Here is a 57,671-nt window from a genome sequence, read left to right on the forward strand (position 1 = left end):
GTTACCGTAGACTCCGGGATTCGTGTGCTTCCGGCATCGACAAGCTCTATCGGTTACCGTAGACTTCGGGATTGCTCTGCTTCCGGCATCGAGACACACTATCGATTACCGTAGACTTCGGGATTCGTGTGCTTCCGGCATCGAGAAGAGCTATCATTACTGTAGAGGCTGCGCATGCCATCACTAAAATACACTCGTAATTTCAAAAGATCCGAACAAATTATTTTGTTCGGATCTTGCTATATCTATAAATCTTTTGTACCAGCTTCCATTTTTTATAAGATTAGAAGACACTCCTACTCATTCCATTCCAGTACTTCCAATTTCACCGGATTTTCTATATCTCTCTTTTCATAAATAATCGTTCCATCGTCTTCCCATGCACTTGGATATAAATAATAGTGTTGTGTCCCTTCTTCTAATACAGTGACATTTCCAGTATCCAAATCATACTCAGCAAGATGCATCGTTCCACCCATCTCCGTCTGAACTACTGGTTCCACATTTTCATCCACCAAACCAATTGCAATCTTTGTAGAATCTGGGGACCATGCCAAACTATAATCATACTGAAACTCAGAAATCGAACCATCTTTCATTGAATATAAAATACCTGTTCTACCAAAAGCTGACGTATGCATTTCAGCGATAACATACTGACTATTAGGAGACCATTTATAATGCGAGATATAACCAAAAACATCTTCAACTATCATCGGCCTCTTTTCTCCTACTTTCCATAAGTACATATAAGACTGTGGATCTGAATCTCCAATAGAAGAAAAAGCAACTACTTCCTTATTTCGAGACCAATTTGAACTAACCTCTACGGAGTCTAACACTTCACTTATAGTCTCATACGTGCTATTTTTAACAGAAAGTTGGCCCACATCAAATTCCTCTTCAGGTTCCCATTCTGCAAAAAAGTCATATGGCAATACATTTGGTGTAATGCTAGATAATTCTAGTGGTACACTGTCTATAGAATTTCCGTTTATAATAACAAAAAGTTCATGCACATTAGGAAAAAGCTCTTTCTGATGAAGGATATTTAACCCCAGTCCATGAATTAATAACTCACGGATATCACGTTCAATCATTTGATTTGCCTTAGCTGCTTTTCCCAAGTCTCCTTCAATAGAAATTTCGTAATCATTGCGGGCATTTATCTCTATATAATCTACAGTAAACATAGAAAAGTCGATGGAATCCTGATGATTGGCAAAATATGCTTCAAACAATTGATTTTTATCCTCAAATACATTATCACCATATGCACTAAACCCAAGATAAATCTTATCGTCTATAGTTACCGGCACATAAAAACGAGGAGTATTTATCGGCATATCAATAATTCCAAAACCTTCATGTTCATTATAAAATGGTTCATCTCCAGAATATACTGTATAATGGAATGCCTCATTTATAAAGTTTGATGCAAATATTCTGTTAGCGAGACTAAATGCACGGTCTACTCCTGAATGGAGCGTCAAACCCATCACATCTTGTTGTTCAAATTGTAAGTTTAAATGATTGTCCACAACTTCAAAATCGCCTATAGGAAATTCATTGAACACTACTTGTAAACCATATTCCGAAAGAAGGTATTCATTCAATAAACTATCCGCGTCATAAGTGATTTTTGCTAGTTTCTCTTTGTTCACGCCAATTCTGGCTTGATTGAATCCTTGAATGCTTGCTTCAATAATGTAATCAGAACGTTCATCTGTCATAGCCACTGAATAATGAGAGTCATCATATGTCCCATCATAGTGGTGCAACGTTTTTTCTTGGGCTTCATTGTCTCCTAATTCATCAGTTTCATCATCATCAGGAGTAGGTTCAATAACAACTGGTGGTTCTTCAGGGCCTTGAATATTTTGTTGGTCACCATTGAAATATAGAGTGTATCCAACAGCTATAAACACCAAAAACAACCCTATACTTGCAACATATGGCGAGAATCGAATCGATTTATCCTTTTTACTTTCTAATCTATCAATAGAATCATTAATCCGTTGATGCAACTGCTCTTTCTTGTTACTGTTCCAGCTAATAGCGTGGCTCAACTTCTTAAACTCATGATCTCTTCGGTTCTTTGGATAGTCCTTCGTCACTAGAAAAACCTCCTTTCCTAAGTTGCTTCTCTAGAGCTGGCAACGCCCTGTATAATGTTGTTTTGACTTTTCCCTCTGACCATCCTAGAATTTCACTCGTTTCTTGTATCGAAAATTCTTTTAATTTCCTTAAGATGATGACTTTTTGATATGAAAGTTTCAACTTAGCTAAAGCCTGGTATAATTCTTTAGAATCCTCTTTGACAACCATCTCCTCATCTGGAAGCATGGAAGTATCTATCAAGGGAAAGATGTTCTTTAGAAATAAGATTGGTTTTTGCTTTCGTAAATAATCAACCGTAACATTGTGTGCGATTTGAAATAGCCATGTTTTTATTTTGGAATCTCCTTTGAATGTTTCATAATTTCTATAGGCTTTGATAAAAGTATCATGGGTAAGATCCTCAGCCGTTTGGTAATCGTGAATCATTAATAAGATAAATTTTATTATTGCATCACTATATTCATCATACCAATCACTGACGATATCTCTTTTTGATTCCATCATCCTCCCCCTCTTCATTTCTTACTACTAAGACGTAAACCCTGATAAAAAGTCACAGTATAAGAAAAGCGCAAGCGCCTTGTTCACCCCCGACAAGCTTAAGACGAGCCTCGGCGTGGTGCTTTTTGCCACAGAGAGGATTGACTTAAGACCTCGAGGGGGTAGGCGCTGGAGCTAGACATCTCTGAATTTTATACATTCTTATCTTTCAAAGAAAAAAACACATAGCAAACATTTTCTGCCATGTGTCTCTTCTGTCATTTATTTATCTATATTTCTTGGGAAATAGACATCAACCTTAGTTCCCTTATCAACTTCACTATTTATCTCAATTGTTCCATCATGTACATCCATAATATGTTTAACAATTGCGAGTCCTAGTCCAGTTCCACCAGTATTGCGACTTCTCGCTGCATCAACCCGATAAAAACGTTCGAATATCCTATGAAGTGCATCTTTCGGAATACCAATGCCAGTGTCTGTCACACGAAAATGAACATGTTCCTCTGTAGAATTAACCTCCAAGTGAACATTCCCCTTTTCAGGCGTGTAATTAACACCGTTCATTAATAAGTTAATGAGCACTTGTTTTACACGATCATAGTCAGCCTTAAATACAAATTCCTGTTCACAATCTAAAGAGAAATTAATTTGTTTACGTTCTGCCTGTTGATTAATAACTGGCATTACTTCATTGACTATCTCTTTAACATTAATTTCTACAAGATCAAGATGAAACTCTTCTTTTTCTAATTTTGATAGTGCTAGTAAATCCTCAATGATTGCTTGTAATCTTTTACTTTCATCATATATGATTTGAACAAATTGTTTACTAGTTTCTGGATCTTCTAGTGCTCCATCTTTTAACGTTTCTGCAAAACCAGTAATCGATGTCATTGGGGTTTTTAATTCGTGAGAAACATTTGCAACAAAATCTTTTCGCATTACCTCTAATTTCTTCAATTCGGTAATATCATAAAAAACTAAAACTGCACCTTTTATCATTCCACGTTCATTTGATATTGGAGCACCGACTATTTCAATATAATAGTCATTATGAGTAATGGAGTTCTTTACGGTATCTTCATATAAAAATGTATCTTGGACCGCACGGTGAATTTTTTCATTAGTAATCACATCATAATAAAGATAGCCTACATAATCCTTCGTAGTCTTTCCAAACATGGTTAGAAATTTTCTATTTACAAGGTGGATGTAGCCTTTCTCATCGACCAAAGCTAATCCACTTTGGGTATTATCAATAACGGTTGAAAATTGCTCAGACTGTATTTTTTCATGAATAGATAATTCACTTAGACTTCTAGCTAGAGCATTTACCTTACTACTTAGTTCCCCAATACTTCCTGTAATCGGATGATGCACTCTTGCACGGTAATTCCCTTTTACTAATTGATTAATTGTTTTAGTCACTTTTTGAACTGGTTTAATATACGTATCAAAAACATATAAAAGAATCATTATTAATACAACATAAAGTGCACTTAATACAGCACCTAATACTACAAAGTTCTCAACAAAAGGATATAATACAAACCCTGTTAATAAAACTAGTAATAATAATCCAATGCAATAGAAGATGACTGGTTTTGAAAAAAGTGTTTTCACTGCACCGGAACCTCCAATTTATAACCTAACCCTCGAATCGTTTTAATATACGCAGGCGTCTTTGTATCTGTTTCTATTTTATCTCGTAAATGACTTATATGGACATCTACTATTCTAGTATCTCCAACAAAATCATAATCCCAAACGGCACTTAGTAATTGATCCCTAGACAATACTTTGTTTTTATGTCTAGAAAGGTAGTGTAGCAACTCAAATTCTTTCCGTGTAAATGTTAGTACTTTGCCATCTTTTTCTGCTTCATATCTTTCAGGAAAAATAACAATATCACCGACACGTATCACATTTTGCGTCGTTTCTACTTGCTTGCTACTTCTTCTTAAGATAGCTTTAATTCGTGCAAGAACTTCTTTTGGACTAAATGGTTTTGTTAAGTAATCATCTGCACCAATCTCAAGCCCCAGTACTTTATCAAACTCTTCATCTTTAGCTGACAACATTAAAATAGGAACATCAAGTTGGTGTTGACGTATTTGTTTACACACTTCAATTCCATCTAATCCTGGTAACATAAGATCGAGGATGACGAAATCGTATTGCTGTTGTTTTACTTTATCTAATGCCTCAAGACCGTCATAAGCCACATCAGCAGAATACCCTGCTTTTTCTATATTAAATTTTAATAATGTAACGATCGACTGTTCATCATCAACAATTAGTATTTTTTCATTCATCTGTCTTCCCCATTTCCCCAGTAGTTACTACTTCAATCTTACAATGAAACCGGGAAAAATGGAACATGTGAACGCGATTGTAAATAAAAATTTACTTTCATAGAGAATAAATATAGCAATTGAGGGTAATGGTGCTAAATTTAACTAGTATTTCACCCTCCCCTTGACTGGACGTAGTTTCTTTAAAAGAAATTCTCTAGTGAACTTGCAGTGATCGACTTTGGTTTATATGCAGGACAAACCTCAAGTTCACCCTCTATGACAACGTCTCCTTTTACATCAAACCCAATAACAGTCATTTTGACGTGATGGTCCTCTTTATCAATATCAGTGATTTCAATAGTAAATTTCACCTCTGAATTATGATAAACGACCTTTGGGAATTTAATGCTATGTTGTAAGATATGGCTTCCTGGACCAGGTAAATGCATGGAAACAATTGATGAGACCATCCCGAAAAGCATCACAGATGGAACAATAGGCTGATGATAGGGTGTTTGCGAAGCGTAATCGTGTTGTATGTAAAGTGGGTTGGCATCGTTTGTTAAGCCTAAATATAATAGTAGCTCTTTATCTTGAATGATATGTGTAGCAGTGTATGATTCGCCAACTTGCAAATCGTCAATTTTCTTTCCTAGCTTTCTCTTTTTACCGATCATAAAAACACCTCCACATTATGTAAGCGTTTTCTATTATACCAAAAATGGTTGTAACATCATAGTTTTTACTCTGCCCAAGTGAATCACACCTCAATAGCCAGGGGATGATTAGTGTATCGGGAAAAATTGGTGTCTTATCGGGGATTGTGGTGAGTTTATCGGGATTGTTAAGGTAGTTATCGGTAAGTTTCTTATTTTATCGAGGAATCAGTTCAATTTATCGGCAATCAGTGCTTTTCTACAAAAATCCCCTAGCAATACGTAAAAAAAGTGGGACACTTCATATCTGTGCCCCACTCCAATTTATTCTAAAATATCAAGTACCTTTTTCACAGACTCAGCCGATTTATCTAAGGCTGCTTTTTCATCATCTGTCAGATCTAATTCAATTACTTCTTCAATGCCATTACCACCTAAAATGGTTGGGACACCTAAATAGATATTACTATAACCATATTCGCCTTCTAGGTAGGCGATGGATGGTAGAATACGACGTTGGTCTTTCAAAATTGCTTCTGCCATAACTGTTATTGATGCTGCTGGTGCATAATAAGCACTTCCATTACCTAATAAGTTAACAATTTCTCCACCACCAGTTCGTGTACGTTTAACGATGGCATCTAATCGTTCTTTAGGGATTAATTTTTCTAGTGGAATACCACCTGCGTAGGAATAACGGATTAGCGGAACCATATCATCACCATGGCCACCTAAAACAAAACCAGTCACATCTTTCACAGAAACATTTAATTCTTGTGCAACAAACGTACGGAATCGAGCTGTATCTAATACACCAGATTGACCGATTACACGCTCTTTAGGAAAACCAGATTCTTTATATACGGTATATGTCATCGCATCAACTGGATTTGTTAATACAACAATGGTTGTTTCTGGAGAATATGTAACAATTTCTTGAGTAACAGCTTTCATGATTTTTGCATTTGTGTTTACAAGATCATCACGACTCATTCCTGGTTTACGTGCAATACCAGCAGTAATGATTACAAGATCTGATTCTTTTGTATCTTCATAGTTAGAAGTACCGATTACATTTGCATCAAATCCCTGAACAGGACTAGCTTCTAGCATGTCCAACGCTTTCCCTTTTGTAGGGTCTTCCATGTTTGGAATATCAACTAAAACTACATCTCCTAGCTCTTTTTGAGCAACCATTAATGCCGTAGTTGCTCCTGTAAAACCTGAACCAATTACTGAGATTTTCTTCCGTTTATTGCCCACATTAATTCCTCCCTATATATTTACTAGCTTATAATTATATCTAAAAATAAAAGTAGCCATACCTCTATCCAGAAGTATGGCACTTTTGTATATTAATTAACCCATGTTTTTAATTAGTTCATCACCGAATTCAGAACATTTCACTTCTGTAGCTCCATCCATTAGACGAGCAAAGTCGTAAGTTACTACTTTAGAAGCAATTGTTTTATCCATAGATTTAGTGATTAGATCACCAGCTTCTCTCCATCCTAAATGTTCTAGCATTAGAACACCTGAAAGGATTACAGATGAAGGGTTTACTTTATCTAGTCCAGCATATTTAGGTGCTGTACCATGTGTTGCTTCAAAAATAGCATGACCAGTGTCATAGTTGATGTTTGCACCAGGAGCAATACCGATACCACCAACTTGTGCAGCTAGAGCATCAGAAATATAGTCACCGTTTAGGTTCATTGTAGCTACTACGTCAAATTCTTTAGGACGAGTCAAGATTTGTTGTAAGAAGATATCTGCAATAGAATCTTTAACTAAGATTTTACCAGCAGCTAATGCTTCATCTTGTGCTTTATTAGCAGCATCTTTACCGTCAGTTTCTACGATGCGATCATATTCAGCCCATGTGAATACTTTATCACCGAATTCTTGTTCAGCAACTTCATATCCCCATTGTTTGAATGCACCTTCAGTGAATTTCATAATGTTACCTTTATGAACTAGTGTAACACTCTTACGACCTTCATTGATCGCATATTGAATGCTAGCACGTACGATACGTTTTGTTCCTTCTTCAGAAACTGGTTTCACACCGATACCTGAAGTTTCTGGGAAGCGAATGTTATGTACTTCCATTTCGTTTTGTAAGAAGTTAATTACTTTTTTCACTTCATCTGAACCTTTTTGCCATTCAATACCAGCATAAATATCCTCAGTGTTTTCACGGAAAATAACCATGTCTACATCTTCAGGACGTTTAACTGGAGATGGAACACCTTCAAAGTAACGTACTGGACGTAGGCAAGTGAATAGGTCTAATTGTTGACGAAGTGCAACGTTTAGTGAACGAATTCCTCCACCGATTGGTGTTGTTAAAGGACCTTTAATAGCAATTTTATATTCATTGATTTTGTCTAAAGTATCTTGTGGTAACCATTCACCAGTTTGGTCGAATGCTTTTTGTCCAGCAAGAACTTCTAACCATTCAATTTTTTTAGTCCCATCATAAGCTTTTTCAACAGCAGCTTCGATTACACGTTTTGCTGAAGCCCAGATATCAGGACCAGTACCGTCTCCTTCAATGAAAGGAATAACTGGGTTGTTCGGAACATTCATGTTGCCATTTTCTACAATAATTTTTTCACCTTGTGTCATCTTATAATCCTCCTAGTAATCATCTAACATTGCTATTTTACCATAATTTAGTTATTCATGATAATAGCCGGATTTCCCCGGCTATCATCCTTGACAATTATTAGTCATTCAATAGTGTTCTTTCAAAGATGTCTAGCATTATTGTTAAAATTTTACTCGCATTCTAGTTGACTAGCGATTTTCAACTGTTACATATTCTTGTGTGTTTGGACCAACATAATCTGCACGTGGACGGATTAGGCGGTTATTAGAATATTGTTCTAGGATATGTGCAATCCATCCTGAGAAACGGCTCATAGCAAAGATTGGTGTGAATAAATCATGGTCGATTCCTAAGCTATGATAAACAGATGCTGAATAGAAGTCTACATTAGCTGGAAGTCCTTTTTCACGTTTAATGTAATCTTCAATTTTAACAGACATGTTATACCATTTTTCTTGTCCAGTTAACTTAGTCAACTCTTCAGACATTTTCTTAAGGTGTTTAGCACGTGGATCTCCTGTACGGTATACACGGTGCCCCATTCCCATAACTTTTTCTTTATTAGCTAATTTTTGTTCAATATAAGGAATTGCATTCTCTTCTTCGCCTATTTCAGAAAGCATCTTCATCACTTGCTCGTTAGCTCCACCGTGAAGTGGTCCTTTAAGTGCGCCGATTGCAGCTGTTACACCAGAGTACATATCGGATAATGTTGCCACACATACTCTTGAAGTAAACGTAGATGCATTTAATTCATGGTCTGCATGTAATACTAGCGCCTTATTAATTGCTTCGATTTCAATGTCTTCAGGCTCTTTTCCATTAAGCATATATAAGAAGTTATATGCATAACCTACACCTTGTTTTGGTTGTACAGGTTCTAAGCCCTGACGAATTCTAGCGAATGCTGCAACAATTGTTGAGATTTTCGCTTGTAGACGTACTGCTTTACGTCGATTTGCTTCTTCTTCCATTACATCTGATTCTTCATCATAAAGTCCAAGTAGTGAAACTGCTGTACGTAGAGCAGCCATTGGATGAACTGTTTTTAAATCATAAGATTTTAAATGATCAATTACAGCTTGAGGTAATGCCATTTCATTAGCAAGCTCTTGTTTGAATTGATCTAATTCTACTTGAGTTGGTAAACGTAAATTCCAAAGTAGAAATACTACCTCCTCAAAACTAGCATTCTCAGCTAGGTCATCTATACGATAACCGACATATGTAAGTTGGTCATCGATGATTGAACTAATAGACGATTGAGTTGCTACAACCCCTTCTAGACCTTTCGTTGCTGTCATAACAAAACCCTCTCCTTTTCTATAATAGTTGTAACAATTATAACACAAATTATAATGTTAAAATTTTTCGACAATATTCTTACTATAGATATTGCCATCCCCAAAACCAATTATAAGGTATTATGGCTTATATGTGAAATGAAACCGTTTAATTTTTTAATGGAAATTATTGAATAACGCTAAAATCCCCTATTTATCAACATAATAACATTAAAGTTTGTTAGATTTTTTTTAATAGATTAAGTCTAACCCTATTCGAACCAACATATAATTTCTAAAGAGCTTGTCTTTATTATTTCATGCAAAATTTGTTGATTAAAAAAATGGGGTTATTTTATGTACAAGCCATTACTATTAAAATTAGCAAGAGGACTCATTGTAGTAGCGATTATTTTCTGTGCGTATTTATTAGCTATCACTACTATTAGTTATATACTTCCTTTTTTAATAGCAATTGTGATTGCAATCATTCTTCATCCTTTTGTTCATGCATTAGAAAAAATCAAGATACCGAGAACGCTAGGTACAATATCCGCTTTATCGATAATATTTTGTATCTTTATAGGTTTTTTATTTTTAATAGTCAGTGAAATTATTCAAGGCACAGCCTATTTATCCGAAAAGATACCGAGTTATTTTGAATCATTTGTATCACTGACTGAGGATTGGATTACAAATCAATTATTACCGATTTATCATAATTTTAGTTCATATTTTCATGCATTAAATGAATCGCAACAAACATCGATACAAGATTATGTTCAAAACTTATTAAATGATATTGCAACAACAGGTGGAACTCTTTTACAAGACTTTTTCAAAAATATACCCAACTATATTGCAACTGTACCAAGTTCATTTAGTTTTCTAATCTTTACGTTACTAGCAACATTTTTCATTACCAAGGATTGGAACACCATTCGTTTTTTTGTAAAAAAACATACTCCAGCACAAGTACAGGCATACACAGGAAATTTTATAACGCACCTAAAAAAGGCATTGTCAGGATACGTAAAAGCTCAACTTTTACTAATTACGATAAGTACGGTCATCATTTTTATCGGATTAATCATCTTAAAAGTGGAACATGCTTTAACCATCACTCTGTTAACAGTTATATTTGATGTTTTACCCTTTATTGGTACTGGCGTTATTTTTATTCCATGGATTGTTTATACTTTTCTAGTAGCTGATTATTCCATGACTATTGGTTTAACCATATTATATATGTGTGTAATTATCTCAAGACAATTACTAGAACCTAAAATTCTGTCTTCAAGTATTGGTATAAATCCATTGGTAGGTTTAATTATCTTATTTGTTAGTTTTCAGATTTGGGGAGTATTAGGAATTTTATTGGCACCAATGCTTATTATTTTAGTTAATGTGTTGCTAGAATCTGGAATCTTCAAACAAGTATGGCTATTTGTGAAAGGGTAATTACCACTTACGATAGATGACGGTGTTTTTATCCATCATTTGACGAACGAAACGCATAATAAACCCTTTAAAAACACCTCGAGTTGCCGGGACAACGAGTGTGAAACCAATAATATCCGTAATAAATCCTGGGGAAAATAAAAAGACGCCGCCAACAAAAATACAAATTCCATCAATAATATGTTTCGTTGGTGGTTGTCCATATTGCATCGATTCTTGTGCTTTCTGCCAAGTTTCCATTCCTTGTTGCTTTGCTAATGTAACACCAACAATTCCAGTTAGTAAGATTAATGCAACTACCCACCATGGACCAATAATTCCCCCAGCCCAAATGAAAACACCAATCTCTATAGCAGGTACTACTATTAATGCAAGTAATAACCAACGCATAAATTCTCATCCTCTCATAGAAAAGCGCAGTGCACGTTCATAATCGATTTTCGATAGTCAGACGCCCGGAGCTACACATCTCTGAATTAAAAAAGTACAGAGGTCAGTGATGAACTACTTTCATCCTTCTGACCTCTGACATCTATCTTATCATTTAACTGTTATAATACGCTAGCATGTCCTTGATAGATATCACCTTTATTACCATCAATTGTAATTTCTTGACCATCTTTTATCAAGTCCATAACATCTTTAACACCAACAATTACCGGGATTCCTAGACTTAACCCAACAACAGCAGCATGTGATGTTAATCCACCTTCTTCTGTAATGATTCCAGAAGCTTTTTCAATTGCCGGCATCATATCTCGGTCTGTACCGTATGCAATGATAATATCATCTTGCTTCACTTTAGTTGCTTCTTCTGCATTTCGTACAACAACCGCATGACCATAAGCACTACCTTTACCGATTCCTTGTCCTTTTGCAATTACGTCACCAATTACGTGGACTTTCATTAAGTTAGTTGTACCACTTTCACCAACTGGTACACCTGCAGTTATGATAACGCGACTTCCACGTTCAAATAATTTAGCACTTAATCCACGGTCTATCGCAATATCAAGCATTTCGTCTGTTGTAAGTGCTCTTTTACCCATCACTGCATGAACTCCCCACACAAGGGACAATTGACGATTTACTTGTTCTGAAAAAGTAACGGCAACGATTGGTGCTTTTGGACGATATTTTGAAATCATGCGAGCAGTATGTCCACTCTCTGTTGGTGTGATGATCGCATTCACAGATAAATTCATCGCTGTATGCGTCACACTCTGACTGATTGCATCTGTTATCGTCATATCCACAGAACGAGAACGTGTTTTTAGAATCGTATCATGATCTAAAGCAGATTCTGTTTTTACAGCAATATTGCGCATAGTTTGAACAGATTCTACAGGGTAATTCCCTGCTGCCGTTTCTCCTGAAAGCATAATTGCATCCGTTCCGTCAAAAATAGCATTGGCAACATCGGATGCTTCTGCCCTAGTCGGACGAGGATTGCGTTGCATGGAATCCAGCATTTGTGTAGCAGTAATAACTGGTTTTCCATTTAGATTACATTTGCGAATTAATTCTTTTTGTACTAGAGGAACATCTTCAGCAGGAATTTCTACCCCTAGGTCACCACGTGCAACCATTAAACCATCACTTACTTCTAAAATGGAGTCGATATTATCAACACCCTCTTGATTTTCAATCTTAGGAACCAATTGAATATGTGTTGCATCATGTTTTTCAAGAATTTCTCTAATCTCTAATAAATCAGATGGGCGACGAACAAACGATGCAGCGATAAAGTCGACACCTTGTTCAATTCCAAATGTAATATCATTTGCATCTTTCTCAGTAATACCTGGTAAGTTAACAGATACATTTGGCACGTTTACACCTTTTTTATTTTTAATTGTACCTGAATTCAAAGCAATCGTTTTAATTTCTTGATTGTCATGGTTTACTTCTTGTACTTCCAATTCAATAAGTCCATCATCTAAAAGAATTTTAGAACCTTCATGAACATCATTTATTAATCCATCATAAGTCACATAGAAACGTTCTGCTGTTCCCTCTACTTCTTTCATTGAAATATAAACGGTATTTCCTTGAATAAGTTCAGCCTGTCCATCTTTAAAATTACCTGTACGGATTTCAGGACCTTTTGTGTCTAAAAGAATCGCAACTGTTTTTCCAGTGTTAGCTGCTGCTTCTCTAATATTTTTAATTCTCGCTCCATGCTCCTCGTAATCTCCATGGGAAAAATTCAAGCGTGCAACATTCATTCCAGCTTCCATTAATTTTTCCAATGTCTCCACAGATTCTGAGGCTGGACCAATCGTACAAACGATTTTTGTTTTTCTCATATATAACCCTCCTACTATTTCAAAAACTTATATAGAAAGTTCTTTCGATAATTTATACATCTCCATATTAATGGCGTGCTTATCAGTAAGAACCTTTTCAATGTCGTGATCTACTAATTCATTATTTTGGATTCCAACCATTCTTCCAGCTTTACCACCTAACAGTAAATCTACTGCTTTTGCACCTAACCGACTTGCTAATACACGGTCAGCTGCCGTTGGTGAACCACCACGTTGGATATGACCTAGAACTGTTACACGGGTTTCTAATTTTGTTTCATCTTGGATGCGTTCCCCGTATTCAATACCACTTCCAACACCTTCTGCAAGAATAATAATACTATGTTTTTTCCCACGTTCATGGCCACGTTTAAGTCGCGCAATTACATCAGCAAAATCATCTTCTGCTTCTGGAATTAAAATCGTTTCAGCACCATCGGCAAGACCTGCCCATAATGCTAAATCTCCTGCGTTTCGCCCCATTACTTCAATGACGTATGTACGTTCATGGGATGTAGCTGTGTCACGAATTTTATCAATTGCCTCAATAATCGTATTTAACGCGGTATCGAAACCAATCGTAAAATCTGTCCCAGGAATATCATTGTCAATCGTTCCAGGCACACCTACACAAGGATAACCTTTTTCAGTAAGCTTTTGTGCACCACGAAAACTTCCGTCCCCACCGATGACAACTAATCCTTCAATTCCAAACTTTTTAAGCTGTTCAATTCCTTTTTCTTGTCCGGCATCTGTTTTAAATTCTTCACAACGAGCAGAGTAAAGCTTTGTTCCCCCGCGTTGGATGATATCGCCGACCGACCCTATTTCCATTTTTTCTATGTTACCGTCAATCAACCCTTGGTAGCCATTTTTAATTCCATAAACTTCTATATTATGGTAAATACATTTACGTACAACAGCACGGATTGCAGCGTTCATTCCTGGTGCATCTCCGCCACTCGTAAGAACACCTATTTTTTTCACTATAATCACCTCAATCAACAAACTTTTCAGTCGTCTACTATATCTTTTTTAGTATGTACATAAGGTTACAAATTAGTACGTTTCTTATTTATCTTATTTACTATCTCCTATTACACGATAAGCCTTAGAATAGGAAATATCAACAAAAAACAACCCGTTTCAGGGAACTTTTTAAATGTGTTTTACTTTATGAAAAAGTACTGAAGAATAAGGTTATCTAAAGGATATTATTACCATTTAATAGTACATACTAAATGGATATTGGGTGGTTCTAGACTTTTGCCGTAAATGAAAATAATCATGGAATCCCGGTAGGTTCCATGATTATTTCTGCGCGTAGTTGTATGCAAACTACTGCTCATTAAAATCTCCAATTTGTTTATATTTTTCCCATCTTTTCTCAAGTAATACCTCAATAGATAAATTTTTTAATTCAGCTAATGATTGGTCAATAACTTTATCAATGTATTTCGCTTGTTCTTTGACATCGCGATGGGCGCCACCTTTTGGTTCTGGAATAATTTCATCAATTAGACCTAACTCAAATAAGTCAGGAGCCGTAATACGCATGGATTCTGCAGCTCGTTGTGCTTGACCAGAATCTTTCCAAAGTAGAGCAGCTGCACCTTCCGGGGAGATAACCGAATACGTTGAGTTTTCTAACATATGGATATGGTCTCCAACCCCTAGTGCTAGTGCTCCACCACTACCACCTTCACCGATTACAACACAAATAACTGGTACCGTTAATCCTGCCATTTCCATTAGGTTTCTCGCAATTGCTTCACTTTGACCTCTTTCTTCTGCTGCTTTTCCAGGTTCAGCACCCTTTGTATCAATAAAAGTAATAATTGGACGATTAAACTTCTCTGCCTGTTTCATATGACGTAATGCTTTACGATACCCTTCTGGATGTGGCATTCCAAAGTTTCTACGAATGTTTTCTTTCGTATTCTTCCCACGTTGATGCCCAATAACCGTTACAGGTGTATCCTTATAAAATGCAATCCCTGAGACAATCGCTTCATCATCACCAAATAAACGATCCCCATGAAATTCAATAAAGTCTGTAAACAACTCATTGATATAATCTAATGTGGTTGGACGTTCTTTGTGTCTGGCCATTTGTACCCGTTGCCAAGGTTTTAAATTGCCATAAATATCATCTTCTAAGCTAGATAATCGATTTTCAAGCGTGTTTATTTCTTCTGTTAAGTCAATATCACTTTCGCTTGTAAATTTTCTCAACTCAGCAATTTTCTCTTTTAAGTCAACAATTGGCTTTTCAAAATCTAATACTTGTTTCATGAAGAAGCCCCACCCTTCTGATGCATTTGCAATAGTTTTACAAAAAGCTGCTTCATGTCGTGACGATGGACTACTTGATCCAGCTGCCCATGTTTAAATAAAAATTCAGCTGTTTGGAAATCATCAGGCAATTTTTCTCGTGTCGTTTGTTCAATGATTCTTCTTCCTGCAAATCCAATTAATGCACCTGGTTCAGCAAAATTATAATCTCCAATTGATGCAAAACTAGCAGATACTCCCCCAGTAGTTGGGTGTGTCATAACAGAAATCATCAATCCACCAGATTCCGAGAAACGTTTAATCGCAACAGAAGTCTTTGCCATTTGCATTAAGCTTAGTACACCTTCTTGCATGCGCGCTCCACCAGAAGCTGTGAAAATGATAAAAGGTAGGGACTCATCTTTCGCTTTTTCAACTGCACGAGCTATTTTTTCACCAATAACTGAACCCATACTACCCATTCTAAAGCTAGAGTCCATAACTGCAAATGCTGCTTCTTGGCCATCGATGGACCCTTTTCCAGTTACTACCCCTTCATTTAAACCAGTCTTTTTACGGTCTTTTTCTAGTTTCGCTTCATAATCAGGAAATTCTAGTGGGTTAGTAGATAGTAGACCATGGTCCCACTCTTGAAATGTCCCCTCATCAAATAAGCTATCAATTCTCTCCCATGCAGTAAGTTGATGGTGATAGTCACAACTTGGACAGACATTTAGATTTTTATTTAATTCTTTACGATAATAGATTTTATAGCATTTACTACACTTTTTCATTAAACCCTCAGGAACATCTTGCTTTGCTTGTTCACTAGGTATAGATGCATATTTTTTCTTCTTGCTAAATAGATCTTTAAGCAAGGAAACTCCCCCTTTTCTCTTCGGACAACTAGCGTAAAAGTTAAAATAATAGTTATGATTAATCTATGAATAAATGATATATGATATGAATGCTCTATTAATTTTCTAGTTCTTGATTAAATAATTGTTCGATTAATTCATAGTTTTGATTTCGATAAGCTTGTATTAAATTTTGGTAAAAGCTTTCTTCATAATACGATTGATTTACTGCATGTGAATAGCCTTCAATCAACTTCCAAATTTTTGTGAATAATTGATTCCCAGTTATTTTAAATATAAAAGTAAAAAATTCATCATGGATGTTATTCCATTCTTTTGACTCTTGGTTGATGATAGATGATAATTTTTCCAGTAATCCCTCATCTATATTCTCATACGCCAATTTGGCTGCTTCTTTTTCTAGTAGATTTTTCACTAATACTAATTCGTCTCTAGTTGTCGTCTCCTGGAGAATAAAGGAAGCTAAAATCTCGACGGTTTGTAATGGGCGATAAGAACTTAAAAAAGTTCCTTCCCCATGTCTAGTTTCAATGAGCCCTAGCAGCTCCATCGCACGTAACGCTTCCCTTACAGAAGACCTTCCCGCTTGTAATGTTTCGGCAAGTTCCCTTTCTGAAGGTAATTTATCGCCTGCTTTTAAATGATTCACTTCAATGAATTTACGTAATTCTTGTAATACCCCTTGGTAAACTTTTTGCTTAGGTGACATGGACACAGCCATGTTTCACTCCTTTATTGTTCTATTTTTTACAGGCACACTTGCCGATAAATAACCATTCTATTCTTTAATTTGAGATAACTGTTTTGTCTTTTCAGCAATGTCTTCTGGATCCACCTGAATCCGGGCTACTCCTGATTCCATAGCGGTTTTAGCAACACTTGCTGCAACTGCCGGAGCAACACGCGCATCAAATGGTGCCGGAATGACATAATCAGCTGTGAGTTCATTCTCATCAATTAGTGAAGCAATAGCTTGTGCTGCGGCAACTTTCATTTTTTCATTAATTCTAGTTGCTCGAACATCTAATGCACCACGGAAAATCCCTGGAAATGCCAATACATTATTTACTTGGTTAGGAAAATCCGAACGACCTGTTCCAATAACCTTTGCACCAGCTTCTTTTGCATCATCTGGCATGATTTCAGGATCAGGGTTTGCCATTGCAAAAATAATTGGGTCGCGGTTCATTTTTCCTACCATCTCTTTTGTTAATGCTCCACCAACGGAAACACCAATAAACACATCAGCATCTTCAATGACTTCATCTAGCGATCCTTCCTGTTTATCAATGTTAGTAAATTCAGCCACACGATCTTTTACTTCGTTCATACCATATGTTCTACCTTCAAAAATGGCACCACGAGTATCACACATAATCATATTGCGAACCCCGAAATTATATAACAATCGAATAATAGCAATCCCTGCAGCACCAGCCCCATTTGCTACAACTTTAATTTCAGAAAATGATTTTCCTACTAGTTTTAAAGCGTTAATTAGACCAGCTACAGTAACAATTGCTGTTCCATGCTGATCATCATGGAAAATAGGTATATTAGTTTCTTTTTTAAGACGATCTTCAATGATAAAACAGTTAGGAGCTGCAATATCTTCTAAGTTGACACCACCAAAAGTAGGTTCCATTAATTTAACAGTACGAACAATTTCTTCAACATCATGGGTATCTAAACAAATTGGAAATGAATCTACTCCAGCGAAGCTTTTGAATAGTACTGATTTTCCTTCCATTACAGGAAGTGCTGCCTCTGGTCCGATATTTCCAAGACCTAGTACAGCTGACCCATCACTTACTACTGCAACCATATTACCTTTCATCGTGTAATCATAAACGGTTTCTTTACGATCATGAATTACTTTACATGGTTCGGCTACTCCAGGTGAATATGCCAAACTTAAATCTTTAGCATTTCGCACTGGCACCTTTGATTCTGTACTTAACTTTCCTTTTTTTGCTTTATGCATTTGTAATGCTTCATCTCGTAAATTCACGCTACTCGCTCCTTTTGCAGTAGAAGGTAATTCAACTATCTAAACAGGTGGTCTGACCACTTAACTACTACATTATAACAAATGGACACGACCTGTAAAGTATTGAATTCGTTCACACCTCTACAATTTATTTTTAGTATGTTTTTTCTTATTGTTCACTAAAGGCAGTTCCTTTACGCCAAACGTTCTGTCCGACGGAGTCACTGCCTTTATTCATTCTGCTATTCAATTTTTTGTAGTACAACTTGCTCTCTTCCAAAAAATTCATATAGTTGTTTTAAGCAAGCATAGTTCGGTTCTAAAGAATAGTCTGCTGCTAATTTGTATGTTTGCCTTTTTTCTGCATGATAAATGATTACTGGTGTGCTTCCTGGATACGAACTAGCTACCTTTTTAATAAAACTTAGAGCGACATCATTAGTTTCGTCTGTTATTTTTATAAATAAACGTTCCTTTTGTACTTTAACTAACTTATTCTCTTCAAATTGTTCTGCTTGTTGGATCACCCATTGTTTTTTCCCATTTCTTTCTTCCACTTTTCCATTAAGTACGGCAATGGCCTCTTCATTTAACCACTTCTTAACCTCACGATATAAATCAGGAAAAATCACAGCATCCATTTCACCAGTCTCATCTCCAATGACAAGAAAGGCCATCTGGTCCCCTCTTTTCGTACGGATGACTTTAATCGATTGAATAATGACAACGGTGTTTGTATTTTTCTTACCAACTAAATCAAATGCACGATTTATGGAAATAAAACCATTCTCACGTAATTTTGAGCGATATTGCTTTAATGGATGACTCGACAAATAAATTCCCATCAGTTCTTTTTCATCTGCTAGCTTTTTAATTGGACTAAAGTCCTCAATATCAATATAGTTTGCCTCTAACTCTAATTCATTCTCAAATAAACTTGGTTGATCCGTAAATTCTCGGAATAGTTCTCCTTGTTCCATCGCTTGATCAATGGAAGCCAATAAACTAGCACGATTTTTATATGTTTCATCAAAAGCACCAGCTAAAATTAACAGCTCCAATGTCGCACGATTGATCAACTTATTGGATACTCGTAAACAAAAATCAAATAAATTTTTAAATGGACCATCTTTACGTACTTGGATGATCTCTTTAACGGCTTGATTCCCAATACCTTTAATCGACATTAAGCCCATACGGATTCCTTTTGGTTCAACTGCAAATTTGCCGTAGCTTTTATTAATTGAAGGTGGAAGTAATTCCAATCCCAATTGCTTCATTTCGTTCATATAACTGTGAATTTTATCCTGTTGATTAGCTACTGAACTCATTAATTCGGCATAAAAACTCTTTGGATAATGTGTTTTTAAATAAGCTAGCTGATAAGCAATTTTACTGTACGCCACCGCATGACTTTTTGGAAAACCATAATTGGAGAATTTAACAATCCAAGCAAACAGCTCTTCACTTACCTTTTGTGTATATCCATTTCTTAAGCAACCATTAATAAATTGTTCTCTCTGTTGGTCCATAATTATTTGTTGTTTCTTACTCACTGCTCTCCTTAAAATATCTGCTTCTCCTAATGAGTATCCTGCAATTCGATTTGCTATTTGCATGATTTGCTCCTGATAGACGAGTACCCCATACGTTGGTTTCAATATAGGTTCCAAATCTGGGTGTGGGTAAGTTGTTTTTTCCAAACCTTGTTTTCTTTTAATATAAACAGGAATAAAATCCATAGGACCTGGACGATACAAGGCATTAACAGCAACGATATCCTCAAAACGAGACGGTTGTAAACGAGTTAATACTTGTTTCATCCCTTCTGATTCTAATTGGAACACACCATTTGTTTTACCTTTTTTTAATAGAGAAAATGTATCTAAGTCATGTTCCGGAATATCTTCTAAATTTAATTTATTCTTACTAGTGAAATGAATCGATTGAATAATCCGTTCGATTAACGTTAAATTCCGTAATCCCAGGAAATCAATTTTCAACAGACCGATCGATTCTAAATCAGTCATCGAAAATTGGGTTAATCTCGTATCATGAGAACCAATTGTAAGAGGGACATGATTCACTAAAGACTGTTCACTAATTACTACACCAGCAGCATGAGTAGAAACATGCCTTGGTATCCCTTCTAATACAATTGCAATTTGGAAGAGCGTTTTTAATTGATTCGACTGTTTAATATAGTTCGATAGTTCCGTTGAATCTTTTATGTGCTCCGTCAATGTTTTAGATGACTGGGCTGGAATCTCTTTCAAAATAAAATATTCGTCTTGCTGGTCAATTTCTAGTGTTTTAATCAGTTCTCGAAGTAAAGACCTAGCAGCAAACGTACCGAATGTTATAATTTGCGCCACTTGTTCTTGTCCATATTTCTCTCGTACATAGCTAATCACTTCATCTCGCCTTTGGTCAGAGAAATCAATATCAATATCCGGCATCGTGATTCGTTCAGGATTTAAAAAACGCTCAAATAATAAATCATACTTCAGTGGGTCCACATCAGTAATTTGTAACACATAAGCTACAATCGAACCTGCTGAAGATCCCCTTCCAGGACCAACAACAATTTTATTCTCCTTTGCATATTTAATAAAATCCCAAACAATTAGGAAATAATCACTAAATTGCATCGATTCAATGACACCTAATTCATAGGAGAGACGTTCCTTCACTTCATCGGTAATTTCCTCATAACGCTTTTGAATATTTTGCCAACAAATTTCTTCTAAATATTGATGAGCTGATTTATTTTCAGGTACTGGATAAGAAGGAATCATCCTCTTATCAAAATCAAATTCAACATGACATTTTTCTTTAATCGCATCTGTTTCGACTAGTACCTCTGGCCAGAAATCCCCAAATGCTTGCTGCATCTCGTCTTGAGATCGTAAATGAAGCTGGGAGATAGCAGGATTTGGTTCTTGAGGCTTCCACTTTTCACCATGTCCCATTGCTTGAAGACAATCATATGCATAGGCATCTTGTTCTTTTAAATAACGAACATCATGAATCGCTACAACTTTCCTTGGATAGATTTCATGGTATGCCTTCAATGCTGTATGTACCTGATATTCATGTTCTTGTCCATTTTTCTGGATACCAATGTACAAATCATCATGAGGATAAATGGACTCCCAAGATTGCATATAGCTTTCTACCTGATCATAAGAAACAGTCGGGAGCAACGTTTTAAGTTTACTGGTTTCTACAGGTAAAATGCAGATTACATCTTCCCTATATAAATGGAGTTTTTCTTTTTCGATTCCTTCAAGTTGATTAGTTTGAATATCCGTACTCAATTTCATTAATTGCTGGTAACCAAGATTAGTTTTTGCTAAAAGTACACAGTTTTCTCTCGTTTCATCTTGGTTGATGACGGTTACTGTCATGCCGATGATTGGTTTAATATCATATTGCCTGCATAATTTGTAGAATGGTATAACTCCATACAATACATTCTCATCTGTTAAGGCTAGAGCATTATATTGTAGCTGACTAGCTCGTTTCACTAATTTTTCTATTGTAATTGTACTATTCATTAACGAATAACCACTTTTAACTTGTAAATGGGTAAATGACATCGTATCCCACCTCTACCTTCTCTATCTTCATTATAGCGAAATCACCTAGGGGATGTATATTAGTTAGGCTCTGATCTGTTGTGTAGATCTTCAATAAGACCTTTAAACATAACTCGTCCATTTCCATCATAGAATGATAGAAGTACATGATGCTTAAGGGGCGCTTATTATGGAAGAACGGTTTTTTGCATCTTTAATCCATTGTTTTTTTATAGCACTTGGTGTTATTTTAGGTGGCACGTTAATTGGTAGTATTGGTGCCTTTGCAACAGGAGAACCTCCCTTCACTGAAATGGGAAGGCTAGCTAAAAAACTAAGAATCTGGGCGATTGTTGCCGCAATTGGCGGTACATTCGATGCCATTGAAAACTTGGAAAAAAGTCTTGGTCCTAACGGTTCAGCACTTGATATATTTAAACAAGTATTACTTATCGTTTCTGCAATGGGAGGAGTTAAAGCTGCGATGTTAATGATCAGCTGGCTCATCCAAGAGGAAGTGACATAGATGCACATACCACCATACTATAAGAAGCCCGGTTGGCAGCGATTTTTTGTAGGTGTATTTTTTGGTGGACTAATCTCCTATTTTGTGGTCATTTACATGTATGGAAGCATGTATGGACAACTGTTAGAGGAAAATACAAAGCTAGATTCTGAGTTAAAAAATGCTGAGAAAAGAATAGAAACCTTAGAAGAAAATAATGCTAACTTAGATGAGCAATCCAAGAAACCGATCGCTGTTGAGGAGATTGAAATGACTATTGTAAACGCCGAACAACTAAAACTCGATTCATTAATCACCCACCAGCTAGAGGAACTCGTCAAAGAAGAAGTCGACCAAATTATTGGGGAAGATGTGAATATCGTGACAGAGAGTAGTGCTTTAATCATTTCATCCATTGAAAATAAGAATTTTAAGGTCGATGATTTTAGCTACGCCTTTGAAGTAAAACAAATAACGATTGCAAAACAAGTGAAAATAGTGGTTGAAGCAGAGCTTTCCAACTAGCATTAGAAGTATGAACATTTCTTGAAACCTTCCATATATTGTAGAGATTGCGTCATTCGTGGTGTAAAATATAAGTGAGGGGAATAGTACAGATACCTTACTAATATAATATATGGAAGGAGTGGTTGTAAATGTTAATTCTAAACAAGAGTCAAATGCGTGATCGGAAAATTAATCAGTTGCTAAACGGCTATACGGCTTATGCTGAATCACAGGAACTCATTAGACTAATCAAAAGAGAAATTTATCGTAAAGGACTAAATGTATACATCGATGAAACTACTGAAGGATGCTGGTTCATACCACTTAAGGAAAGTAAGAGCAGCTAAAATGAACATTCTCGAACCTAGTCCAAATAGACAAATCACATAAATAGTACTGATTTCCAATTGAAAAAGAAATCAGTACTTAATTTTTGTCTTTATTTATCCGTATAGTTTTTACAAATTTCTTCTAAGTCACTAATTACAGATTCTGTTTCTTCCCAGCTATAGACAGACGCTCCAGCCGCCATTGGATGTCCACCGCCGTTGTATTTGGCAGCTAAATCATTGATAACAGGGCCTTTAGAACGAAGGCGAACACGGATTTGATCATCTTCTTCAATGAAAAACACCCATGATTTGATTCCTTCAATATCACCTAACACCCCAACTAATTGTCCAGATTGAATCGAATCGACACCATACTCATCCAACAATTCTTTTGTTAGCTTAATGGAACTCATGCCATCTGCAGTTAACGTAAAGTTTTGCAAAATATAACCACGTAGTCGCGCGATATTATGTTTCACACTATACATACCGTCATATAAGCTTGTACGGTCAAAATCATACGTTACTAAATCTGCTGCATATTGCAAAGTCTTTTTCGTTGTGCTTGGAAATAAAAATCTGCCTGTATCTCCGACAATTCCTCCGTAAAGCAAACGAGCAGCTTCATCGTTCATCACAAAACCATGTTCTTTTGCCTCTACATATAGTTCATAGATCATCTCACTACAAGAACTTGCATTCGTGTTTACCCAACTAATATCTCCATATGGGTCTACATTTGGATGGTGATCAATTTTAATCAATTTCTTCCCTTGATCGTATCGGCCATCATCGACACGCGCCGTATTTGCTGTGTCACATACAATAACTAATGCATCTTGATACAAGCTATCTTCCACTTCATCCATTCTAACGAGAAATTCTAGAGATGGATCCTCATCTCCAACGACATACACCTGTTTTTCTGGAAAACTTTGCTTAATAATGGCTCTAAGACCTGCTTGGGAACCAAGTGCATCTGGATCAGGACGTACATGCCGATGAATGATAATTACATCGTTATCTTTAATTTCTTGAATAATCTCTTTGACTGCCATATTTATTTGCTCCTTATATGTACTAAAATCGTCATAGGTCTTACTAGTCAAATAATGAAAAACAAGCTACAATAGCCTAGTAGGCACATTTAACGATCTACATAGTATCAGCATTGCTTGTTCAAAATTCAAACTAGGAGTAGATTCTATGATTATTTTTCCAATTATTATCGTACTTTCACTTGTAATGTATGTATATTATAAAGTTGCTATTTTAAAATCAAAGGATAGTTTAACTCAACGATATTTTAACGCGAAATCCCGAATTTGTCTTGGGTTATTTATCTCTGCATTTGCAATTAATCAGTACGTTTTCTATGAGACACAACTTTCGCTCTTTGTAGGATTAGTCTTCCTTGTTCTAGGTGTCTTACAAGCCGTTAGAGGTTGGAAGGAAACGAAGCATTATCGAAGTGAATATAGACGATTAAATCCAGCTGACTAGGTTACTAGTCAGCTTTTTTAATAGGTAAGTAATTTCAGTGATGTCTAGCTCTAGCGCTTGAGCTTTTCTTATTATCTGTCCATGATTTGTGCCATGAGTAGTGCTTTTCCTACTTGTTCTTTCCCGTCATAAACTTCAACATCTATTTTTGCGTACATACGTCCTGCCTCTAATAAAGACGGTTTGACTTGTACTACACTATCAATTGGAACTGGTTTTAGAAAGTATACCGTTAAGTTCTCAACTACTAATTCACCTTTTTTCAGCTTTTGCAATAATCGGTTACTCGCTTCTGTTACCAAACTAGTAAATACCCCGTTAGATAAAGTTCCCAGCTGGTTGGTCATTTGTGGAATGACTTTTGCTTCATAAGCTGTCTCTTCACCCTCAACTTCTTCCATATTACTAGAAACAATATCATCGATTGTTTCCCCGATTTGAGGTTGTCTTTGAATCTGTTGAAGTGCCTTGAGTACGTCTTGTCTAGATACAACGCCTTGTAAGACTTGTGATTGATTGACAACTGGGACTACTTCAATCCCTTCCCATACCATCATGTGAGCGATATAAGCTAATGATGTCTTTTCCTGAACGACAATAGGGGTTTTGGTCATCACTTTTTCGATCGGAAGATCTCTAGCTTTATCAATAATATCTCTTGATGTCACAATTCCAACGACTCGCTGTTGCTCATCTAAAACGGGAAATCTCGTATGTGTCGATTCCTCATTTAATTGGTACCAATCTGTAACCCAATCACCGGTGTTTAAATAGCGGGCTTCTTCGACTGGAGTTGCAATATCTCCTACAAAAACAATCTCCTTTTTAATCAACTGGTCGTATATTGCACGGTTAATCATCGCAGCTACGGTAAAACTATCATAGCCTGTTGAAATTATCGGAAGTTGCTTCTCGTCTGCTAGTTTTTTGATATAGTCTTCGGTATCAAAACCACCTGTAATTAGAACAGCAGCCCCAGCTTGTAATGCTAATTCATGTGCTTTCACACGGTTCCCTACAATTAAAAGGGAATCTGCTTCAGTATAGCGCATCATAGCATCCAGTTGCATCGCACCGATTACAAATTTACTCAGTGTTTTGTGCAAACCTTCGCGTCCACCCAAAACTTGTCCATCAATAATATTAATTATTTCTGCAAACGTTAGGCGCTCAAAGTTTTCCTTTTTCTTTCGTTCAATACGAATAGTACCAACGCGTTCGATGGTACTAACAAGTCCGATATTTTCTGCTTCTTTAATTGCTCGATAGGCTGTTCCTTCACTAACACCTAATGTTTTAGCTATTTGTCTTACTGATATTTTACTCCCAATACTTAATGAAGTAATATGTTGAATAATTTGTTCGTGTTTTGTTGACATGTTGTCACCGACTTTCAACTGTACTAGTCTTAGTATTACCTAATATTATACAGTTGAATACGGTGAACCTCAATGATTATCGGTTTCTCGCTCAAAAATCTCTTCCTGTTCCATTACAGGAGGCTTTGTCATTCGTAATAGTGTAGCAAGATTTGCCCCAAAAACTAATAAGAAAAACACAAGCCAAGCACCCCAGAAGTAGTACTCTAAAGTTGTTGTAGCCTCAGGGATTAAAGGGCAGGCGAAATAAAGAAAAAATCCAGCGAGTAGAAGCCTAAGAATGGCATAATGTGGCATAAATATCACTCCTTAATATAGGTACGGGGACACATAGTATCTTGTCCCAGAAAACTTCTCTACTATATAGGATATGCCCTAACACAAAATTAAGAACTTGAGTCCATCGTTCTATACGATTAAAAAGAGGAGTAATAGGTTGTGACTGATAAGGATAAAGCTGCATATTCGTCGGCTTGGTATATATTGAGATTTTCAACTATCATGAGCCGCTCACTATTTAGTATCGCGTTTAAAAAATTACTAATTTGTTCTAAATTATCTCCAGACACTTCCAAGGAATAACTTGTACTATTTAAAGTGTTATCATCATCATCTTCATCAGCCATTGTACCGCCTCCTGAAGTGATAGAAGAGATCAAAACACCTGATGTCTGAGCGATTTTCTGAAAATTAATTAGAACATTATCTGGGGACTTAGCATTCGGTACTTGGACAGTAACGTTTTCTAAGTCCTCACCAATTTCATCATCGGTTTGATTAATAATCGATTCATAACTACTTTCAAATAAATCAGCTTGTTCTTCTGCCTTAACCAACTCTTCTTGTAATGGTTTTAAAATCGTTAAATAACTAATCCCATAGATTACAACTACCGAAAGTATAATTCCGATAAAGATATAGTTCGTTGTTTTTGTCCATTTAGTCATTATTACCAAGCTCCTCTCTTAACAAATCTACATCAATATTAAAAGTTAGGGTAGCTTGGTAAGCATCAGTTGCACTTGTAACACTTGATAATGTTGCATCTGTTACATAAGCCTGCTCCAATAATGTTCCGACATATTGAGCTACAGACTCCAAGTCAGCAAAACTAGCTTCTAAAACAAACTGATTTGCCCCTGAATATGTGAAGTTGGATAACTGATCTGATGAAGTTAATAACCCTAATACATTCCGATACAATGCAACATTTGGGATAGAATCTTCTTGGATAGATATAATTGACTTCTGAATATCCCGAAGTTGTTGCGTGGTGGCTGTTTCTTGACTATGTTCTACTAATAATTCTTCTATTTGGCCTAAACGTCTTTCCTCATTTTCTATCGCACGATCATACAGAAGCTGTTGATAATATAGCGTTACAATTGCAACGGCTAAAAATAATAAAAAAGTGATTCCAAGTACAAGAGGTATAACATATTTTTTGGGCTGTCTTTCTAGAAAGTTTATTTCAGTATTCATCGTTAGCCCCCTTATGTTTCCGTCTTGAGTGCAAGGCCAAGAACATCAGCATATTTTACTGGTACCTTGTCTTCTGGAAACTCATGAATTGGGATCGAACTGGTCTCTTGTAAATTCTTTCTAACAGCATTAAGATAAGGAAAATCACCTGATAAAATTAACAACTCAATTTGGTGTTGCCCTTTTGTAATGGAGTATTGATAAAAATCAATAATCCGATTCACTTCAATCATATATTCATCAATGATCTGATGTGCGGTTTCTTTTGTAATTTCACTATTTTCCTCGACTGTAGTTGTCTTCATATGTCTAGTAAAGATAGCTTTATCATGTTGGAATGCAGAAAGAACCAATGCATCCTTATTCCAATGAATTAATAAAACATGTTGCTTATCCGCTTGTTTATTCTGATAATAATAGCGATAAACTGATAATGTTGTTAGGTCTGCAACTACTGGTTCTAACCCTTTATTTTCAAAAACATCTTCTAATGTAGCAATTTTTTCTTTTGGGTATGCGTATAAAAGAACATTTCTATTTTCTTCTTCAATAGTGTCAAGAAAATCTAATGCAATTGCTGGATTTGCAAAAGGTAAATAGACGCTATTTCCAATCTGTGTCTTTATATAGCCCATTGCCTCATTCTTCGTTAAAGATGCAGGTACCTTCAACTGACGGATAACTACTGTATCATCCGGAACACTGAAGGAGACTTTTTTTCGTCTCCATTTATTTTCCTTTACTAGTTTATGGATTATTTCTTCAAAGACAGCTTTATTCGTTATGATTCCATCCTTCATTATTCCTTCTGGTAACTTAACCTCACCGTGTGAAACCATACCATCAACAGAAGGATTTTTATGAAAAGAATAGCGTAAAACTCGATTCGTGATAACTATATTTACTCTGCCATTTCCAAATAAGCCCATGCTATCACCTACTTATGATATAAGATTAAAATACCATTGAATTAGTGCTGCTCCATAAAAATACGTTATAAGACTGGCAACGACTATATAAGGTCCAAATGGAACTGGCTGCTTTCGCTCTATTATTTTAAACTTAAGCAGAATTACACCTACTATCGAACCTATAATACATGCCAAGAAGAATGCTAATAAAACACCCTTCATCCCTAAAATTATCCCAAGTACCCCAAACAACTTCATGTCACCTGCACCCATTCCACCACGACTAATCAGTATAATAAAAGCAAGAAGAACAAAACCAAATACTCCACCAACCACTGAAGACCACCATGGATCCAAAGGTTCTACTATTCGAAGGACAATAAAAAATGGCAGGAAAAAGAGTAGTACTTTGTTCGGAATTAGCATGTATTTAATATCTGTTATTAATAGAATGACCAACATAGACACAAATAAAAGTGAAACAATTAGCTCAATTGTAAATCCAAATGTTATATAGCTAAATGCAAACAATAATCCTGTTAAGAACTCTATCAATGGGTACTGAATGGATATTTTGATTTTGCAATTCCTACATTTCCCACATTGAATTATGTATGAAAAGACTGGAATAAGTTCGTACCAAGCTAGTGTGTGGTTGCAATGCGGACAATAGGAACGGTCATTGGTGAAAGGTAAATTTTTAGGTAAACGTAGCCCTACGACATTGAAGAAGGATCCGAAGATGAGGCCAAGTAATACGAGATAGATTATCATTAATAATATAACTCCTCATCAAACATATAGTTCTACAGAGAAACGCCCTTGCTTAATAATACACATAGGGCGCTCTACTATATTTTATAACTTTAAGAAGAAGCATTTTGGTTAAATTCAAATTTAATTCCGCCAGTTCCGTCGTCCTCAACAACCTTGACATAAGTATTATCATAGCTTCCATTGTTACCTACTGCGTCAGGAACACTATCCAAAAAACCAGCGTCAACTAAGTGGTCTACAGTATAATAGTTGTCATCACCAGCATCCGTAACATTATCTACATCTACATCTGTATCATTATTACTAAATGTAAGACCACTGACATGAGCCAATCTTGCAGCATTCGTAATTAATTCCTCATTTGCTTTTAGCGCATCCTCTTCAGAGTTGCTCACAATATTCCCAATAGTCGGCACCGCAATTGCCACAATAATACCTAAAATAGCAATTACTGCTAAGAGTTCTACTAGAGTGAACCCTTTCTGTTGCTTGAACTTCTTCTTTAACTTTTTTAACATGTTTATTCCCACCTTTTTATTATATTATTTTTATATGTGTTTAAGACTAGTTGTCGGTTGCACTAATTACTCAATGACCCAAGTGCTCAAATATGGATAAACAGTCATCATATCCTCCGTTTGTCCTATAAGCTCATTATAAAACATAATTAGACAAATATCTATATAATATTATTGAATATTTTCAAACAAAGAGAACATCGGGATAACAACTGCTGCAATTACTCCACCCACTATTACAGTTAAAATAATAATCATTAATGGCTCCACTAAAGTTTTAATACGATTGGATAACTGGTCCAATTCTTCCTCATAAAACTCAGCTGCCTTTGATAGCATATGATCAAGCGTACCAGTTTTCTCACCTATTTGTATCATTTGTACAACTAAAGCAGGGAATACCCAATGATCTTTCATTGGTTTTGCCAATGACTCTCCTGTTTCTAGCGATTTTCTTGAACGACTCAAAACATCCGTAACTACACGGTTTCCTACTACTCTTTCCGTAATTTCAACAGATTGTAGAATAGGAACAGCACTATTTACAAGTGTACTTAAAGTTGATGTAAAGCGCACCAATGCTCCTTTATGAATCAAAACACCTAGAAACGGAATTTTTAATTTCATCTTATCTATCTGGTAAGCAACTGCATCATTTTGTACCAAATATTTATAAAGAATGAGACCTAAAATAAATACAACTACAACTATCCACCAATAAGCACCTAGAAACTCACTTAAATCTAATACAAATTGTGTATAGGCTGGTATTTCCTCACCAAATGAATTGAACATTCCTACGAATTGAGGTACAACAAACACTAACAAAAAGACAGTTAAGAAGAAAGTTACTACTCCAACCACACTTGGGTACATTAAAGCGGACACTAATTTTTGTTTGTTTCTGTGTTCTTTCTCATAGTAGTCTGCCATTTGGTTTAGTATATCATCCAATTTACCAGCTGCTTCTCCTGCATGAATCATATTAATCAACAGTGGTGGAAACACCTTAGGATGTCGCTCACAAGCAGCAGATAATGCTTGACCTTGGTCCAACTGCTTGTCAATATCATCTAAAGCTGTTCGTAAAGCATAGTTTGTCGTTTGCTGGCTCATCGTCTTTGTTGCATCTGAAATGGAGATACCTGCATGAATTAGTGTTGCATATTGCCTCAAAAATATAACGAAATCCTCATTTTTAATTCGTTTGTTTATAATAATATCTTTATTCCAAGGTTTCGTTTCATCGATATTAAAGATTATTAGTCCACTCTTCTCTAATTCTTCAAGTGCCTCCTTTTTTGAATCTGCATCAATGGTCCCTTTAATCTTTTGACCTGATAACCTTCTACCAGAATATTGATAATTCATCTTCTTAGTAACCCCTTTCCTGCATAAAAGGAGCAGCTGTTTCGTATGAAATCACATCTTCTTGCAATAGTTGTTTTAGGTCCATTTCTAATGTATGCATTCCTTGCTCCCTGTTTGTTTGAAGGACATTTTGGACTTGATGTAATTTTTCATTACGGATGAGGTTTTTTACAGCAGATGTATTCATTAATACTTCAGTTGCTACACGACGACCAGTACCATCTTTTGTTATCATCAATCTTTGTGAGATAACAGCATTTAAAATGGATGATAATTGAATTCGAATTTGAGTCTGTTGTTCTGCGGGGAATACATCAATGATACGCTCAATCGTTGAAACAGCACCAGTAGTATGTAATGTTCCCAACACTAAATGTCCGGTTTCAGCCGCAGTAATAGCTGTTGAAATAGTTTCCAAATCACGCATTTCACCAACTAATATGACATCTGGATCTTGACGTAGACTTGCCCTTAATCCATTTACAAAGCTATTGGTATCAAATCCTATTTCACGCTGGTCAATAACCGACTGCTTATGATTATGGATATACTCTATTGGGTCTTCTAAAGTAATAATATGCCTTTGCATCGTTTGATTCATAAAATCTATCATTGAAGCTAATGTAGTACTTTTCCCACTACCTGTTGGCCCAGTTACCAAAACTAACCCCTGAGGTTTTTCCATTATTTCCTTTGAAATTCTTGGCAAGTGCAATTCTTCTATCGATGGGATTCTTGTCGGCACAATTCTTATAGCTAATGACAACTCACCACGTTGATAGAAAGTATTAATCCTAAATCTAGACACTCCAGTGATTCCATACGAAAAATCCAATTCTCTATTTTCTTCTAATTTAAGCCAAAGTTCTTCTGGAATAATGGACTTGACAACTTCCTTTGTATCTGAAGGTTTTAACTTTTCATAGTCCTGTTCAATTAATTTTCCATTGATACGAAAAATAGGGGCCTTTCCAATAGTTAAATGTACATCTGATGCTTGAGTATAGAATGCATCTCTTAGCCATTGTTCAAATTGATCTTTCATATATATCCCCCCTTACACACTAATAGAAACTTGCATAATTTCTTCGATAGTTGTCAATCCTTGTTTAACTTTCTCTAACCCATCATGAATTAGAAATTGCATACCATCCTGTTTGGCATAGTTTCTTATGTCTCCAATAGAGCGATTATTTAATAGCATAGTCTTAATTGTGTCATCTATAACTACTACTTCATGTACGGCAATTCTTCCTCTGTACCCACGGTGATGACAACTACTGCAACCCTTACCATATGAAACGGTTTCGACATCAACACCGTTATAGTAAAAAATCTCTTTCTCCATTACTGTAGGTTCTCTTTCTGTTACACAATCTCTACATATTTTTCGTACCAGACGTTGTGCGACAACGCCATTTAGTGAAGAAACTACTAAGTATGGTTCAATTCCCATATCCGTTAAACGAGGAATAGCATCTAGTGCACTATTTGTATGCAATGTACTTAAAACTAAATGACCTGTTAAAGAGGCGCGAATGGCTATTTCTGCAGTCTCTTGGTCACGAATTTCTCCAACCATTATAATATTTGGGTCTTGTCTAAGGATTGAGCGTAGTCCGTTGGCAAATGTTAAACCTACTGCACTATTTACTTGCACTTGGTTTACACCTTCCATTTGGTATTCAACAGGATCTTCAACTGTCACGATATTAACATTTTCCTCATTCATTTGATTTATAGATGCATATAGAGTAGAAGTTTTCCCTGAACCGGTTGGCCCTGTAATGAGTACTAATCCTGATGGCTGAGAAATCAAATGCTTGTACTTTTCCTTGTTTTGTTCTGAGAAGTTTAATTCACTCAGTTTCAATAATGCACTGCTTAAATCCAAGATTCGAATAACAACTTTTTCACCGTGTACTGTCGGTAGACTCGATATTCTCAAATCAACCGGAGTTACTCCAACTGTTGTCTTAATACGCCCATCTTGTGGCAAGCGCGTTTGTGTAATATTTAAATCAGCAAGAATTTTTATTCTAGCTACTAAGGAATTTTGTAACTGTTTAGGTATCGTCTTCTCTGAGCGTAGTTGACCATCAATACGATAACGAACATTAACTGCTGCTTCTTGTGGATCAATATGAATGTCACTCGCCTTTAGCTGTACCCCAGTTGTCAAAATTTGATCTAATAAATTAATAACTGGTGATTCATCTACAGTATCTGCTGTTTCCTCAGTAGTCATCTCTCCATCATTTTTATAGTAATACTTGTTAATGGCATACAAAATATCATCTTTAGTCGCTATGACTGGAGAAATACTTAGACCAGTAGACAATTCTAAATCGTCAATAACGTAATAATCCATGGGGTCCTTCATTGCAATCATCATTTCATTTTCTTGAATACGTAGAGGCATTATTACATTATCTTGTGCAAATTCTCGTGACACAAATCCTAGTACTCGTTCATCTATTGGATATTGGTATAGTGATACATGTGGTATTCCTAATTGAAATTCCAGCACTTCTATTAGTTGTCGCTCAGTTATGTAGCCTCGCTCTAACAATGAATCCCCTAATTTTTGGTTATCCTTTTTATTTTCAAGTGTTTCATTTATTTGTTCTTCAGTTACTAAACCCGCTTCTTGAAGCAGATCCCCAAGTCTTTTTCTTGGCATTCTTTATTCCTCACTTTCACTTCCTACTACATTGATAGTAATAGTTGAATTAGTGTTTGATTGTTTACCTTTAGCCTTATCAATTACTGCGGTTACAGTGAAATATATCTTGTTTGCTTCCTCATCTATGGATGTTGTATCTATAAAAAATGAATAATTATCGTCTAATTCAACTTCATGATTCAATAATACACCTGAAGATATGTCCAATTCCTCTATATCAGAAATTGTATCCGGTAAATTTTTTTCGATGTAAGCATGGTAATAATCTACACCCATTTCGGCAATTTGTTCTGCCACTAGGTTTTCTTCTATTGTTGTTATTTGTTTAGTGGTATTAGTAATTTGAAAGAACAACGTCATCAAGAATAACAGAAACAAAGTAATAATCATTATTGTTAAAACTAACGCTGCACCAGTTTCATTTTTAAATGAATTCAACTGTCTTCACCCTCATTTTTTGCGACATATGTATAGGATTCACTAAGTAGTCGGTTATTTTCAGGATGAAAAATTTGAATATACGTACGATATAGTTCCACATCTTCTTCTAAACAAACTTTTAATTGAACGTTATATTTGGGATTTTCTACCGGAATTGTAGTAAAAGAGTTGGAACATAATTGTATATCTTCACTGTAAATATGAACAGTAGAATCATTTTTTATTTCATAAGCAATTTGTCCTAATAAGTTACTAGCCACCAATTCATCATCAGCATTGTTATTCCATAGAGCAATCTGTGGAATAATTGGTAAAAGCACCATAATAACCATGCCTAAAATCGCAATTGATGCTATAATTTCTATAAGGGTAAACCCATAATTATTAATCAAGTTCTTTTTATCATACATTGAGTTCACTCCCTGTCTACGTTTTTACCCAATTATACCATTATATCGGATGTGATAAACATGATATTTCGACAATTTAGACAAGAAAATGGGATGACATTAGTAGAGTCACTCGCAACAATAAGTTTATTCGCTATTGTTATTGTATTATCCTCTACTACAATTTTTCAGATTATGGGAAATGAGGAAACAGTAAGTAGGCAAGTGTCTTCTACACAAGTTGCGAACATTGTATTATCTGATTTAAAATCACAATATAATGATAAAGACAGTAGCATTTGTATAGATGATGCTTTTCCATCTTTTTCTATCGAAGAAAACAGTATTGGGGAACTGTCTGATGATAAAAAATGCATTACCATAAATGACCATAATTCCTCCCAAGCACTATCTATTAAAGTAAAATCAGATACTGGAACAGAAGTTAGCAGTACTTGGGAAAAGAAAAGATTAAAAATAACCAAAAACATTAACATGCTCCAAAACGAAACAGATTCCGACAAAGAAGATTTTAATGACTATATTGAAGGTGACGACCAGAATCTTTGTATTATTTTCACAGAGGATACTAAGTTTATTGATTATGTTAATACCAAAAATGGGAATTCAAAAAACGGTTGTAACGTAATAACTTTTGAAAAAAATGCTGCTTTCATGAATGGTTTAAGATTACATAACCACATAAATGAATTTATAGTTGAGGACCTATATATATTTGGAGATTTAACAATCCAAAACCACACCCATATTTATGCTGATAATCTTTTTATAATAGGAAATATACATTTAGGGAAGGGTAGTATAACAATTACCGAAAATATGTATGTTGACGGTAATATAAATTTTCATCCAAACAGTAATATCTCAATAACTAAAAATCTATTTACTACCGGAACGTATTCTGCCCCCCAATTATCTGGAATATCTGTATGTCGTGTAGAAACACTTGACGACCTCAGCGATTGTCCAGTTGAATAATAACTATATATAAATTAAATATACTAGGGAAGGATATAAACACACATTTTTATGGATTGGATGTGTAATTTATGTCCTTCTCTTTTTTAAAAAAACAGGCAGGTATCACTCTAATTGAATTACTAGCTACCTTGAGTCTTTTTTCTATAGTTATTACACTTACTTCCACTCTCATTCTCCAAATATTTAATAGTGAAGATAATATTAGAAAGCAAATATCTACGAAACAAGAATTAAATATACTTATAAATGAGATTAGGCAGCAATATAGAGATAATAACTTAACGATTTGTTATGAAAATAACCAGTTGAGCATCGAAGAATTACAAATAACCTATACAAATATTAGTGAGGCATCTTTTCAAAACAATGGAAATACATTTTCAGGAGCTAACAGTAATACTTGTATGGAAGTGGACACTGAAAGTCCTTTAATAATTAAAATAGCAACAAGTACTACAAAAATTGAAACAACCTTGATAAATCAATCCAATCAATATACTAAGGATATCCAACTAGTTCATGAACATGACGAAGTTGAAGAGCCTGGTGGAGATTCTTATGATGTTTTATTCACTTTTCAATGCAACTTTGAAGGAAATCCAAATTTCACAAAAACACGATCACCTACTGTAGAATTTATTCTAAATCCCCTTTGTGGATCACCTTCTATTTATACAGTTGAAAATAATGCAACTTTTTCAAGAAATCTTTTACTGAATCCTCAAGTTAACCTAAACGTAAATAATAACTTCTATTCTACAGAAAATGTTAACAGCATTAATATTGAGGAAAATTCAAATCTTAACGTTTCGGGGAATGGAATTTTCTATGGAAATGTAACGTTGTCACCTAATGCTAAGTTACAAATAGATGGTGATGCAACGTTTAACGATAATATTATACTAGACAGGAAAGGGAGAGTTGTCTCTGAAATTTCAATTGGTGGAGATGTTATAATACATGGCAATATCACAATGCCTCAATTTACTATGTTAACTATAGATGGGAACGCTAAATTAAACGGGAACATTTATCTTCAACCACAATCTCTAATAATAATTAAAGGTGACGCTATTTGTAATGGATTCATTGATAATAAAAGCAGTATTCAAGTTAACCCAAATAAAATCAATACCTGTTCATAAGTGGAATTATGTACCTGATAAATAGAAACGTGAGCTCATCGACTCACGTTTCTTTATAACTCCATCTCTTCCCCAATCTCCATCACTTTTCCTTCGCCAGTCTTCACTTTACTAGCAAAAGCCTCAGCATCCTGCTCGATTACTGGGAATGTATTGTAATGGATTGGAACAACGACGTTTGATTTAATCCAGTCTGCTGCAACTAACGCATCTTCTGGTCCCATGGTGAAGTTATCACCTATTGGAACAAATGCTAAATCAATATCATTCATATTCCCATACATTTTTAAATCCGTAAATAATGCCGTATCTCCTAAATGATAGATTGTTTTCCCTTCTATAGTTAACAAAATTCCACCAGGCATTCCGGTGTAAACGATCGTACCATCCTCTTCGCTATAAGAGGATCCATGGAACGCTTGAGTAAACTTCACTTTCCCAAAGTCAAACTCTCGGGAACCACCAATATGCATTGGATGTGTATTAATCCCTTTCCCACCTAAATAAACAGCTAATTCATTAGGTGCAACGACTAGCGCACCGGTACGTTTAGCGATATCTACTGTATCACCGACATGATCATTATGTCCGTGCGTTAATAAAATGACATCGGCCTCCACATTACTAGCATCCAAATCACACGCTTCATTCCCCGAAATAAACGGGTCAATCAAAATCGTATGCGAGTCAGTCTTTACCTTAACAACAGAATGTCCATGATAAGAAACCTTCATTGATAACCACTCCTTCTAATTAATTTTATAGTATGTATTCGATAAATATCCTTAAAATCCTGCTGACGAATAGTATATTGACCATCAGTGTTACTACTGGACAACAATTTCTAGCATTGCTCAAAATAAAAGAGTTAATACTCTCATTTCTTACAAATTAAAAAGAGGCTGATCCTATACCAGGTCAACCTCTTCTCTCATTTATAGTAAATCAAAAACGTCTGCATATTCTAAGCCATGTGCTTCAGCTACAGCTTCATAGGTTACATAACCATCTGCTGTATTGATTCCTTTTCTTAGAGCTGCATTATCATTACACGCTTTTTTGTAGCCTTTATTCGCAATTTGCAACGCATATGGTACCGTTACATTTGTTAAACCAATCGTTGATGTTCTTGGAACAGCGCCAGGCATATTGGCTACTGAGTAATGAAGAACACCATGCTTTGTGTACGTTGGATTATCATGAGTAGTAATTCGGTCACTTGTTTCAAAGATACCACCTTGGTCAATCGCAACATCAACAATAACAGATCCTTCTGACATTGCTTGGACCATGTCTTCAGTAACTAGTTTTGGTGCGCGTGCTCCAGGAATTAAAACTGCACCAATAACTAAGTCAGACTCAGCAATAGAATTTGCAATATTTAATGGATTCGACATCATTGTATTAATAGAGGAACCAAAAATATCGTCCAATTGTCTTAATCGGTCAGGATTTAAATCAATAATTGTAACGTCAGCACCTAAGCCAGCAGCGATTTTTGCTGAATTCATTCCAACAACTCCACCACCAATAACTGTTACCTTGGCACGTTTTACCCCAGGAATTCCAGCTAGTAAGACGCCTTTTCCACCTTTTGATTTTTCTAGGAATTGGGCTCCAATTTGAGCAGCCATTCTTCCTGCTACTTCACTCATAGGAGTTAACAATGGAAGGGTTCTATTTTCTAATTGAACCGTCTCATAAGCAATCCCTACGACTTTTTTATCAATCATGGCCTTTGTTAGTTCAGGCTCTGCTGCTAAATGTAAGTATGTAAATAAAATAAGTCCTTCATAAAAATAATCATATTCCTCAGGTAGTGGTTCCTTTACTTTCATAACCATTTCCTGTTTCCAAGCTTCCTTTGCACTACCAACGATAATTGCTCCTGCATCCTCATACTGTTCATCAGTGAAGCCCGAGCCAAGTCCCGCTCCAGTCTCGATAAAAATATCGTGTCCTGCTCCTTTTAGCGACAGCACCCCAGCTGGAGTCATTGCTACACGATTTTCATTGTTCTTTATCTCTCGTGGAACCCCTATGTTCATCTTATTCCCATCCCTTCTTACAATTATATTTTAAAAACTATGTAAGCATTTTCATTGTAACAAATTTTCCGTGAAAAAGCATTAATACAAATACTCTTTTAATGGGATTTTTACAACTACCTTTTACTCCCTATTAAAAACACAGCCCAACTTTCATTGGACTGTGCAAAACTTCTGTTTCTAAAGTTTTTAATTTTTTCGGTTATTATACGTCCAGATGTCACGGTTATTATGCAGACGGTCTTCTACCACTCCACTTTGATAACTTTCAAATAATTGGTTCTGAACTGCAGCAACACCTTTATGATCTTCAACTAACTTTTTTGTATCTTTTTTAGCCAAGGGATACACCTCCAGTAAATACCAAAACAATAATGGTAATTTTTTAAACCCCATTGAAAGTGAACGAAATTAAGAATGGGATTCTATTTTAGTTTGTACAAAAAAACGTCACATTGTTCCTGTAACTTTTTCCAATTGTAAACGTTTTTATAGTATAATATAAGTGTAAGATACAGTTGTTCGGAAGGGGAGAGGCCATATGGAATTTGAATACAAAAATATTGTAGTCGCTATTGATGGTTCAGAAGCATCTGAGAAGGCATATAAAAAGGCATTGACAATTACGAAGCGTAATAACGCAAGATTAATACTTGCTCACGTAGTTGATTCAAGAACGTTCGCAACGGCAGAAGCCTACGATCGTACATTAGGCGAGCGTGCTGAAAAATACGCACAAGAGTTAGTTGATAATTATGTTAAAACTGCTAAAGAAGCAGGTGTCGATGACGTTGTACGCTGTATTGAGTATGGGTCACCTAAAGTAAAAATCGCAAAAGATATTGCAAATAACTTTGATGCGGACTTAATTATTTGTGGTGCAACAGGGATGAATGCCGTAGAACGTTTCCTTATTGGAAGTGTGTCTGAGAGCATTACTCGTTATGCTACTTGTGACGTACTTGTAATCAGATAATACTTGTTCAGAAATACCTCAATCCCTTGAAAAGGCTGTTCTAATGGACAGCCTTTTTATAATTTCTTTATTTCTCTAACGACGTGAGATAATTCTGGCAAAATAAGCTTGTTCATTGCTAATCGAACCGCACCACTTGATCCAGGTGTCGAAAATATTGCCGTCGATTCTCTCACCCCTGCAATAGCACGAGATAAAATAGCTGCTGAACCAATATCCTCTTGATAACTTAACATACGAAATATTTCTCCAAATCCCGGTATTTCCTTTTCAAGTATCGATTGTACTGTCTCGACCGTCACATCTCTTGGCGCAATCCCAGTTCCACCATTCGTTAAAATAACATCGATTTCCGGGTCCTTACAACCAATTTCAATTTGCTCTTTTATGTCATCAATTTCATCAGGGATAATTTCTTTAGCAATCACTTGGTGTCCTTCTTGTTCCAAGAACTCCTGCATCAACTTACCACTTTTATCACTTGCTTCCGTTCTCGTATCACTAATTGTGATTATCATGCAGCGAGCAGAAACCGTTTTTGCTTTATGCTCATGAACAGCCATACTTTTCCTCCTCTTTAAATATTCTTTTTTTCTAATGTAGCATAGTTTGCATTTAACAGTCAGTCTAGAGCTTTCGACTTTCATCTGTTACTCTAAGTTCACTTTTTCTTCAGCTATGGGCATTGATAGCTTCTCTCGATTACCGGAGACTCTTTTTTACCTTCGCTTCCGGCATCGATGGGCCTTCTCGATTACCTTAGACTCTCTTTTCTCTCCGCTTCCGGCATCGATGAGCCTTCTCGATTACCCTAGACTCGCTTTTCTCTCCGCTTCCGGCATCGAGAAACCCTTTCGATTACCTTAGACCCTCTTTTCTCTCCGCTTCCGGCATCGATGGGCCTTCTCGATTACCCTAGACTCTCTTTTCCCTTCGCTTCCGGCATCGACAACCTCTCTCGATTACCGGAGACTCTCTTTTCCCTTCGCTTCCGGCATCGATGGGCCTTCTCGATTACCCTAGACTCTCTTTTCTCTCCGCTTCCGGCATCGATGGGCCTTCTCGGTTACCCTAGACTTCTTTTTACCTCCGCTTCCGGCATCGATGGGCCTTCTCGATTACCGGAGAAACTCTTTTCTCTCCGCTTCCGGCATCGACAACCTCTCTCGATTACCGGAGACTTCCCTTTCCCCACGCTTCCGGCATCGACAACCTCTCTCGATTACCGGAGACTTCCCTTTCCCCACGCTTCCGGCATCGATAATCACAATTCATAAACTGCATACAACAAAAAAGCCTTGAACCAGCATCTATAGCTAGTCCAAAGCTAATATAATTACGATAATCGTACGGTATCTCTTGCAATCATGACTTCTTCGTTAGTTGGTATGACGATCACTTTAACTGGTGAGTGTGGGTAATTGATGAATGCTTCTTTTCCACGTGTTTCATTCAATTTAGGGTCCCAATATATTCCCATGAATTCTAATCCAGTTAAGACTCTTTCACGGATGCTAATACTATTTTCTCCAACGCCAGCTGTAAAGATTATTGCATCTACTCCTGACATACGAGCTGCATAAGAACCGATATATTTGTGAATACGACCTGCAAATACATCTAGTGCTAGTTCTGCACGTTTATCTTCATTTGCTTTTTCTTCGATATCACGTAAGTCACTAGAAAAACCTGATAATGCTAGCATTCCACTCTCTTTGTTTAACACATTTAAAACTTCATCTGCAGTTTTACCTGTTTTCTCCATAATATAAGGAATTAAAGCAGGGTCAATATTTCCGGAACGAGTTCCCATCGTTACACCGGCTAAAGGAGTGAATCCCATTGAAGTATCAATTGATTTTCCTCCTTCAATGGCAGCGATACTCGCACCGTTACCAAGGTGACAAGAGATTAAACGTAACTGCTCTAAAGGAATACCTAATAGATCTGAAGCACGCTGCGATACGTATTTATGACTTGTCCCGTGGAACCCATATTTACGTATACCATATTTTTCATAATATTCATATGGCAAGCTGTATAAATATGATTTTTCTGGCATCGTTTGATGGAATGCAGTATCAAATACAGCCACCATTGGAACGTTTGGTAACACTTCACGGAATGCACGAATACCAGTTAAGTTAGCAGGGTTATGCAATGGTGCTAAATCAGAAATAGCTTCAATTTCTTTAATGACTTCATCTGTAATCTTTACAGAATCGGGGAACTTTTCTCCACCATGAACGATACGGTGGCCTACTGCATCAATTTCATTTAATGATTGTATAACTCCTGATCCTGTTAATTTTTCAAGCAACTGTTTTACTGCAACTTCATGATCAGGGATATCGGCGACTACTTTGTCTTTTTCTCCATTAACTTCTATTGTAAAAATCGAATCGTTTATGCCAATTCTTTCGACTAGTCCAACTGCTTTCACTTCTTCTTCTGGCATTTGAATTAATTGAAATTTTAATGATGAACTACCTGCGTTGATCGCTAATACATTACTCATGATGATTCAACTCCTAATGATGTTAATTTTTGTATGACGCAAACCAATTATTCATTTGTGCTAGAATATCTTCCATCGCTTTTGTGTTTTTTAAAGATGGAAGCTGTACAAGTAATGGTTGTTTCGGTGCAGAAGTATTTTCTCCTTTCTTCTGCAATATAAGAATACTTTTCGCTTGTTTTTCAGATTTAAAAATGCTATCCGGTAGTTGTAACATTCCTATTATATGTCCATATTCTTGTATGTAAGCATGTAACTTATCCGATTGGTCACTATCGAATAAAAAGTTTGGAACGACAAATATTAAATATCCAGCTTCCTTTGTATAATTCATGCTTTGCTCAATGAATAAATGATGGGCATAAGAATGGCCTTCATCTGCTTTTAATTGAAAATTTTTAGCGCGGATATCATCTGGATAATAACCAACTGGTAAATCTGATACAACTAGATCTACTGGGTCCATTAAAAATGGTCTTAAGCTATCTTGATGAAAGAATTCAATTTTCCGTTGTTGTATATTGGCACTAATTACTGCTAACTGGATTAACGTTGGATCTACTTCGCTCGCAAAAGTTTCCATTGGTTTATCGATATGCCCCATAACCGTTGTTAATAGATTAGCTGTACCACTAGCGGGATCAAACACACGTAATTCCTTAACGTCTTTTGTAAGCTTTTCTGCTAAATAACCAACGAGTAAACCAACAGATTCTGGTGTTAGTAAATGTTGCTGCTGGGTTGTATCCTTCATTCCTTTTAATATCGCAAATTGAATTGCCTTGCGTATCTCATCTGATTTATAGGAACTTATATCAACTTTTCCTAGGGCCGTCTCTAGTTTATGGGATAAAATATCATCCATTGTTTCTTCTGGACTATTATAAAAAAGTGTCTCCAAGCATATAACTAAGCTTTCCAAATATGTTTCATTCTCATGTTGCTCTATAATCATTGTTGTTGAATCCAACCATTCAAAAAGTGTTTCTACCTTTGTTTTCTCCATAACTTCAAATCCTCCGTTCTTTAGAGCGTATCTATTGTACCAAACAAGGACACATCTGTACAAAAAATTGATACAGATTTTTATAATTTAGTATAACAGTTTTGCAATAATAAAATCCCTCCCCTTATATGGAGAGAGATTTTACCCGTTATTATTTAGCCTGTTTCGCTGCTTCTAATGCTTTGTCATAGTCTGGATGCTCGGAAACCTCGCTTACATATTCTACATATGTAACTTTATCATTGGAGTCCACAACAAAGATGGATCGTGCCAAGAGTCGTAGCTCTTTAATGAGTACTCCATATTTTTCACCAAAATTTCCTTCACGGTGATCGGACAGTGTTATGAGGTTACTTACATTATTTGCTTCTAGCCAGCGTTTCTGTGCAAAAGGCAAGTCCATACTTACAGTCAACACCTGTGCGTCTACCTTACTTGCTTCATCATTAAATTTTTTAGTCTGTAATGAACAAACACCTGTGTCAAGTGACGGTACAACACTAATTAGTTTAACTTTTCCTTTATAATCATCTAGGCTTACTTCTTTCAAATCATTATTTAATACAGTAAAATTAGGTGCTTGATCACCGACTTTTATCTCTGACCCAATTAATGTGACTGGTTCTTGATGGAATGTTACGTTTGCCATAATATCCATTCCTCCCAAATTAGATTTCACCTATCATTATGCGTAAGATAAGGAATCATGTCTAGTAAAAGGCCTATTAAATATCATATTCCATTTCGTCATCTTCTTCTTCAGACTCTTCATCTTCAGGTTCTTCTTCTTTACTTCGTTTTTTACGAGATTTTTTGCCTTTTTTATCTTCTTTATCTTCCTTACCTTCTTTAGATTTGTCTTTGCTTTTCTTATCTCCACCACTACTTGATTCTTTCAATAATTGCTGTATTTTTTCAACTGCCTTAGGAGCAAAATCAATCATTTTCTCATAAATATGTGTGTTCTCGTCTAAATGAACCATTTTAATCCCTTTTGGACTAACGATTAAAAAAGCAACAGGTGTGATGGAAACTCCTCCACCACTACCACCACCAAATGGCATACTTCCACCATCTTCACTACCTTGAGAATTACTAGAAACAAATTCACTCCCACCAGCAGCAAAGCCAAATCCTAATTTGGAAACCGGAATAATCACACTACCATCAGGAGATTCAATGGCATCTCCTATTATCGTATTGACCTCCACCATATCTTTTAAATTCTCCATTGCGGTGGTCATTAATCCTTGAATCGGATGTTCTTCCATGTTGATCCTCCTTCTGACAATTTTAAATATATGCTTCTTTTTTCACTGGGAAATTTCGCATAACTTTTAAAAACATATATATAGCTTTTCCTATTCGAATCGATACAATGCAATCAATCTTAGACTGCAAGAGTTTCTGTTGAAAGTTAGGTATCATTTCGATTGAGGGTTGTTTATTTAGGTTAGTTATTTCATGCAAGGCCCCGATTATCGTACCTTTGACCATCCATAAGCTCCCTGTTACAATGCCTGTTGAACTAGCATCGCCAGTTCCAATTGCTGTTTTCCAGTCAAGTTTTTTAATATTAATTTGTTGCATTGCTTCCTTAAATAGCTTCGTTCCTTGTTTCATCCAATGTTTGAATGTTTTCAAATCTGTTTGAAAGGACTGCACTTCTTCCTGAATATCTATCTCCATTAAAGTATCCAACCAATCCTTTTCCCTATTATTTTCATACTTTCTTTCAATAGAAAGAAGCTGAATCCCATACAATCTAATAGCTACACTAATGCAATGGATATGGTTGTTATACGAATAATGCAATATTAAGTTTACTTTTGACATGACAATAATGAATAGTAGAAGGAATAATATAAGACCAATAATCATCCATACCACAAAAACCACTCCATTCATATCATTACAATAGTTTGCTACAATTTACCAAATTTATCCCGTGAAAATAGAAAAAATAGCCTCTAATAATTCCTCTACGTAATTAGGATAATCAGACTGGAAATGATAAAATTACAGATAGCATGATAAGAATGGAGGAAAAATCAGTGTCAAACCGAAAAAATATCTTCTTTTATCAACATTACCGTGATTTAGAAGATAAATTACAACCTTTAATAAAGCTGGCTGAGGATAATAACTTTACACTCGTTGAAAATGCAAAAGAAGCTAATATTATATTTAGTGTTGGTGGGGATGGTGCATTCCTACAAGCCGTACGAAATACAGGATTTCGTCAAGACTGTCTATATGTGGGAATTACTAAGGATAATGAATCAGGTTTATATTGTGACTTTAATTTAGATAATTTTAAAGAAATGTTACATACGATGCAGCATGAAGAATTAGAGGTAAGACGTTTCCCTATGGTTGAAGTGTTAATCAATGGAGATAACTCTTTTTATTGCCTCAATGAAGTAAGCATTCGTTCTTCCATTATTAAGTCTATTGTTATTGATGTTCTTATTGATCAAGAGCATTTTGAGACTTTTCGTGGAGACGGTTTAATTGTTGCAACGCCAACAGGAAGCACAGGTTATAATAAATCAGTTAGTGGGGCAATCGTCGATCCGTTATTACCTAGTATGCAAGTATCAGAACTGGCCTCATTAAATAACAATCGGTACCGTACATTAGGGAGTTCTTTTATTTTAGGAAAAGAGCGCACACTGCAATTAGAAGTAGTACAAGACGGAAATGATTATCCTATAGTTGGGTTAGATAATGAAGCATACTCCATACAAAATATTAAGGATTTAACAATTAGATTAAGTGATAAAGTAATCAAAACCGTTAAATTGAAAAATAATTCGTATTGGAATCGAGTAAAAAGAACGTTTTTGTAATTAGGAAAAGCGCAGAGCACCCGCTTTGCGCTCGAAGCTAGACATCTTTGAAAGAAGAAAGGACTACCCCGAATGGAGTAGTCCTTAGCCATCATATTTTATTTTTATTAACCTTGTGTTCCACCGAACTGTTGTTCAGCCATTTGTACAAGACGTTTTGTAATTTCTCCACCAACAGAACCGTTAGCTCGAGAAGTAGTATCAGCACCAAGTTGTACACCAAATTCTGATGCGATCTCATACTTCATTTGATCTAAAGCTTGTTGTGCACCAGGGACTACCAATTGATTTGAGTTATTGTTGTTTGCCATGGTATATCACCTCCTTGGTACACTTATAATGTGTCGTTTGGAGATGATTCATTCACTTATTTTATTGGTAAGTGTTGGTTACATTATCTAAAAATTACAGTAGGTCAGAAAAAGCATCTTCAACCTGCTTCTCATCAGATACTTGTACTACTTCAATTCCTTGTACTGCTTCTTCAATTAATTCTTCATAATCAAATTTAGACTCAAAATAATTTACACGATCACGCTTTGGTTTTGTCTTCGGTGCCTTTGGTACAAAAATCGTACAGCAATCCTCATATGGTCTGATTGAGATATCGTACGTATCAATTTGCTTTGATATTTCAATAATCTCATCTTTATCCATTGTTATTAAAGGACGAATGATAGGATAGTTGGTAACTTCATTTATCGCATTCATACTATGCATCGTTTGACTGGCAACTTGACCTAAATTCTCTCCAGTTGCTAACGAAAGAATTCCTTCTTTTTGACAGACACGTTCACTAATTCTTAACATCATACGTCGCATTACCGTCATACCGTATCCATCAGGTGTTTCTTGAAAAATACGTTGCTGTAATTTTGTAAAAGGTACAATGTGAATGTTAATTTTCGCCCCATAGCTTGTTAATTTTTCTGCTAAATCTAAAACCTTTTGCTTTGCACGCTCACTCGTAAATGGTGGTGATTCAAAGTGGATTGCTTCAATTTCAACTCCACGTTTCATTGCTAAATAACCAGCTACAGGACTATCAATTCCGCCTGAAAGAAGCAACAATGATTTTCCAGAAGTTCCTACAGGTAAACCTCCTGCTCCACGTATCACACTAGACGTAATATAGGTTGCTTCATTTCGGATTTCAACTTTAATTTCTAGATCAGGATGATGAACATCAACTATATACCCTTCTGTATTACTTAACAAATGACCTCCAAGAACTTGATTTAAGTCTTGTGAGCGAACCGGGAACACTTTATTAATACGTTTCACGGAAACTTTAAATGTTTTTACATTTTCCCCATTCTCAAGAGCAAATAAAGCTGCTTGTTTAATTTCTTCTAATTCATTTGGAATTTTTATCGCTAAACTGATGCTATGAATTCCAAAAATGTTTTTAACCTTATTAATAATGGCATGGGGATCATGGCCATTTAATAAGACAAACATTCTTCCTTGAGTACGTTTGACCGAAACATCAGGAAATTCCTTTAATTTATGACGGATATTTTCTTGTAGTTTTCCAATAAATTTTTTACGGTTCTTTCCTTTTAAAGCAATTTCCCCGTAACGGATTAATATATGATCGTATTGCATCGTTATCTACTCCATTATAAGATTTCTTTTAATTGATCAATGCCTTTTCTTAGCTTATCCAAAAAGACATCAATTTCTTCTATTGTATTATCATACGATAAACTTACTCGTAAAGCGGAAGTTGCGCGCTCTTTTGAAAAGCCACAGGCAGCAATAATTCTACTTTCATCAGCTAATTTCGATGAACACGCTGATTTTGTAGATATATAAATACCTTCCTCCCCTAACATATGAATCATAACTTCAGGTTTAATACCCGGAAGTGAAAAATTCATTATATGTGGTGCGTTATTGCTAGGAGAATTAATTTCTACTAATGGAAAGTCACTTAAGTTATCGCGAAGATATTTGTTTAATGAATGAACATGATTTATTTCATCTAGTTCACGTTTCTTAATAATACGAAGTGCTTTTACCATCGCTACAACGCCAGCTACATTTTCAGTACCAGATCGTATTTTGCGCTCTTGTTCTCCCCCATGGAATAATGGAAATAATTTGGTACCACTTTTAATATATAGAATCCCAGTGCCCTTAAGTCCATGAATTTTATGCCCAGACATTGTACAAAGATCGATTCCACTATTATTTAATTGTAATGGTATTTTTCCTAATCCTTGAACATAATCAACATGGAAGAAAATTTTCGGATGCGCCTTGGCTATTTCTCCAATCTCCTGTATTGGTTGTATTGAGCCTATTTCATTATTGATATGCATCACACTTATAAGAATGGTATCTTTTCGTATTGCATTACGTACATCTTCTACAGAAACAACACCATCTTGATTAACGGGTAAAAATGTAATGTCAAAGCCTAGTTGTTTTAAACTTTCACAAGCTTCATATACAGAAGGGTGTTCAATTTCTGTCGTGATGATGTGCTTCCCTCTATTCTGATGCTCGAGTGCAATACCTTTTATAGCGATATTATTTCCTTCTGTACCACCTGATGTAAAAATTACTTCTTCCTCTTTCACTTTTAGCAATTCGGCTGCTTGTTGTTTCGCTTTCAATAGTAATTTCTCTGTTTGACCTCCTAGTTGATGTATAGAGGAGGGGTTGGCGAAAAACTTATCCGATACCTGCTGAAAACTAGCTAATACATCTGGATGGGGTTTAGTAGTTGCACTATTATCTAAATAGATCATAAAATTACCCCCTATTAGAACATTTATATCAATATGTTTAGTAATTTCACAAAACAGAGGGCTGTCATAAGAAAAGATTTAACCCTTTTCTTAGGCAGCCCTGTTTACGTGTAACTATTATACACTATTATTAATGAATAATCATTCGATTTTCCTCAATATATTCCAACGCATTAGGATCTACTTCTTTTAATGCTTTAACTGCTGTCTCTAAAGCCAATTCATATTCATAGGAACGGAATAAGCTTTCAGATTCAGATAGTTTAGCAGCCAATATTGGATATTTGCTACGGTATCGATTCGCATATTGGATAACTTGTTCTGTTAACTGAGCTTGTTCCAACATATCATCAGTTTGTTCTACTAATTGATTTAAAGTATCTTGTGCTTCAGATAATGCACGTTGAACACCAGCTATATCCAGTGGATGCTTATCTAATGACTCTAATACTTGTTTGTTTTTCTCGGTAGCATCATTCGATAATTTCCAAATATACTCAGGTACACCTGGGATGTTACTTTTCTTTACTTTACGATGAACCTGCTGCAACTGGTCTCTCATATCTGAAAGTTTTTCCTTGGCTTCAATTTCATCTTTTCGTAGGTTGTATACACTCAGTTTGAAATCATCGTGTTTTTCCTTTAAAGCGTCTAGCTGTTCAAAACCGACTTCAAGTTTTTCTCTTAGTTCGGTATGTGTACGATCACTATCCTCTAGCTCATTCAATATTTCTTCAAATTGTTTATGCAATTGAGCAATACTCTGCTCCAATGATAAATATTTTTCCATGTCCTGGTCATCAAAATAATACGTTTTTTTCAATTCTTCTACATCTGTTTTCGTATTATTAAAGGACGCTGCTATTTCATCAAGTGATTCTTGATAGCTAGGAATTTGTGTTTCCATGAAATTTTTAGCGATGGCTTCTTTTTCAAGGAGTTGATACATCTCTTGGATTCTTTCATCTAACTCTTCCTTGAATACTTTAGCTTCTGATGTTTCCCCTTTTTCCAAGTCATTTACAAAGTCTAAAATACGCTGTTGATAATTATGAATTTCTTTTTCAAATCCTAAATGCTCAACACGATATCCATCTTCCTTCATTTCCTTGATGCCATTGTATAAATCGTCAATCTGTGATGGAAGTTCCTGTTTAAAAGCTTTATAAACAGCAGGAAATTCTTGGATTACGGTTTCTATACTAGACAATTCTTCTTTAATCGTATCTACAAGGGTCTTTCCTTCTAAGTAATTACCAGAATTCACTAATTCATGATACTTATGTAGACTTTCGTCAAGTTCATCTAGTTCAACTTCAAAACGAACTTCAGCTTTACCATATTGGAAACGATTTTGCGAAAGTTGTTTTCGTAACTCTTTTATCGTTGGTTGGATATGCTCGATTTCTTTTCGACTAGATTCTTCTGATTCCATTAATTCTTCTAGTTCTAACAAAATCTTTTCAATATCTTTTTCAATGGAGTGCAAAACTTGATCTGATTTACGAAGCGTCTTCTTAGCTGTCGGAAAACGATAACGATCTGCTGCTTCCTCTGCATCAAACAGGTATTCTTCGATGTCTGGAAGTTCCTTTGATAAAATTAATTCCCAACGCTCTTTCCACGATTCAAACTTTTCTTGCGTTTCTCCTGAAAGATTAAGCTTCTTTATTCTTGAAAGTTGGGAGGTTATGTTACGGTTCATAATATCCATTTTCCAACCTTCTTGACGATCCACCTCATCATATACACGTTTACGCAAAATCAAACCTACAATAATAATTACAATAATAGCTAATAAAATTCCTATAAAGTACTCCATGCAATATGCCCCCTAACTCCCTTAAAGAGGTCTCTATATATTCAAAATACAAATTAATAATTTATGTAGTTATTATGATACCATGTAATAGCGCATTTTGGCTAAAAAAAAAGAAAAAAATGACGAATTATACGATTTTTTTCTTTTATCCTTCTATTTTATTAAATAAAGCATATTGAAATCACTAAAACAACCTAAAGTCACCAATTCTAAAATTGACTTTTATTTCAAATCGAACCATCATGTAGTTGTTTTTTCTTTTGCTTGTTCAAAAATAAAATCTATCCATTTATGAATCACTTTTACGTAATTTTTGATAAATTTCTGATGTGAATAATCATTAGAAGTATAACTTTTCCATTCATGTTGAAGAAGGTATGGAGTTATAAGCATTCCTTTTAACTGCATAAATAAGAAGTGGTGATTAAGCTTGAGGCTCTCATGTTGTTCCATCGTTTCTGTGAGAATACTTTTTAATAAATGGTTTTCCTTTGCTAGATAAGTAACCGATACCTCTCTTACGAATACGGAATCAATGGATAGTTCACGATGGATAAAACACGAGATTTGGTAGTTCTTATGTTTATATTGTATAATACTAGTTATTAATTTTTTTAATTTTTCTACTGGTTTTTCAGTTTCATATTCTTGTATTGTTTCTTCAATGGTTTCTAGATAGTCTTCATAATATCGAGTAACGGCATATTCTAACAGTCCTTGTTTTCCTTTGAAATAATAACTGATCAAAGAAAGATTCACAGATGCTTTGGTGGCAATATCACGCACAGAAGTTCCATGAAAACCTTTTTGATAGAACAAAGATAATGCTGCATCGATTACTCTTTGCTTAGATGTATTGGATTTCATTGCTATCAACTCCTTAACATGGATTTAAACCATAACCGTACTCATATTATTAAATACGACACAGACGGCCTAATTCCTGCAATTTTATGTCGACAATTTTTTCATATAGAAGGGAAGTTATACGATGTTTCAAACGACGAGCTATTCTGGTGATAAAGTAAAAGATTATGAACTCTTGCTTAAACAATTAAATTCTTTATTAGAAGGGGAAAACGATACGGTTGCCAATTTATCGAATGCCTCTGCCTTGTTAAATCAATTTTTGGAAGATGTAAACTGGGTTGGTTTTTATATTTGGAAGAATGACGAACTAGTACTTGGGCCATTCCAAGGTTTACCTGCATGTATTCGCATTCCATATGGAAAAGGTGTATGTGGGACAGCAGTAAAGGAACAAATAACGATGCGAATCGAAAATGTCCATCATTTCCCAGGGCATATTGCTTGTGACAGTGCTAGCCAATCTGAAATTGTAGTTCCAATTGTAAAAGAAGATGAAATATTTGGGGTGTTAGACATTGATAGCCCTTCATTAAACAGGTTCGATGAAGTGGATCAAACCTATTTGGAGAAATTTGTGGATGCACTAGTTAAATTTATTTAAAAATATAGAGGTCGCCTCATGTGGGGCAACCTCTTTTTTTAGGATTAAAATTGCTGCATTTCTGCTTTTTCACCATAGGCAATTTTAAATACACAGTTTTTGCCAAAGCTTTTCGCATCATACAGCGCTTTATCTGCTCGAATAAAGAAATCTTTTGCTGTATCATTATCTACACTCTTCCAAGTAGACACACCAGCGGAAACTGTCACTGCAGGTTCAGTAAAACTCTCTATCTGTTTCCGAATAACACCAGCCAAATTTACACCTGCATTTATATCACTATCAGGAAGGTAAACTGCTAGTTCTTCTCCACCCCATCTTGCTCCTACATCAGCATCATTAATGTTCATCAATATAATATTAGCTACTTGTTTAATCACTTCATCCCCAACATAGTGCCCATGTGTATCATTGACTATTTTAAAATCATCGATATCAAATAAAATAAGTGTTCCCATTTCTCCCGAATTCATATGTTTACGAATTTGTTCATCTAAATAATTCCTTGAGAACAACTGTGTTAAATAATCTGTAGAAACAGCTCTTTCTAATTGTTCTTTTAAAATTGTATTTAATACTGCTAAAGTAGAATGTCGAATAAGTGACTGTAATAATTTATAACTATTAAATGAAAAAGCATAAGTCTTCTCATGTAGAATGATAACAACTCCATGGATTATTTCTGCATGTTCCATCGGGATAACCATGACTGATTTATAAGCCACAGGATTCTCCCAAGTAAATTCTCCAGAAAATGTAGACTCTCTCGTTTCGAGTGTCTTTTCAAATAAATCTACTCCTAAATTCCTACCATCACGTGTATTAAAGAAATCTGTCGTTCCAGATAAAAAGTCAATTCCAGCTTCTTTATTTCCACTAGAATATAAAAAAGCAATTTCGGATGGTTGGCATGCATCAATTACTTTATTTTTAACTAAATGCGTAATTTCTGTTAGTTGTAGATTTGAATTTAATTGATGTGAGGTATCATTAATAAGCTTTAAATCTTTCACTAGATGCTTTGATTCTTGATATAGAGTTGTTCTTTCGATAGCCTTTCCAGCTGCTTGTACAAAATTTTCAATGAAGGCAATCTCATCATCTGAAAACTCCATAACTACCGGTGTTATTATTTCTAATACTCCGTATACACCCTGTTCACCTGTTAACGGGGCAAAAAGGCTAGTGTTTTGTTCATTGTACCTATTCTCGATTTGTAACTCACCACTAATAAACGCTTCCGTACTGACACGTTTTGTATCATCATCACTAAACTCTAACAATTTTACCGGTAATCTTGGATCGGCATCATAATCTTGCGAGAGTAATAAATAGTATGAAAAGTCAGGATACACTCGTCTTATCGATTTTATTATTTCTGTGAGAATCTCATTATTATCTCTTGCAGAGGCAAATTTTAAGACAAGTTCATACAAAAAACGATTTTTCTCAATCGTTGTCTCCATTCGATACCTGTCATAAGTACTATATATTACTCTTTCAGTTTCTATTTTAATTACTTTCATTATATTTACGGGAGGGGTTTTCACATTATTATTAAACAAAAAACACAAAAATCCTATAGCTCCCTTTTTTGGCTGCAACGGGATGATAAGGGGATGTATTTCATTATCTTCTATTTGAAGTACATCACATTGATTCACAGGAAATTGTACATGACTATTATTAATTGTCATCGTATAAAAACTTTGTTTATCAATAATACTCCGAAGTAATGACGTCGTATCTACATCACCAGTTGCTGTTTCTAATGTAAAATAATTTGATCCAGTTTGATATCTATATAGGCCTATTGTTTTACATGGAACGACATCTAGTAATAGTTTCACTAAACCAGAATAGAATTTTTCATTACTATTAAATGTATTAACATTTGTCATTAATTCATAATATTTAATTTTTATCATGGTACTTAATTCTTCCATAATATATCACCTATTATTCGTTTATCCCATATCTATGGTAGACTATAACCATCAGGTATGAGTGATATTAAAACATCAAATATTTTAAGTATAAAGAATCTAATTAAAATCAATTTCGCAAAAATAGTAATATATTACCTATTATATAGCAAAAGTCACAGATTTCCTATTAAGTATGGAAACTTTTCAAAATTCTTTTATATTCACTTTCCTTCTGATTTAAACGATATTTATCTATTTCTAAGAAAAACATTGACTTCACATTAAAAAACTTATATACTATTCCTTGTGTAAAATAATTAGGTAGCCTATGTGACTCGTCGCTTGCCCCCATTTTGTTCCTCAAAGTATGAGGTGTATCGTGTAACTCTCTGCTGCTGGAGCGATGGTACATGAAAACAAAATGGACAACGAAAAGATCACGGTTGTTTTTATTTTATGCAAATAAAATAAAAGGAGGAAATGTCCTATGGCACGATATACTGGTCCTATTTGGAAAAAATCACGTCGTCTTGGCATTTCATTAACTGGAACTGGCAAAGAGCTAGATAAACGCCCATACGCTCCTGGGCAACATGGAGCAAACCAACGCAGAAAAATCTCTGAGTATGGTTTACAATTACAAGAGAAACAAAAACTACGCTTTATGTATGGATTAAACGAACGTCAATTCCGTACTCTATTTGATAGAGCTGGTAAAATGAAAGGTGTTCATGGTGAAAACTTCATGATTCTTCTTGATTCTCGCCTTGATAACCTTGTTTATCGTCTTGGTCTTGCTCGTACACGCAGACAAGCTCGTCAGCTTGTAAACCATGGCCACATTACAGTTGATGGATCACGCGTTGATATTCCATCTTACCTAGTAAAACCTGGTCAAACAATTGGTTTACGTGAAAAGTCTAAAAACCTAGACATTATTAAAGAAGCTATTGAAGCGAATAACTTCGTACCTGAATATCTTACATTTGATGAAAACAAATTAGAAGGTACATTCAATCGCTTACCAGAACGTTCTGAGCTTCCTGGTGAAATTTCAGAACAACTTATCGTTGAGTTCTACTCTCGTTAATAGATTAACTTTTAAAACCAGATTCCTTATAGGAGTCTGGTTTTTTACATACTTTAATCACAAAAGATTCCTTTCGGGGCACCGAGCACCACTTTCTATAATAATTAATCCAAAAAAATCCAGATGAAAATCTAATTTCATCTGGATTTTTAATTCCTTTAATATTAATCAATTATTTGCAGTTCTTTTGGAAACTTAGTTAACGTTTCATACCCATCTTTCGTAATTAGGACATCATCTTCAATTCGAACTCCACCAACATCTGGAAGGTATATACCCGGCTCGATTGTATATACCATACCTTCTTTTAATGTTCCATCATTTAGATGACTCATTGAAGGAAATTCATGTACATTGATTCCCATTCCATGACCAATGCGGTGCGGGAAATACTCACCATACCCTGCTTCAGTTATCACATCACGAGCAGCAATATCTAGATCTCCAATTCTGGTACCAGGTTTACTAGCTTCTAGAGAAGCCATTTGTGCTTTCAATACAGTATCGTAAATTTCCCTCTGTTCTTCAGTAATTGATTTAAATGCTACTGTTCTAGTAATATCGGAACAATACCCATCTAAGACCACCCCTAAATCAAACAACACCATGTCTCCTGCTTTTAGTTTACGGTCTCCGGGATTTCCATGTGGATCTCCGGATTTCTCTCCAAACAGAACCATCGTGGAAAATGACATTTCACGAATACCTTTTTTCTTAAGTTCAAACTCTATTTTTGCTAGAACTTCCATTTCAGTAATTCCTTCAGTTAATGCTTCCACACCAACCTGAACGCCATAATCTGCCATTTCAGTAGCTCTTTTAATAACTTCTATTTCACTTTCATTTTTTACGACACGCATTTCATTTAACTTATCTTCCACAGATATCACTTTTGCATCTGGGAATAGGTTTAATAATGCCTCACTACGCCCGTATGATAATATCTCTTTTTCTAGCGTCACTGTATTAACAAAATCCAACTTCCTAGATTCGATAATTGTACGAATAAGCTCCCATGGATTTTCATGATCAGAATACCCAACAATCTCATGCTTCCAACCTTCACGTTTCAATTGATTGACTTCCATCGCCGGTAAAACGAACAATGGCTCAGATTGTTTAAAAACAAATATCCCCATTAAACGTTCATGTGGATCAGTATAGAAATTTGATAGATAATACACATTTTCTTTTGAATTGATAAAGGCAACATCGACATTTTCATCATTCAACCAAGTTGTTAGTGTTTTTAAACGTTCATTCATTCTTTAACACCCCTTATTTTTTCTTTTGTGTTGCAAGAGATACTACAATAAGAACAATAATGGCAATTGGAACCGATATTACGGAACTATTTAAGTCAAATGGAGTATTAAGCACTAGTTCCCATACCAATGTTGTAACAACACCTGCAACCATTGAAGTAATACCGCCTAGCTTTGTAACACGTTTCCAGAAGAATACAGCTAATATTGCTGGAGTTATACCTGCACCATATACGGTATAAGAATACATTTGTACTTCTAAGACAGTTGGGAAGTAGCTAATTAATAGATATGATATCACACCTAAAATAACAATAAACAGCTTAGTCATCACCATTTGCTTTTTGTCGGTGGCATTTTTGTTAATATACTTCCCATATATATCATACGTCATATTCGTTGCTGCAGAAAGTAAATAAGAGTTACCCGTTGTAATAATAAAGGCTGCAGCTGCCGCAAGTAGTATCCCACCTACTCCTAGTGGTAGTGCCAGTGTAGTTGCCATTAATGCCATACCGGGATCAATATCTGGAAAAATAGAACGAGATGCAAAAGCAATGATAGATATTGCTGGTGAAATTAATAGCATAACTAATAGCCAACTTAATGCTGCTCGTTTGGAAGACTTATCCCCTTTTGATGCTGCTAGTCTTTGATACATATTTTGGTCACTTAATAATAGGAATAATGATGGTAATAAGTAACCAATTAGTTGAACTGTAGTTAATCCACCAGTCACTGTCGTATGTGAATCTGGAACATTAGCAATAATTGAGTCCCATCCACCTGCGACTGATATAATGATTGGTACCGTAATTAGTAGGCCCCCCACCATCAAGAAACCACTAATCGCATCGGTTTGTGATACGGACCGAAGTCCACCAATCATTGCAAGAAAGATAATTAATACAGCTGCAATAATCGTACCTAATTGAACACTCATTCCTGTTGTCAGGTTTAAAATAAATCCAAGACCTGTCATTTGATATGAAACAATACCAACATATGCTAGAATCACTA

The 57,671-nt window shown here is 35.5% G+C and carries 57 protein-coding genes (1 of these 57 running past the window's edge); 11 read left to right on the forward strand and 46 right to left on the reverse strand.

The features are described 5' to 3' along the window. Nucleotides 1-296 precede the first annotated feature (296 nt). From BUB12_RS04080 to citZ, 8 genes are all read right to left on the reverse strand, one after another. Entirely contained in the window at nt 297-2,117 is a 1,821-nt protein-coding gene (locus BUB12_RS04080) for a TolB family protein (protein WP_072888319.1), read from the reverse strand. After that, nucleotides 2,080-2,622: an RNA polymerase sigma factor gene (locus BUB12_RS04085; protein WP_327196129.1), complete on the reverse strand. Its 543-nt coding sequence runs from the start codon at nt 2,620-2,622 to the stop codon at nt 2,080-2,082. Before BUB12_RS04085 ends, BUB12_RS04080 begins: the two co-directional genes overlap by 38 nt. 261 nt (nt 2,623-2,883) lie before the next feature. Further along, nucleotides 2,884-4,248 (reverse strand): two-component system histidine kinase PnpS, encoded by a 1,365-nt coding sequence (gene pnpS, locus BUB12_RS04090; RefSeq protein WP_072888333.1) that lies wholly within the window; start codon nt 4,246-4,248, stop codon nt 2,884-2,886. Beyond that, nucleotides 4,245-4,940, reverse strand: coding sequence for a response regulator transcription factor (locus BUB12_RS04095; RefSeq protein ID WP_072888335.1), 696 nt, complete (start codon nt 4,938-4,940; stop codon nt 4,245-4,247). Before BUB12_RS04095 ends, pnpS begins: the two co-directional genes overlap by 4 nt. Before the next feature lie 182 nt (nt 4,941-5,122). Further along, on the reverse strand, nt 5,123-5,599 hold the full coding sequence (locus BUB12_RS04100) for a MaoC/PaaZ C-terminal domain-containing protein (protein ID WP_072888337.1): 477 nt from the start codon (nt 5,597-5,599) through the stop codon (nt 5,123-5,125). 303 nt (nt 5,600-5,902) lie between these two features. Further along, nucleotides 5,903-6,841, reverse strand: a complete 939-nt coding sequence (gene mdh, locus BUB12_RS04105) for a malate dehydrogenase (protein ID WP_072888339.1) — start codon at nt 6,839-6,841, stop codon at nt 5,903-5,905. Nucleotides 6,842-6,937: 96 nt separating this feature from the next. Beyond that, complete coding sequence (icd, locus tag BUB12_RS04110; RefSeq protein ID WP_072888341.1) at nt 6,938-8,209, reverse strand: NADP-dependent isocitrate dehydrogenase; 1,272 nt, start codon at nt 8,207-8,209, stop codon at nt 6,938-6,940. A 171-nt stretch (nt 8,210-8,380) separates the two neighbouring features. Next, nucleotides 8,381-9,496: a citrate synthase gene (citZ, locus tag BUB12_RS04115; protein WP_072888343.1), complete on the reverse strand. Its 1,116-nt coding sequence runs from the start codon at nt 9,494-9,496 to the stop codon at nt 8,381-8,383. 336 nt (nt 9,497-9,832) lie between these two features. On the opposite strand from citZ, the gene ytvI reads away from it, so the two are divergent. Further along, on the forward strand, nt 9,833-10,936 hold the full coding sequence (gene ytvI / locus BUB12_RS04120) for a sporulation integral membrane protein YtvI (protein WP_072888345.1): 1,104 nt from the start codon (nt 9,833-9,835) through the stop codon (nt 10,934-10,936). Here the strand turns inward: ytvI and BUB12_RS04125 are convergent, their stop codons facing one another. The 8 genes from BUB12_RS04125 to dnaE form a co-directional block, all read right to left on the reverse strand. Beyond that, a complete protein-coding gene (locus BUB12_RS04125) occupies nt 10,937-11,326 on the reverse strand; it encodes an FxsA family protein (protein WP_072888347.1) in 390 nt (129 codons plus the stop codon). It abuts the gene before it with no gap. Between the two features lie 161 nt (nt 11,327-11,487). Further along, nucleotides 11,488-13,245, reverse strand: a complete 1,758-nt coding sequence (gene pyk / locus BUB12_RS04130; RefSeq protein WP_072888349.1) for a pyruvate kinase — start codon at nt 13,243-13,245, stop codon at nt 11,488-11,490. 27 nt (nt 13,246-13,272) lie between these two features. Further along, nucleotides 13,273-14,232 (reverse strand): 6-phosphofructokinase, encoded by a 960-nt coding sequence (gene pfkA / locus BUB12_RS04135; protein ID WP_072888351.1) that lies wholly within the window; start codon nt 14,230-14,232, stop codon nt 13,273-13,275. Between the two features lie 351 nt (nt 14,233-14,583). After that, complete coding sequence (accA, locus tag BUB12_RS04140; RefSeq protein ID WP_072888353.1) at nt 14,584-15,540, reverse strand: acetyl-CoA carboxylase carboxyl transferase subunit alpha; 957 nt, start codon at nt 15,538-15,540, stop codon at nt 14,584-14,586. After that, complete coding sequence (accD, locus tag BUB12_RS04145; protein ID WP_072888355.1) at nt 15,537-16,397, reverse strand: acetyl-CoA carboxylase, carboxyltransferase subunit beta; 861 nt, start codon at nt 16,395-16,397, stop codon at nt 15,537-15,539. Before accD ends, accA begins: the two co-directional genes overlap by 4 nt. Nucleotides 16,398-16,494: 97 nt before the next feature. Then, on the reverse strand, nt 16,495-17,118 hold the full coding sequence (locus BUB12_RS04150) for a FadR/GntR family transcriptional regulator (RefSeq protein WP_143155592.1): 624 nt from the start codon (nt 17,116-17,118) through the stop codon (nt 16,495-16,497). Between the two features lie 57 nt (nt 17,119-17,175). Then, on the reverse strand, nt 17,176-18,408 hold the full coding sequence (locus tag BUB12_RS04155; RefSeq protein ID WP_200801017.1) for an NADP-dependent malic enzyme: 1,233 nt from the start codon (nt 18,406-18,408) through the stop codon (nt 17,176-17,178). A 221-nt stretch (nt 18,409-18,629) separates the two neighbouring features. Beyond that, complete coding sequence (gene dnaE, locus BUB12_RS04160; RefSeq protein ID WP_072888356.1) at nt 18,630-21,989, reverse strand: DNA polymerase III subunit alpha; 3,360 nt, start codon at nt 21,987-21,989, stop codon at nt 18,630-18,632. 169 nt (nt 21,990-22,158) lie between these two features. Between dnaE and BUB12_RS04165 the strand changes: the two genes are divergently transcribed. The 3 genes from BUB12_RS04165 to BUB12_RS04175 all read left to right on the forward strand — a co-directional run bounded on the left by BUB12_RS04165 (nt 22,159) and on the right by BUB12_RS04175 (nt 23,327). Next, nucleotides 22,159-22,494: a sporulation membrane protein YtrH gene (locus tag BUB12_RS04165; protein ID WP_072888358.1), complete on the forward strand. Its 336-nt coding sequence runs from the start codon at nt 22,159-22,161 to the stop codon at nt 22,492-22,494. Further along, nucleotides 22,495-22,998, forward strand: coding sequence for a sporulation membrane protein YtrI (ytrI, locus tag BUB12_RS04170; RefSeq protein WP_072888359.1), 504 nt, complete (start codon nt 22,495-22,497; stop codon nt 22,996-22,998). It begins immediately after the preceding gene. Between the two features lie 131 nt (nt 22,999-23,129). Next, nucleotides 23,130-23,327, forward strand: a complete 198-nt coding sequence (locus tag BUB12_RS04175) for a YtzJ family protein (protein ID WP_072888361.1) — start codon at nt 23,130-23,132, stop codon at nt 23,325-23,327. A gap of 92 nt (nt 23,328-23,419) precedes the next feature. Here the strand turns inward: BUB12_RS04175 and BUB12_RS04180 are convergent, their stop codons facing one another. Then, the gene (locus BUB12_RS04180; protein WP_072888363.1) at nt 23,420-24,370 is read right to left on the reverse strand and encodes a DHH family phosphoesterase; all 951 of its coding nucleotides are present in this window, start codon (nt 24,368-24,370) and stop codon (nt 23,420-23,422) included. 148 nt (nt 24,371-24,518) lie between these two features. Between BUB12_RS04180 and BUB12_RS04185 the strand changes: the two genes are divergently transcribed. Continuing rightward, nucleotides 24,519-24,815 carry a YtpI family protein gene (locus BUB12_RS04185; protein ID WP_072888365.1) on the forward strand — a complete coding sequence of 99 codons (297 nt, stop codon included), beginning with the start codon at nt 24,519-24,521 and terminating at the stop codon, nt 24,813-24,815. A 71-nt stretch (nt 24,816-24,886) separates the two neighbouring features. Here the strand turns inward: BUB12_RS04185 and BUB12_RS04190 are convergent, their stop codons facing one another. From BUB12_RS04190 to BUB12_RS04245, 12 genes are all read right to left on the reverse strand, one after another. Continuing rightward, nucleotides 24,887-26,194, reverse strand: coding sequence for a DRTGG domain-containing protein (locus BUB12_RS04190; RefSeq protein ID WP_072888367.1), 1,308 nt, complete (start codon nt 26,192-26,194; stop codon nt 24,887-24,889). A 69-nt stretch (nt 26,195-26,263) separates the two neighbouring features. After that, the gene (locus BUB12_RS04195) at nt 26,264-26,491 is read right to left on the reverse strand and encodes a hypothetical protein (protein WP_072888369.1); all 228 of its coding nucleotides are present in this window, start codon (nt 26,489-26,491) and stop codon (nt 26,264-26,266) included. A gap of 119 nt (nt 26,492-26,610) precedes the next feature. Continuing rightward, nucleotides 26,611-27,141, reverse strand: a complete 531-nt coding sequence (pilO, locus tag BUB12_RS04200; protein WP_072888371.1) for a type 4a pilus biogenesis protein PilO — start codon at nt 27,139-27,141, stop codon at nt 26,611-26,613. Continuing rightward, the gene (locus BUB12_RS04205) at nt 27,134-27,676 is read right to left on the reverse strand and encodes a hypothetical protein (RefSeq protein WP_072888372.1); all 543 of its coding nucleotides are present in this window, start codon (nt 27,674-27,676) and stop codon (nt 27,134-27,136) included. The genes pilO and BUB12_RS04205 overlap by 8 nt, the downstream gene beginning before the upstream one ends. Nucleotides 27,677-27,687: 11 nt before the next feature. Further along, complete coding sequence (gene pilM / locus BUB12_RS04210; protein ID WP_072888374.1) at nt 27,688-28,605, reverse strand: type IV pilus biogenesis protein PilM; 918 nt, start codon at nt 28,603-28,605, stop codon at nt 27,688-27,690. Between the two features lie 12 nt (nt 28,606-28,617). After that, nucleotides 28,618-29,361 (reverse strand): prepilin peptidase, encoded by a 744-nt coding sequence (locus tag BUB12_RS04215; protein ID WP_072888376.1) that lies wholly within the window; start codon nt 29,359-29,361, stop codon nt 28,618-28,620. A gap of 92 nt (nt 29,362-29,453) precedes the next feature. Beyond that, complete coding sequence (locus tag BUB12_RS04220; protein WP_072888378.1) at nt 29,454-29,882, reverse strand: type II secretion system protein; 429 nt, start codon at nt 29,880-29,882, stop codon at nt 29,454-29,456. A 171-nt stretch (nt 29,883-30,053) separates the two neighbouring features. Further along, entirely contained in the window at nt 30,054-31,253 is a 1,200-nt protein-coding gene (locus tag BUB12_RS04225; RefSeq protein WP_072888380.1) for a type II secretion system F family protein, read from the reverse strand. A gap of 4 nt (nt 31,254-31,257) precedes the next feature. Beyond that, nucleotides 31,258-32,298, reverse strand: a complete 1,041-nt coding sequence (locus BUB12_RS04230) for a type IV pilus twitching motility protein PilT (RefSeq protein ID WP_072888382.1) — start codon at nt 32,296-32,298, stop codon at nt 31,258-31,260. 12 nt (nt 32,299-32,310) lie between these two features. After that, nucleotides 32,311-33,936 carry a GspE/PulE family protein gene (locus tag BUB12_RS04235; RefSeq protein ID WP_072888384.1) on the reverse strand — a complete coding sequence of 542 codons (1,626 nt, stop codon included), beginning with the start codon at nt 33,934-33,936 and terminating at the stop codon, nt 32,311-32,313. A gap of 3 nt (nt 33,937-33,939) precedes the next feature. After that, a complete protein-coding gene (locus BUB12_RS04240) occupies nt 33,940-34,377 on the reverse strand; it encodes a hypothetical protein (protein WP_072888386.1) in 438 nt (145 codons plus the stop codon). Continuing rightward, complete coding sequence (locus BUB12_RS04245; RefSeq protein WP_072888388.1) at nt 34,374-34,790, reverse strand: type II secretion system protein; 417 nt, start codon at nt 34,788-34,790, stop codon at nt 34,374-34,376. Before BUB12_RS04245 ends, BUB12_RS04240 begins: the two co-directional genes overlap by 4 nt. Nucleotides 34,791-34,850: 60 nt before the next feature. Between BUB12_RS04245 and BUB12_RS04250 the strand changes: the two genes are divergently transcribed. Further along, nucleotides 34,851-35,768 (forward strand): PulJ/GspJ family protein, encoded by a 918-nt coding sequence (locus BUB12_RS04250; RefSeq protein ID WP_072888390.1) that lies wholly within the window; start codon nt 34,851-34,853, stop codon nt 35,766-35,768. 71 nt (nt 35,769-35,839) lie between these two features. Further along, nucleotides 35,840-36,916 (forward strand): type II secretion system protein, encoded by a 1,077-nt coding sequence (locus tag BUB12_RS04255; RefSeq protein ID WP_072888392.1) that lies wholly within the window; start codon nt 35,840-35,842, stop codon nt 36,914-36,916. A 53-nt stretch (nt 36,917-36,969) separates the two neighbouring features. Here BUB12_RS04255 and BUB12_RS04260 read toward each other — a convergent pair whose 3' ends face one another. The 3 genes from BUB12_RS04260 to BUB12_RS17815 form a co-directional block, all read right to left on the reverse strand. Next, nucleotides 36,970-37,650 (reverse strand): metal-dependent hydrolase, encoded by a 681-nt coding sequence (locus BUB12_RS04260; RefSeq protein ID WP_072888394.1) that lies wholly within the window; start codon nt 37,648-37,650, stop codon nt 36,970-36,972. Between the two features lie 201 nt (nt 37,651-37,851). Continuing rightward, nucleotides 37,852-38,964 carry an alanine dehydrogenase gene (ald, locus tag BUB12_RS04265; protein WP_072888396.1) on the reverse strand — a complete coding sequence of 371 codons (1,113 nt, stop codon included), beginning with the start codon at nt 38,962-38,964 and terminating at the stop codon, nt 37,852-37,854. 189 nt (nt 38,965-39,153) lie between these two features. Next, nucleotides 39,154-39,306: a hypothetical protein gene (locus tag BUB12_RS17815; RefSeq protein WP_200801018.1), complete on the reverse strand. Its 153-nt coding sequence runs from the start codon at nt 39,304-39,306 to the stop codon at nt 39,154-39,156. A gap of 199 nt (nt 39,307-39,505) precedes the next feature. Here BUB12_RS17815 and BUB12_RS04270 point away from each other — a divergent pair, with 199 nt between their 5' ends. Continuing rightward, a complete protein-coding gene (locus BUB12_RS04270; protein WP_072888398.1) occupies nt 39,506-39,940 on the forward strand; it encodes a universal stress protein in 435 nt (144 codons plus the stop codon). Between the two features lie 56 nt (nt 39,941-39,996). Here the strand turns inward: BUB12_RS04270 and BUB12_RS04275 are convergent, their stop codons facing one another. The 6 genes from BUB12_RS04275 to BUB12_RS04300 form a co-directional block, all read right to left on the reverse strand. After that, nucleotides 39,997-40,503: a MogA/MoaB family molybdenum cofactor biosynthesis protein gene (locus BUB12_RS04275; protein ID WP_072888400.1), complete on the reverse strand. Its 507-nt coding sequence runs from the start codon at nt 40,501-40,503 to the stop codon at nt 39,997-39,999. A 773-nt stretch (nt 40,504-41,276) separates the two neighbouring features. Then, nucleotides 41,277-42,458, reverse strand: coding sequence for an acetate kinase (locus BUB12_RS04280; protein WP_072888401.1), 1,182 nt, complete (start codon nt 42,456-42,458; stop codon nt 41,277-41,279). Nucleotides 42,459-42,480: 22 nt separating this feature from the next. Next, nucleotides 42,481-43,464 (reverse strand): class I SAM-dependent methyltransferase, encoded by a 984-nt coding sequence (locus BUB12_RS04285; RefSeq protein ID WP_072888403.1) that lies wholly within the window; start codon nt 43,462-43,464, stop codon nt 42,481-42,483. Between the two features lie 151 nt (nt 43,465-43,615). Next, nucleotides 43,616-44,113 carry a thiol peroxidase gene (gene tpx, locus BUB12_RS04290; protein ID WP_072888405.1) on the reverse strand — a complete coding sequence of 166 codons (498 nt, stop codon included), beginning with the start codon at nt 44,111-44,113 and terminating at the stop codon, nt 43,616-43,618. Between the two features lie 76 nt (nt 44,114-44,189). Next, nucleotides 44,190-44,735, reverse strand: coding sequence for a GerW family sporulation protein (gene ytfJ, locus BUB12_RS04295; RefSeq protein WP_072888406.1), 546 nt, complete (start codon nt 44,733-44,735; stop codon nt 44,190-44,192). Nucleotides 44,736-44,757: 22 nt separating this feature from the next. Further along, nucleotides 44,758-45,345: a DUF2953 domain-containing protein gene (locus BUB12_RS04300; protein WP_234982567.1), complete on the reverse strand. Its 588-nt coding sequence runs from the start codon at nt 45,343-45,345 to the stop codon at nt 44,758-44,760. Nucleotides 45,346-45,518: 173 nt separating this feature from the next. Between BUB12_RS04300 and BUB12_RS04305 the strand changes: the two genes are divergently transcribed. Further along, complete coding sequence (locus BUB12_RS04305; protein ID WP_072888410.1) at nt 45,519-46,316, forward strand: NAD kinase; 798 nt, start codon at nt 45,519-45,521, stop codon at nt 46,314-46,316. 107 nt (nt 46,317-46,423) lie between these two features. Here BUB12_RS04305 and BUB12_RS04310 read toward each other — a convergent pair whose 3' ends face one another. The 5 genes from BUB12_RS04310 to refZ form a co-directional block, all read right to left on the reverse strand. After that, nucleotides 46,424-46,627, reverse strand: coding sequence for an alpha/beta-type small acid-soluble spore protein (locus tag BUB12_RS04310; protein ID WP_072888412.1), 204 nt, complete (start codon nt 46,625-46,627; stop codon nt 46,424-46,426). 94 nt (nt 46,628-46,721) lie between these two features. Then, a complete protein-coding gene (gene thiI / locus BUB12_RS04315; protein WP_072888414.1) occupies nt 46,722-47,924 on the reverse strand; it encodes a tRNA uracil 4-sulfurtransferase ThiI in 1,203 nt (400 codons plus the stop codon). Nucleotides 47,925-47,938: 14 nt separating this feature from the next. After that, nucleotides 47,939-49,075: a cysteine desulfurase family protein gene (locus BUB12_RS04320; RefSeq protein ID WP_072888416.1), complete on the reverse strand. Its 1,137-nt coding sequence runs from the start codon at nt 49,073-49,075 to the stop codon at nt 47,939-47,941. Between the two features lie 130 nt (nt 49,076-49,205). After that, nucleotides 49,206-50,897, reverse strand: coding sequence for a septation ring formation regulator EzrA (gene ezrA, locus BUB12_RS04325; protein ID WP_072888418.1), 1,692 nt, complete (start codon nt 50,895-50,897; stop codon nt 49,206-49,208). Nucleotides 50,898-51,137: 240 nt separating this feature from the next. Beyond that, entirely contained in the window at nt 51,138-51,764 is a 627-nt protein-coding gene (refZ, locus tag BUB12_RS04330) for a forespore capture DNA-binding protein RefZ (protein ID WP_084063214.1), read from the reverse strand. Between the two features lie 124 nt (nt 51,765-51,888). On the opposite strand from refZ, the gene BUB12_RS04335 reads away from it, so the two are divergent. Then, on the forward strand, nt 51,889-52,368 hold the full coding sequence (locus BUB12_RS04335; RefSeq protein WP_072888420.1) for a GAF domain-containing protein: 480 nt from the start codon (nt 51,889-51,891) through the stop codon (nt 52,366-52,368). A gap of 44 nt (nt 52,369-52,412) precedes the next feature. Here BUB12_RS04335 and BUB12_RS04340 read toward each other — a convergent pair whose 3' ends face one another. Further along, nucleotides 52,413-54,314, reverse strand: a complete 1,902-nt coding sequence (locus BUB12_RS04340; RefSeq protein ID WP_072888422.1) for a sensor domain-containing diguanylate cyclase — start codon at nt 54,312-54,314, stop codon at nt 52,413-52,415. Nucleotides 54,315-54,783: 469 nt separating this feature from the next. On the opposite strand from BUB12_RS04340, the gene rpsD reads away from it, so the two are divergent. Next, a complete protein-coding gene (rpsD, locus tag BUB12_RS04345) occupies nt 54,784-55,386 on the forward strand; it encodes a 30S ribosomal protein S4 (protein ID WP_072888424.1) in 603 nt (200 codons plus the stop codon). 164 nt (nt 55,387-55,550) lie between these two features. On the opposite strand, the gene BUB12_RS04350 is transcribed toward rpsD, so the two are convergent. Together BUB12_RS04350 and BUB12_RS04355 are read right to left on the reverse strand one after the other, a co-directional pair. Continuing rightward, nucleotides 55,551-56,651 carry a M24 family metallopeptidase gene (locus tag BUB12_RS04350; protein ID WP_072888426.1) on the reverse strand — a complete coding sequence of 367 codons (1,101 nt, stop codon included), beginning with the start codon at nt 56,649-56,651 and terminating at the stop codon, nt 55,551-55,553. Nucleotides 56,652-56,664: 13 nt separating this feature from the next. Beyond that, nucleotides 56,665-57,671 carry the 3' portion of a sodium:solute symporter family protein gene (locus BUB12_RS04355; protein WP_072888428.1) on the reverse strand. 379 nt of this gene lie beyond the right edge of the window, so the window shows 1,007 of its 1,386 coding nt (coding positions 380-1,386); its start codon lies off the right edge, out of view; its stop codon occupies nt 56,665-56,667.

This window comes from Ornithinibacillus halophilus (assembly GCF_900129485.1).
Lineage (GTDB): Bacteria > Bacillota > Bacilli > Bacillales > Amphibacillaceae > Ornithinibacillus > Ornithinibacillus halophilus.

Coding starts and splice junctions, on each gene's coding strand:
- BUB12_RS04150 (WP_143155592.1), bottom strand. CDS start 17,118: ATGGCTGTGTCCATGTCACCTAAGCAAAAAGTTTACCAAGGGGTATTA.
- BUB12_RS04185 (WP_072888365.1), top strand. CDS start 24,519: ATGATTATTTTTCCAATTATTATCGTACTTTCACTTGTAATGTATGTA.
- ytfJ (WP_072888406.1), bottom strand. CDS start 44,735: ATGGAAGAACATCCGATTCAAGGATTAATGACCACCGCAATGGAGAAT.
- BUB12_RS04220 (WP_072888378.1), bottom strand. CDS start 29,882: ATGTTAAAAAAGTTAAAGAAGAAGTTCAAGCAACAGAAAGGGTTCACT.
- BUB12_RS04235 (WP_072888384.1), bottom strand. CDS start 33,936: ATGCCAAGAAAAAGACTTGGGGATCTGCTTCAAGAAGCGGGTTTAGTA.
- ald (WP_072888396.1), bottom strand. CDS start 38,964: ATGAACATAGGGGTTCCACGAGAGATAAAGAACAATGAAAATCGTGTA.
- BUB12_RS04300 (WP_234982567.1), bottom strand. CDS start 45,345: ATGATTATTGGTCTTATATTATTCCTTCTACTATTCATTATTGTCATG.
- BUB12_RS04280 (WP_072888401.1), bottom strand. CDS start 42,458: ATGAGTAATGTATTAGCGATCAACGCAGGTAGTTCATCATTAAAATTT.
- pilO (WP_072888371.1), bottom strand. CDS start 27,141: ATGACTAAATGGACAAAAACAACGAACTATATCTTTATCGGAATTATA.
- citZ (WP_072888343.1), bottom strand. CDS start 9,496: ATGACAGCAACGAAAGGTCTAGAAGGGGTTGTAGCAACTCAATCGTCT.
- BUB12_RS04245 (WP_072888388.1), bottom strand. CDS start 34,790: ATGTATGATAAAAAGAACTTGATTAATAATTATGGGTTTACCCTTATA.
- BUB12_RS04175 (WP_072888361.1), top strand. CDS start 23,130: ATGTTAATTCTAAACAAGAGTCAAATGCGTGATCGGAAAATTAATCAG.
- BUB12_RS04285 (WP_072888403.1), bottom strand. CDS start 43,464: ATGGAGAAAACAAAGGTAGAAACACTTTTTGAATGGTTGGATTCAACA.
- BUB12_RS04250 (WP_072888390.1), top strand. CDS start 34,851: ATGATATTTCGACAATTTAGACAAGAAAATGGGATGACATTAGTAGAG.
- BUB12_RS04085 (WP_327196129.1), bottom strand. CDS start 2,622: ATGGAATCAAAAAGAGATATCGTCAGTGATTGGTATGATGAATATAGT.
- BUB12_RS04335 (WP_072888420.1), top strand. CDS start 51,889: ATGTTTCAAACGACGAGCTATTCTGGTGATAAAGTAAAAGATTATGAA.
- BUB12_RS04100 (WP_072888337.1), bottom strand. CDS start 5,599: ATGATCGGTAAAAAGAGAAAGCTAGGAAAGAAAATTGACGATTTGCAA.
- accA (WP_072888353.1), bottom strand. CDS start 15,540: ATGAAACAAGTATTAGATTTTGAAAAGCCAATTGTTGACTTAAAAGAG.
- BUB12_RS04180 (WP_072888363.1), bottom strand. CDS start 24,370: ATGGCAGTCAAAGAGATTATTCAAGAAATTAAAGATAACGATGTAATT.
- BUB12_RS04350 (WP_072888426.1), bottom strand. CDS start 56,651: ATGAATGAACGTTTAAAAACACTAACAACTTGGTTGAATGATGAAAAT.
- BUB12_RS04340 (WP_072888422.1), bottom strand. CDS start 54,314: ATGGAAGAATTAAGTACCATGATAAAAATTAAATATTATGAATTAATG.
- pilM (WP_072888374.1), bottom strand. CDS start 28,605: ATGGGCTTATTTGGAAATGGCAGAGTAAATATAGTTATCACGAATCGA.
- BUB12_RS04165 (WP_072888358.1), top strand. CDS start 22,159: ATGGAAGAACGGTTTTTTGCATCTTTAATCCATTGTTTTTTTATAGCA.
- BUB12_RS04270 (WP_072888398.1), top strand. CDS start 39,506: ATGGAATTTGAATACAAAAATATTGTAGTCGCTATTGATGGTTCAGAA.
- refZ (WP_084063214.1), bottom strand. CDS start 51,764: ATGAAATCCAATACATCTAAGCAAAGAGTAATCGATGCAGCATTATCT.
- tpx (WP_072888405.1), bottom strand. CDS start 44,113: ATGGCAAACGTAACATTCCATCAAGAACCAGTCACATTAATTGGGTCA.
- BUB12_RS04125 (WP_072888347.1), bottom strand. CDS start 11,326: ATGCGTTGGTTATTACTTGCATTAATAGTAGTACCTGCTATAGAGATT.
- BUB12_RS04310 (WP_072888412.1), bottom strand. CDS start 46,627: ATGGCAAACAACAATAACTCAAATCAATTGGTAGTCCCTGGTGCACAA.
- rpsD (WP_072888424.1), top strand. CDS start 54,784: ATGGCACGATATACTGGTCCTATTTGGAAAAAATCACGTCGTCTTGGC.
- BUB12_RS04255 (WP_072888392.1), top strand. CDS start 35,840: ATGTCCTTCTCTTTTTTAAAAAAACAGGCAGGTATCACTCTAATTGAA.
- BUB12_RS04095 (WP_072888335.1), bottom strand. CDS start 4,940: ATGAATGAAAAAATACTAATTGTTGATGATGAACAGTCGATCGTTACA.
- BUB12_RS04225 (WP_072888380.1), bottom strand. CDS start 31,253: ATGAATTATCAATATTCTGGTAGAAGGTTATCAGGTCAAAAGATTAAA.
- pyk (WP_072888349.1), bottom strand. CDS start 13,245: ATGAGAAAAACAAAAATCGTTTGTACGATTGGTCCAGCCTCAGAATCT.
- icd (WP_072888341.1), bottom strand. CDS start 8,209: ATGACACAAGGTGAAAAAATTATTGTAGAAAATGGCAACATGAATGTT.
- thiI (WP_072888414.1), bottom strand. CDS start 47,924: ATGCAATACGATCATATATTAATCCGTTACGGGGAAATTGCTTTAAAA.
- BUB12_RS04260 (WP_072888394.1), bottom strand. CDS start 37,650: ATGAAGGTTTCTTATCATGGACATTCTGTTGTTAAGGTAAAGACTGAC.
- BUB12_RS04230 (WP_072888382.1), bottom strand. CDS start 32,298: ATGAAAGATCAATTTGAACAATGGCTAAGAGATGCATTCTATACTCAA.
- BUB12_RS04195 (WP_072888369.1), bottom strand. CDS start 26,491: ATGCCACATTATGCCATTCTTAGGCTTCTACTCGCTGGATTTTTTCTT.
- ytrI (WP_072888359.1), top strand. CDS start 22,495: ATGCACATACCACCATACTATAAGAAGCCCGGTTGGCAGCGATTTTTT.
- BUB12_RS04275 (WP_072888400.1), bottom strand. CDS start 40,503: ATGGCTGTTCATGAGCATAAAGCAAAAACGGTTTCTGCTCGCTGCATG.
- BUB12_RS04215 (WP_072888376.1), bottom strand. CDS start 29,361: ATGATAATCTATCTCGTATTACTTGGCCTCATCTTCGGATCCTTCTTC.
- BUB12_RS04190 (WP_072888367.1), bottom strand. CDS start 26,194: ATGTCAACAAAACACGAACAAATTATTCAACATATTACTTCATTAAGT.
- ytvI (WP_072888345.1), top strand. CDS start 9,833: ATGTACAAGCCATTACTATTAAAATTAGCAAGAGGACTCATTGTAGTA.
- ezrA (WP_072888418.1), bottom strand. CDS start 50,897: ATGGAGTACTTTATAGGAATTTTATTAGCTATTATTGTAATTATTATT.
- BUB12_RS04320 (WP_072888416.1), bottom strand. CDS start 49,075: ATGATCTATTTAGATAATAGTGCAACTACTAAACCCCATCCAGATGTA.
- dnaE (WP_072888356.1), bottom strand. CDS start 21,989: ATGTCATTTACCCATTTACAAGTTAAAAGTGGTTATTCGTTAATGAAT.
- BUB12_RS04205 (WP_072888372.1), bottom strand. CDS start 27,676: ATGAATACTGAAATAAACTTTCTAGAAAGACAGCCCAAAAAATATGTT.